This window comes from Saccharopolyspora phatthalungensis (assembly GCF_014203395.1).
GTDB classification, from domain to species: domain Bacteria; phylum Actinomycetota; class Actinomycetes; order Mycobacteriales; family Pseudonocardiaceae; genus Saccharopolyspora; species Saccharopolyspora phatthalungensis.
This window is the reverse complement of sequence record NZ_JACHIW010000002.1, coordinates 453,564-511,234: the sequence shown is the minus strand read 5'-3', so window position 1 is coordinate 511,234 and position 57,671 is coordinate 453,564. Positions and strand designations below refer to the sequence as shown.

Sequence of the window (57,671 nt, the reverse complement as noted above, 5' to 3'; positions counted from 1 at the left end):
GCCGAACTGGGCAGGCTCGAAGGGACACCGGCGGAGGTTTTGGAAAACCCGGAGCTGGTCGAGCTGCTGCTGCCGACCCTGCGAGCGGACTTCGCGCTCAGCGAGGGCTTCGTCGCGCCGACGGGACAAAAGTTGCACTGCCCGGTGGTGGTCATGGCGGGGGAGGATGACTCCGAGGTGGACCACGAAGAGCTCTCGGCCTGGCGCGCTGCGACGACCCGATCATTCCGTCACCGCCTGTTCCCGGGCGGCCACTTCTACCTGTCGGGCGGCGCCCCCGAGGTCCGCCGCGAGGTGCGGGCGAGCGTCCTGGAGTTCGCCGAACACGCGAACCTGACGCACGGCTGACCAGGGTCGGCTTCACGCCCGCAGATCGCTTGTCCTAGGGCAAGCAAATGAGATACAGAGCGCCAATACCCGGCCGGACAGCGCGGCTTGTTCCGCCGGGTTCGCCCTCGTGCGCTGCGTCATCATGTCCGCAATGCGAGGCCGAAGAGATCGAGCGTGCCGATGTTTGCATGCAACGTATAGCGGGTAATGCGCGCGTGACGGGCCGTAGTCGGCCGTTCGGCGTGGGTGGGGAAGCCGCCCGCGCAGGACTAGGAGTGGAGGTCTGCGATATGGCCAACAACGCACATTTCATCGTTGCCGCGAAGGGGAACGCGCCGAAGTTGATCGTCCGGGATGACAGGGGCGCTGCGGTTGTCGAACTCGACCTCCCGCCCTCGGTCGACGAGCCCGGACAGGCGGATGAGCACCTGCGATCCGCGGGCTGGACCCGCAGCGGCAGCGTCGTCTGGACCAAGGCGGACGACGGATGGGTGGCACCTGTCGTCCCGTCGTGAGAAGGATTTCCGCAGCCGCCGCTTCGGCGGTGAGCACATTCAATGCGAGAGGAGGATCCGGTGGAGCTGACCGACCTTCGAAAGGTTTACCAGCACGAGGGTCCGTTCGCCACGGTCTATCTCGAAGGGCGTTCGCCCGGTGACGATGCCGCGGGTCAGATCCGTCTGCGGTGGAAATCGTTGCGGGAACGACTGTTGGCGGAGGGCGCGTCCCAAGGCGCGGTCGAGGCCATCGCATCCGAGCTGGAGCGCGGTACGCCCGGGGAGGAGCAGGCCAACGGGCGCGTTCTGGTGGCCACCGAGTCCGGGGTGGTGCTCGACGAGCGGTGGGATGCCGCTCTCGGTGCCGGTGATGATGCCCATTGGGGCGTGCTTCCCGAATTGGGGGCCTACGTGCGTGAGCGCGCCAGGTCGGTGCGTGAGCTCGTGGTCATCGCCGACCAAGAAGGCGCGCAGGTGCGCCAGGAAGTTGTTGCCGAATACCACGAACCGCATGAACTCGACGCGGAGATCGTCGAAGGCAGTGCGGACGAGGGCGTGCACAAGCCCCGTGGTGGCGCGTTGTCCCACAACCGGATTCAACGGCGTGCCGATGAGGCGGTGGGCCGCAACGCCAAGGACATCGCCGCTCATGTGAGTGCGGTCGCCACGGAGTTCCGTCCCGGGGTTGTCGTGCTCGCCGGTGAAGTGCAGGCGCGTACGGCGGTGCGTGAAGAGCTACCGGCACAACTGGCCGAGCTCATCATCGAAACCGACCGGGGTGGCCGCGACGAGAACGCCTCCGAGGAGGCATTGGTCGAAGAACTGCTGCGTATCGCCCACGAGGCGGAGGCGCGCAGAGCTGAACGGACGGCCGGGCAATTGGCGGCCGGGCTGGCACATGACCGCGCGGTTGCAGGCCACAAGGAAGTGGCGCGAGCGGCCGAGATGGGTGCGGTGGAAACACTGCTGCTGGAAAGCGACATCCCGGCGTCGCGGGAGGCGTTCCTGCTCAACGTCTGTGCCGAGACGAGCGCTGCGGTGACGCTGGTGCCGGACGGCACCGGATTGACAGACGGGGTCGGTGCCCTGCTGCGGTTCCCGGTGACCGGCTGAGCGCCCTCGGCGGCGATTTCAATGGAAATCGGCATGCCGGTTTCCATTGAAATCGGATGGGTGCCATTCTCGGGGGTGCGTGATCGTCTCACCTCGGGAGTGTCGGTGCCATCGGTTCGTACTGGTTCGGTTGTTGTGCTGGCGGCGGCGCTGGGCGCCGGAGTGCTTGTGCCCGTGGTTTCCGCGCAACCGGTTCCCGATCGGGACCTCGGCGTTCTCTTCGTCGGGGCGCATCCCGACGACGAGGCTTCGCTGCTGTCGACGTTCGGGCAGTGGCAGCACGCACACCAGGTCCGCACCGGCGTCGTGACCATCACCCGTGGGGAAGGCGGTGGGAACGCCGCCGGCCCGGAGGAAGGGCCGAGGCTGGGCCTGCTGCGCGAGGGCGAGGAACGCCGCGCGGTAGGCGCATTCGGCATCACCGACGTGTACAACTTGGACAAGCCGGACCCCTACTACACGGTCAGCGCGCCGCTGACCGAACAGGCCTGGCACCACGACGACGTGCTCGCAAAGTTGGTCCGCGTAGTGCGGCAGACGCGGCCAGAGGTCGTGGTCACCATGGATCCCGCGCCCACGCCGGGCAACCACGGCAACCACCAGTACGCGGCGAGGCTCGCGCTGGAGGCGTACCGGCAGGCCGCAGACCCGGCGGCGTTCCCGGAGCAGATCAGTGCCGAGGGACTCGCCCCCTGGTCGGTGCGCCGGGTACTGTCCAGCGCGGCCGGTGCGGAAGAGGAGCTCCGGGGGCCGGATTGCGAAAAGCGCACCACGCCGGCGGATTCTCCAGGTCCCGAGTACTACGTGTTCGGCGCTCCCGGGCACACCAACTGGGAGCAGCGGGAACGGCTTGCCGAACGCGAGTACAAGAGCCAGGGTTGGGCCAACCGCCCCGACATCGCGGCAGATCCGGCGCAGATCGGCTGCGACCACCTGACCGAAATCGCCAACCGCGCGCCGCACGTGCCAGGGGCGCAGGGCGCGGACGCCCCGCTGCTCGGGGCGCTGTTGCCGATTCCCGGCGGCCTGCCGGTCGGAACAGGGCTGACCGCGAACGCGGAGCATCCGCAGGTCACTCCCGGCGAGAGTACCCGGGTTCGTGTTGAGGTGACCGCGCCTGCGGAGAAAGGGCTGCGGGCGGGTGGCCGGGTGACGTTGGATTCGCCGCCGGGATGGGAGGTTCAGGGCGACGGCTCGTTCGGGCCGCTGGAGCCGGGAGCGACCGCGCGGGTCGACCTCACCTTGACCGTGCCCCACCGGCTCGGGTTCGGGCGCGTACCGGTTCCCGTCCGGGTGCAATCCCCGTACGGAAACGGGGAAAGCGAGCTGCGGCTGGAGATCGTGCCGCCGGTGGTCGCCGAGCAGGCGCCCCTCCCGGGTGTCGCGGAGTTCCAACGGTGGAGCTCCGGAATGCAGTTTCCCTTGCTGCTGAACAAGGTCGCTCCGGTCCAGACGGTGCCCGCGCTCGGCAAGCGCGACCTGCAAGCGGTCGTGCACAACTACAGCGACGAACCCCGATCCGGCACGGTGCGATTCGTGCCGCCGCAAAGCTTCACCGTCGCCGATGCGGAGCAGCGGTTCCAGGAGATCGCGCCCGGCGAAACGCGCGTGCTCACCTTCGGTGTCCACAGCGCCGACCCGGGGATGCCCACCGGAACGCAGGGCGGCGACCGCCCGTATACCTTGATCACGCGCACCGATGACGGCTCGGCGGGCGAAAGCACCGCCGCTCTGGAACTGGTTCCCGTCACGACGATTCCGCAGACCGGCGTCGAGCCGGTAGTGGACGGTGACGCCCGGCCGCAGGAGTACCCGGGTGACCCGATCGAGGTGTCCGCCTGGTGGGAAGGGGAGGAGTGCACCGCGCCGGATTGTGCCGCCACCGCACGGCTTTCCTGGCACGGTGACACGCTCTACGCGCTGGTAGACGTCGTGGATGACACGCAGGGCACCCGGCTGGCACCGGAGGACTGCAAGCGTCACTGGCGCACCGACGCCGTCGAGATCACCATCGATCCGAAGGCCGATTCGGAGAACACGTCGAGCACGTTCAAGGTGGCGGCGTTGCCGGCCACCAGCGGACCCGGCCGGCCCTGCTATGCCAGGGACGCCGATAACCACCAAGGTCCAGGCGAGGACACCGCCCCAGGAGTGCTCCTCGGATCCAAGCTGCGCTCGGGAGGGTACTCGGTAGAGCTGGCGATCCCGCTGCGGGCGTTGCCGGGATCGATCGATCCCCAACGGCTCGGCCTGAACGTGCTGGTGTACGACTCGGACACGCAAGACCTGACCGGACAGTCCCGAATCGGCTGGTCCACTTGGGGCGGTGTGCAGGGTGACCCGTACCGGTGGGGCCGCGCCATCCTCCAGGACCGCCCGGCTGGAGAAGCCTCGCCGCCGCCAGCTCCGGTGCTCCCGCTCGACGCATTGTCCTCTGTGGACTCTCCTGAGTCGCTCGCGCAGGCAGCGCGGTTGGCGGCATCGCCGGGCGGTGCGCCGCCCGCCGGAGGCTCGGCAGCCCGGCTCACCGGTGCCCAGGCGCAGCACGGTCAGGTGCTCGCGCGTCTCGCGGTGAACGAGCCAGGCAAGGTTCATCTGTTCGTGGTAGACGCGAACGGGGTCGTCCTGGGCGATCGGCGGATCGACGTGGACGGTCAGGGCGACCGCGACGTGCCGATCGCCGTCGGCAGCGGTATACCGGCGCGGGTGCTCGCCGGATTCAGCACGGCCAATGGTGCCACGGCGGCATACGAATTCGACATCAGCGCAGGACGGCCTTGACATCGCCACCGCAACGCCGTTTCTGGGCGATGGGTGGCGACCAGCCCGATCCGTGCGCGTAAGCTCGGGGCCCGATCGCACCCAGGGTGCCGGGTGCACGCAGGACTGGTAATGGAGTGCAAGACGGGAGTCGTGGTGGGCTCGGAAGCGCCGTTGATCACCATCGGAATACCTGGTTCGTTCGCGTGGAAGGTGTTCCACGAACGCCGCCCGGCGATGATCGAGCAGGTGTGCGATGCGTTCCCCCTCGGAACAGGGGAGCGGGGCAGGCTCGCGGCATTGCTGCGCGAAACGACCACCGGAGTGGTCCAGCCGTTGGACGACGCGGCGCCCGACCACCATTTCTGGGAGTCTTGGACGAAAGCCTGGCTGGGCAGGCCGTGGTCCGAATGTCCGTTCCTGTGGGCGGAAAGCTACTTTTTCCGCCGGATGCTCGCCGCCATCGGGTACTTCGGGCCCGGGCCTTGGCGTGGTGTCGATCCCTTCGCGCCGATGAAGACCGCCGAGCTGCACAGCCCCGCGACCGCAGAGACGCTGGCCGCGTTCGACGGCCTGCCGCGGCTCGGCGAGGCCGACCGCGACGCCGCCGTGGTGCGGGCGGCGGTGTGGGGAAACCAGGCGGACCTCGCATTCCAGATGTCGGCAGGGCCCAAGAGCGCTACGGCCGGGTTGGTGAGCGGCGACAGCGACGCGTTCTGGTCGCTGTTCGGCGCGCGTCCCGGCGGTCCAGTCCATCTGGTCGCCGACAACTCGGCCGGCGAACTGGCCGCCGACCTGGTGCTGATCGACCACCTGCGCACCACCGGCCGTGCCGACCACGTCGTCCTGCACGTCAAGCCGAATCCGTACTACGTTTCCGACGCCACGCACGCCGACGTGCTCGGCGTTCTGCGGCACCTCATCGGACTGCCCGGGGAGGTGGGGATGATCGGCCGGCGCGTGTGGGATGGCCTGCGCGCCGGAAAGATCGAGGTCCGTGCGCACCCGTTCTTCTGTGCGCCGTTGGACTTTCGAGCCATGCCGGACGATTTGTGCGACGAGTTCGCGTCCGCCTCGGTCACCATCACGAAGGGCGACCTGAACTACCGGCGCTTGGCCGGTGACAGGTACTGGCCCGCCACCACGCCGTTCGCCGAGGTCGTGGCGTACTTTCCCAGCCCGGTGGCCGCGTTGCGGGTGCTGAAATCCGAAGTGGTGGTCGGCCTCCACGAGGCGGCCGTTGCGGAACTGGACAAGGCCGACGCGGCATGGCGGACCAACGGCACCCGCGCCCTCATCCAAGCGGCGGCGCCGCCTGCATCCTGACCAATGGCGATGCCGCGTCGGCGGATTCGTTCCCGTGGCCTGACAAGAACGCCCCGGCGCAACGGCTTTCCGGACGGGATCCGGGGATCAGGAACCGGTTGCCGATTCGCGCACGGTCCGCGCGATGTCGGCGAGCCCGAGCCGGTCGAAGGCGTCGGCCGCGATGTGGCTGCCGATGAACAGGCTCGAAGTCGCCGCCGGTGACGGGGCGTTGAGTACGTGGATTGCCCGCTGGGTTCGGCTGATGACGAAGTCGTCGACCAGCTCGCCGGTGCTCGTTACGGCTTGCGCACGCACGCCGCTGCCATCTCGGCGCAGATCCTCGCCGTTGATCTCGGGAATCAGCCGGCGGACGTCACGCACGAATAGCGGCCAGATCAGCGATCGGCTGATTTCCACGATGCCGTAGCGCCAGTAGCGTCGCGCCAGTCCGCGCACGGCGGGATCGCGCAGCAGCTCACCCAGCATGCGCACATCGACGTCGCGCCACCGGTATCCCTGGCGGGCCAGCGCGGGCACCGCGTTGGGGCCCACGTGCACCGATCCGTCGAGCATCGGGGTCACGTGCACCCCGAGGAACGGCAGCTCGGGGTCCGGCACCGGGTAAACCGGGTTGGTGATCAGCCCGCGTCGTGCCGGGCGCACCTCGGCGTATTCGCCGCGGAACGGCATGATCCGCACCGGTGGCCGGTGCCCGGCGGCTTCGGCGATCTTGTCGCTGTGCAGACCGGCGCAATTGACGATGATGCGCGCTCTGACCTCGCCGTCAGGCGTGTCGATCACGGTCCGATCGCGGGAGGTGGTGAACGACCGCGCCGGTGAGTTCGTCCGCAGGTCGGCACCGAGGTCGGTGAGCTCGGTCGCCAGCGCGAGGCACACCCGGCCGAAATCGGTCATCGCGGTGTCGGCTACTGCCAGCGCCCCCACCCCGGCGACGTGCGGTTCCCGCTCGGCGATCTCGGCGCGGCTCAACCGCGCAACGGTGACGCCGTTTTCCCGTCCCCGGGCCGCGAGCGCGTCCAGCCGCGGCAATTGCTGCTCGGCCGTGGCGACCACGATCTTCCCGGTGCGCTTGACCGGGACCCCGTGCTGTTCGCAGTAGCGGATCATCGCCTCGCCGCCGGCTCGGGCCAGCCGCGCCTTGAGGCTGCCTGGTGCGTAGTACAGCCCGCTGTGGATCACGTTGCTGTTGTGCCCGGACTGGTGCGCGCCCCAGCGCGACTCCTTTTCCAGCACGGCCACCGAGGCTCCCGGATGCGCGCGGAGCACGGCCCTCGCGGTTGCCAGCCCGAGCAATCCACCGCCGATGATTGCGATGTCGACCTCACCGGACATCCGGAAACCTTCCCTTCCGCCCAATCCGCAGCGAATGTATACAGCCGCTGCGGGGAGTGCAAGGACGCTGGGAGTCCACAATAGACTCATCGTGCGGGGGGATCGACGAACCCTGTCCCGCGTGCTACCGGAGGCGACATGCGCGTTCGCCTTGCGGCCGTGCCGTTCTGCCCGATACTCGGTGGTGAGGGGAGTACTTCCACTGGGCCTGCCCGGTCAGGACGGACATCCATAGGTGTCCTCGGGAGGCCGCCCTCCCGGTGGGCGAAGGAGACCTCGAACGCAGCAGTTCGAGGAGGCTCCTGTGCTTTGTCAGTTGTTCGCCCTCGCCGCGTCGTCGGAGTCGATCGGTTCGCCGTGGCTGTGGGCCACCAGCATCGCCGTGCTGTTGGCGTTGCTGATCGCGGATTTCCTGGTGACCCGCCGCCCGCACGAGGTCTCCTGGCGCGAGGCCGTGGGCTGGTCGGTGTTCTACCTAGCGTTGCCAATGGTGTTCGGGGTGTTCCTGTGGGCGGTGTTCGGCGGTGGTCAGGCGCTGGCGTTCATCACGGGGTTCGTGGTGGAGAAGTCCCTGTCCGTGGACAACCTGTTCGTTTTCATGCTCTTGCTGGCCGGCTTCGCAGTACCGGACGTGCTGCAACAACGCGTGTTGTTGTACGGCATCGTCGGAGCGCTGATGCTGCGCGGCGTCTTCATCGCGGCCGGGGCCGCGCTGCTGGAGGCGGGCACCTGGGCGTTTCTGGTCTTCGGTGCGATCTTGTTCGCCACCGCGGTCAAGGTCCTGCACGAGGCGGTCAAGGGGTCGGCTTTCGACCGCGACGTGTCTAAGCTGCGCTCGGTGCGGCTGTTGCGTCGGCTGATGCCGGTCACGGACGACTACCGCGGTTCTCGGTTGACGCTCCGTGAGGGCGGCCGGCGCTGCCTGACGCCGCTGGCCGTCGTGGTCGTGGCGGTCTTCGCGACCGACATCGTGTTCGCCGTCGATTCCGTGCCCGCCGTCTACGGGATCACCGAAGACCCGTACCTGGTGTTCGCCACCAATGCCTTCGCCCTGCTCGGCCTGCGCGCCCTGTACTTCCTGCTGCACGCGGCCCTGGCCAAGCTCGATCACCTCAACCACGGTCTGGCGATCATCCTCGCGTTCATCGGCGTGAAGCTGGTGCTGCATTGGGCCCACGGAATCTGGCCCGCTGTGCCCGAAATCCCCACGCTGCTCTCGCTCGCGGTCATCGTGCTGGTGCTGGCGGTCGTCACGCTGACGAGCCTGCGCGCCCGCCGCTTCGCCGAAGAACCGACATCCGGGAGTTGACCAAGAACCCGCTTCGGGCTCACGAGGGCGGGCTATGGCTCGATGAGGCCGGTCCGGATGGCATAGCGGGTGAGTTCGAGGCGGTCCCGGAGCCCGAGTTTTTGCAGCAGGTTGGCCCGATGCCGCTCGACCGTCTTGATGCTGATGACGAGCAGGTCGGCGATTTCCTTCGACGAGTGGCCTTCGGCGACGAGCTTGAGGATCTCCTCTTCACGACGGGTGATGGCCTTGGCGGCCGGCTCGCCGTCGGCGGCATTGTCCAGGTAGTTGCGGATGAGCGCGGTGATCGCGCCGGGATAGAGGAAGGGTTCGCCGCGCATGGCGGCGCGGCACGCTTCGACCAGGTCTCGATCCGCGACCGATTTCAGGACGTATCCGGATGCGCCGGCTCTGAGCGCCTCGAAGAAGTACTGCTCGTTGTCGTTCATGGTCAGGATGAGGATGCGCAGATCGGGTTGGAGCCTGGAGAGCTGGACGGCCGCTTGCAGGCCGGTCAGCCGAGGCATGGCGATGTCGAGGATGGCGAGATCTGGTTCGTCGCTGCGCGCCTTTTCGATCGCCTCCGCCCCATCGCCGGCCTCGGCGACGACGACCAGGTCCGGTTCGTTATCGAGGATCAGCCGGACCCCGCGACGGACCAAGGCGTGATCGTCGGCGAGCAGGATGCGGGTCTTCTTCGCGTCAGACATGCTCGGGTGCTTTCGTCGCGGTGGGCACGTGCAGGCGTACTTCGGTGCCGCCCCTGGCTCCGGGCCCCAGGGTGAGCCGGGCGCCGATGAGCAGCGCTCGCTCGCGCATGCCCCGGATGCCGGCGCCTTCGGGGGCGCTGCCCAGCCCGCCGCCGTTGTCGCGGATGGACAACTCCACGCCGGTCGGGCCGCTGCGCAGCGAGAGTTCGACGCGGGTGGCTCGGGCATGGCGGACGGTGTTGGTGAGGCTTTCTTGCGCCACCCGGTAGAGGACCAGTTCGGTGGCGTCGCCCAAATCGGGCAGATCGCTGTCGAGGTGGCAGCGTGCGATCAGCCCGGTGCGAGGTGGGACCTCGGTGGTGAGGGCCTTGAGCGCGCTGACCAGTCCCAGCTCCTCCAGGACGCCGGGGCGCAGTCGGCGAGCGATTCGGCGGATCTCGTCCAGGCTGTCCCGAGTGGTCTCTTGGACCTGGTGCAGCGCGGTCGCGACGGTTTCCGGCGCTTGATCCGCGACCCGTTTGAGTTCGAGCAGGACCGCGGTGAGGGTTTGGCCCACTTCGTCGTGGAGTTCCTGGGCGATGCGGTGGCGCTCGGCTTCCTGCGCGGACAGGGCAACCGCACTGCTGGTGGCGCGTTCGTCCTCGAGCCGGTCGAGCATGGTGTTGAAAGTCTTGATCAGATCCGCGGTCTCCCCATGCCCGGTAACCGCGAGCCGGGCACCGGGTCGCAGCGGATCGATCGTGGTCATCACCCGAGCGAGCCGCTCCAGCGGTGCCAGCCCGATCCGCAGCAGGATCGCGTTGACGACCAGCATGACGGCGAGCCCGATCGCCAGGATCAACGCCTCGGCGACGAAGAACGGCGCGGAGACGGTGGCCGGCCCCAACAGGAGCGCTGCGGCGCCCGCGACGAGCACCGCGGCGTTGAGTAGGAGCAGCCGCCAGAACAAAGACACGTGCCCGGCCTCCTTGCCTCGCGATGCCCCCACTATCGCGCAAATTCGCGTGTTCGTCGTTCGTCGTGCGCGCGCCGGTCCACATTCCCCGCGACACCGTCCGTCGCGCCGTTCGGTGTCAGCTTGTCGGTGCCTCGGCGTTGCTGTCCATTTGGGGCGTCGCTGACATCGAGCAAGGTGTCGGGGCGCAACCCCGTCTCGGGTGCATGATCGCCGCCTTGGGAAATGGGTGTCGGTGCGGATAGCGGCCATGCGGGTCACCAGAGAGCCTCGGAGGGTAAACCGCCGAGAAACGTTGATCCTGGCGCATCCAGGGCGCTTTTCGGGGAGGGAGCAGCGTAGTGCCCCCAGAAACCGGGCTCGTCGCGGTTCCTGTCCGGGAGACGGGGCCGTGACCACCGCGCTGACGATGGCCACGTTTCTGGTCGCATTCGTGCTGATCGCCACCGAACGCGTCCATCGAGTCGCCGCCGCCCTCGGCGGTGTCGCCGTCATGGTGCTGCTCGGCGTCGTCGATACCCACAGCGCATTCTTCAACGAGAAGACCGGCGTCGACTGGAACGTGATCTTCCTGCTGCTGGGGATGATGATCACGGTAAGCGTGCTCAAGCACACCGGCGTTTTCGACTACCTCGCGATCTGGGCGGCGAAGAAGAGCCGCGGCCGGTCCTTCCGGCTGATGATCATCTTGGTGTTGCTGACCGCCGTCGTCTCGGCCTTCCTCGACAGCGTCACGGTCATGCTCCTGGTCGCCCCGGTCACCCTCGCGGTCTGCCAACGCCTTCGGCTGCCGGTCGTGCCCTTCCTGATCGCCGAGGTCCTCGCCGCGAACATCGGGGGCACCGCCACGCTGATCGGCGATCCGCCGAACATCATGATCGGCAGCAGGGCGGGACTGTCCTTCACGGACTTCCTGCTCAACCTCGCACCCATCACCGTCGTCCTGCTCGTCGTGTTCATCGTGCTGTGCCGCGTGCTGTTCCGAAAAGCGTTCCTTGACGCCGAAAATCACCTGGCCGAGGTCATGGAGTTGGACGGCAAGGACACCATTCACGACCACCACCTGCTTCGGCGCTGCCTGATCGTCACCGGCGCGGTGGTGATCGCGTTCATCCTGCACGGCGCGATCGGGATCGGGCCGGCGTTCGTGGGACTGCTCGGTGCCGGCCTCATGGTGCTCGTCTCGGGTACCACCGCCAAGCAGTTCCTCCAGGAAGTCGACTGGTCCACGCTGGTGTTCTTCATGGGCCTGTTCGTCATGGTGGGCGGGCTGGTGAACGTCGGGGTGATCGACACGCTCGGGCGTGCCGCGATCGGCGTGGTCGGCGACGACTACCTGCTGGCCGCGGTGGGGCTCCTCGTGGGCTCCGCGGTGGTCGGCGGCATGATCGACACCATCCCCTTCGTGGCCACCACGATGCCCATCGTCGAGGAACTTGTGGCCACGGTCCCGGATCCGGAGATCAGCCGAGCATTGTGGTGGTCCCTGGCACTCGGGGCCGACCTCGGCGGCAATGCCACCGCGATCGGCGCGAGCGCCAACGTCGTGGCCGTCGGCTGGGCGGCCCGCAGCGGCCACCCGATCAGCTTCTGGGAATTCACCAAGTACGGCCTCGTCGTCACCGCCGTGACCATCGCCTTGTCCGCGCTCTACGTCTGGTTGAGGTACTTCGCCTGGTAGCGGGCCGCGCACCGGTGAGCTCCATCAGTCCTATTCGTCGAGGGAGCCGTTTATTCGTCTACATAGGACATTTGCTGGCGATCTCCGAGCGGCAATGGTCGTCGTCGCGGTGACCAGGAGGCCGTGCGAACCGGCGATCGTGGGAGCGCCCATCGCGAGCAGTCCGGGGCAGCGACTTCGCAGCGCGATGAGCCGGCGAGAAATGCACACTGGGCCCGTCGGGACCGGTGGAGCGTCAGGAGCCAGCGATGACGAATGGTCAGCAAGGCGCGGGTGCGGTAGGCGAATGGCCGGCGCTGCTCGTGCGGGAGTGGGCCGATACCCGCGACACGCTGCACATGTGGACTCAGGTCGTGGGCAAGATCCGACTGGCGATGGCGCCGATGGTCAACCACTGGTGGCAGGTCCCGCTCTACGTCTCCGCACGCGGCCTGACCACCTCGCTGATCCCGCACGACCGGCGTTCGTTCGACATCGAGTTCGACTTCTGCGAACACCAGTTGCACATCCGGTCCAGCAGCGGCGACGAGCGGCGGATCCCCCTGGCGCCGAAATCGGTCGCCGAGTTCTACCGCGAGACCATGGCGGCGCTGCGCGAACTCGACCTGGAGGTCTCCATCTGGACCAAGCCGCGGGAGGTCGAGCGCGCCATCCCGTTCGAGGCCGACACCGAGCACGCAGCCTACCGCCCCGAGCACGCGCACCTGTTCTGGCGGCAGCTGCTCGCCGCGAATCGGGTCCTGACCGAATTCCGGTCCCGGTTCGTGGGCAAGGTCAGCCCGGTCCACTTCTTCTGGGGCGCGATGGATCTGGCGGTCACCAGGTTCTCCGGCCGCACGGCGCCGGAACATCCCGGCGGAGCCCCCAACTGCGCGGACTGGGTCATGGTCGAGGGCTACTCCCACGAGCTGAGCAGCTGCGGCTTCTGGCCCGGCGGCACCAGCGAGGGCACCTTCTACTCGTACGCCTACCCCGAGCCCGCCGGGTACGCCGAGCAGCCGGTTCGCCCGGCCGCCGCCAACTACAGCGCCGAGGTCGGCGAGTACCTGCTGCCTTACGAATCCGTGCGCACGGCCACCGATCCGGAGGGCACCCTGCTGGAGTTCCTGCAGACCAGCTACGAAGCGGCCGCCGGGCCAGGCAAGTGGGACCGCCGCGGCCTGGAGACTTCGACGGAACGCGCCTGATGGCCTATGCCGGTTCGGGGGTGGGCAGTTTGGTGGTTTCGAGCATGTCTCGAAGCTCTCGCTGCCGGACGGGGTGGGAGAACAGCCACCCCTGGTAGCCGTCGACGCCCAGCCCTTTGAGCACGTGGAACTGGGTGGCGGTTTCCACGCCTTCCGCGACGCAGTGACGCCCCATTGCGCGGGCCATGTCGACGACCGCCCGGGCGACGGCGAAGTCGGCGGGGTCGCCGCCGATGCCGGCGATGAACTGGCGGTCGGCCTTGATGATCTGGGCGGGCAGCTCCTTGAGGCGGGCAAGCGACGAGTAGCCGGTGCCGAAGTCGTCCACGGCGAAGTTGACGCCCCGGTCGGCTAGCGCGTGCATCGCGGACCGGGCTTGGGCGGGCAGGTCGACGAGCGCGGTTTCGACTAGCCGCGTCTTTCGCACATGGGTGAGGGTGGGACGAACCCGGGTATGCCGGATGATCATGGCGGTTGGGTGGGATCGACGGCAAGCAGGTTGAGTAGTCGGGTCTGGACGGGCCCGGGTTGCGGGATGGTCGCGGGTTGGCCGGTGGTGGCGGGGATCAGCCGGAGTTCGGACAGGGCCTGGAAGATCAAGCGGCCGGTGGGTTTGGCTTTCTGACCGGGATACAGGCCGGCCATCCTGACCTCCGGAGCGATCGCGGTCCGCACGGCGCGTTCGATCAGGCAGAAGACGAGAAGAGCGAGACAGATCACGGTGAGCAGGGCGGCGATGCGCCGGTTGGTCTTGAGGAACATCGGTGCCACCGCCAGGGGGCCCTTGAACGCCGAGTAGCGGCGTTCCACCACTTCCTGGCCCTTGTAGCGGGTGAGGACCTCGGCGGCGGTGACGGTGGCGGGCAGGTTGGTCAACAGGGCGTACCAGCCGTCGGTGGAGGCCTCGGCATCCAGCGCGGTCTGATCGAACCACCACGTCAGGGTGGGTTTACCGGTGACGGGGTCGGTGCCGACCTGGGTGCGCAGGTAGGTCTTGACACGGCGGGTGCGGGCGATGGTGGTGACCCGGTCGGTGACGGCGTGCTCACTCGGGTAGTGCCGCGACCCCAGGCCACGCACGACCCGGTCGAGGTCGCCGCGGGCCCGGTCGAGTTTCTTCGCCCGTGCCGCCATGGCAGCCGTCGCTCGGGCGGTGGAGTGCACGAACACCCGTCGCAGCCGCAGTACCGGGTCGGTCTTGCGCTTGCCGGGCAGGCTCAGTGTGTCCTCCATGACCCGCCAGGCGCCGCGGCGATCGGCTGGTTTACCGGTGTCCCGTCCAGCTACGTAATCCACAACCGTGGCCGCCTGCGGGTCGAGTGCGGCCAACTCGGCGGCGCGGACGTAGAGCTTGGATGCCGGGGCGATGAATCTCACGCCCGCGGTGACCATGGCGTGCAGGTTGCCGTAGGAGATCAGCTTCGAGTCCCCCACCAACAGAAAATCCCGTGGCCCGGCAAGGTTTTTCAGCGCGGTCATCGCCCCCACTACCTGGGCGACCTCTCCCGCGCCGCCGTCGTAGCCACGATGCAGCACCGGTATCCCGCCGTCGCCGGTGACCGCCAGTCCGGCCTGGACCTGCTTGAGATCCGGGCGACGGTCTTTCGGGTGCCCGAATCGTGGTGCGGCGTAGCCGGGATCGGTCTGTTCGTATGCGCCATACAGCGAGATCGACGTCATATCCCAATGCAACCGGGACACATCCAGCCCGAACGCCGAGATCGCTCGCGCCCCCACCGATCCCACGATCCGGTCCAGCTCCGGGGCGATCGCGTCCAACGCGCGGGCGATCCGGTCGTCATTGAGCCTGGCGGGGTCGATACCCAGCACTTCCTCCACCGCCCATGCCCGCGCCCAATCGGTGACCCGCAACAACGGCGTCGGCGAGGTCAACCGATTCGCCACCAACGCCTCGATCACCTGCCCATGCGACAGGATCGCCACATCACGCACCGGGCAGGCCCGGTCGATAATCCCGGCCAGGTCCAACCTGCCGCAGTAGTCGGCCACCACCGGCAACGCACCCAGCATCTTTTCCACACTCGGCCCACCGAAGACCATCGGTTGCGGAAGCGGTCGTGCACGCATCCCGCAACGATAAGATGATCAAAGCGGAACGCTCTTCCAACCCCAACCACCCCCATGTGCGAAACACGGGACTAGCTCCAGGACGACCCGGTCCGGGGCGATGCCGGTCGCGTCGAGCGCCTCGGAAACGGCCGCGACGAACCGGGGGTCGCCGGGCACCAGCCCGGCCAGGTTCACGCCGATCCGGACCTGGCAGCCGAAGGACCCCGGCCACTGGGCCGCCTCGCGCAGGGCGGTGCGCAGCACCCAGCGATCCAGCTTGCGCAGCAGGTCTCCTTGTTCGGCGATGGGGAGGAATGCGGCCGGGGAGAGCAGTCCGAGGTCCGGGTGCGGCCAACGCACCAGGGCCTCGAACCCCGTGATCAAGCCGTCGGACGCGACCACCGGCTGGTAATGCAGCTCCAGTTCGTCGTGTGACAGGGCGTCCCGCAGCTGGCCTTCCATGTGCAGCTGCCCGTCGGCGGAGGCGATCAGGGTGGGGCTGGCCAGCGAGACCTTGCCCGGGCCGCGCCGTTTGGCCTCGAACACGGCGGCGTCGGCGAACCTCAGCAGGTCGTCCGCCGTGGTGTTGGGCCGATCGGCCACCGCGGCGCCGATCGAGGCCGAAACACGCACGAGCTGACCCCGCACCGGGGTGGTGGTGTGCAGCAGCGAGGACACCCGCGTGGCCAGCGCGTCAAGACCGCCGACCGCGTCGATGTTCGAGCAGACGATCACGAATTCGTCACCGGAGAGGCGCACGACCGTGCACTCGGGCGGCACGCCGTTTTCCAGGATCCGGGCGAGGGCCACCAGCAGCTCGTCGCCCGCATCGTGACCGAGCGAGTCGTTGATGCGCTTGAACTTGTCGATGTCGCAGAACAGCACGGCGGTGCGGTCGCGGACCGGGCCGGCGAGGTAAGAGGCGAGGAGATCCTTGACGGCGGCCCGGTTGGGCAGGCCGGTTAGGTCGTCGTGGGTGGCCCGGTGGTGCAAGGCCTCGGCCTGCCGATGCCGTTCGGTGATGTCCTGAAAGACCACCAGCCAGAACTGCGTCCCGTCGTCCTGCACGGACAGGCCGGTGTGCAGCTCGCAGGACACCGGCTGACCGTCCGACCGCATCAGCAACCGTTGCAGCACCTTCGGTTTCGCGCCGTTGCGCCCCAGCGCGCCCATGCCGGGGCGCAGCGAACGGCCCTGGTCCTGCGGATGGCTGAGATCATCGGTGGTGCACCCGCGCAGCTGCTCCAGGCGGTACCCGAGCAATCGGCAGAGCGCGTCGTTGGCGTCGACCAGCCGTTCGGACTGGTCGAACAGGCCGATGCCGACCGGTGCGACGGCCAGCAGGTCGGTGAAGCGCTGGCTGGACCGGCGCAGCCAGGTCAGGGCGACGTCCGGTTCGGTGGCCGCCGAGGTGGCGTCCGGGCGGCCACCGGTCCGCGATCGGATCTCGCGGTCGGTGCTGTTTTCGTTGTGCCCGCACGGGATTTCGACGCCCTTGGTATTCGGCCGGGACAACACCCAGCTCGGGCCGCGCAGGGTCTTGGCGAACCGCTTGAGCGGAGCCAGGCGGGTAGGCGGGTTGAGCGCGGCGGCGTCTTCGACGTGGTCGTCGGTAACGCCGCGGACCAGGTCGTTCGCCCGGATCACGCCCAGGCACCGGCCCACCTCGTCGACCACCACGGCGTCCTCGTAGGCGCGGGCCGGATCGGACGTGGTGACCAGCCGCATGGTTTCGGCCGCGGTGGTGGAGGTGGTGACGATCCGGGGTTTGTCGGCCAGCCGGGACGCCGGTTTGCCGGCGTGCAACGCATGTCCGTATGGGCCGCTCATGGCCAGCAGGAACCGGTTGCGGTCGAGGGCTTCCAGGGGCCGCTGCTCATCGTCGACCAGCACGATTCCACTGATCTCGGGTCGTTCGGTGAAGGTTTTCCGCGCTTCGTCGGCCAGGGCGTCGGCCGGGAGCATGGTGGCGGGAGCCAGGAATTCGACGACCGGCGGTCCGGTGGCGGCGCGCGCATCTTCCCGGTCGGGCCGCCCGGGCGCCTCCGGCGCCGGCACCGAGACCTGGGTGGTCATCGGCGGCGTCTCCGACACTGGGGCAAGTAGCGCGCCCTGCACGAGCCGGGCACCTAGGCGGCGCACGGCCGCGAACTGCCGGCGTTGGTCCGCACCGTCCACCACCAACGCCGCGCCGGCGACGTCGGCCAGCTGCCGCATGGATTCGAGGACGGCAAGCCCCCCTTGCTTGTCCGGGAACCCGTGCAACACGCTCGGCGTGAGCTTGACCAGGTCCGGCCGCAGATCGGTCACCAGCGACGGCGAGACGGAATCCATCCCCACCCCGACGAGCGCGACGCGGAAACCGCAGCCGCGCAATTCCTCCATCCGGGCGAGCAGTCGCTCCGGGTCCAGCCGGCTCAGCGGCGGGCGGATTTCGAGGGTGGTTTCGCTCTCCTGGCGGCCGGCCGACCACAGCGCCCGGCGTACGTCCATGAGTGCGCCGGGATCGTGGACGACCGTGTGAGCCCGCACGGAGAGGTGCAGTGGAAGCCGGATTCGGCAGTCGGCCGCCGCGCGGATCGCGCCCACGACCAACTGCAGGTCCTCCTTGACCGGGTCGGGCTGCACGCCAGAGTCACTCGGTCGGGGACCGTCGCCGAACCAGCGGGGCAACAGTTGAACTGCCAAGATCCCGCCCAATCCAATGTTCACCAGCGGCTGATACGCAGTGTGCACGCTCTGCTGTGGATAATCCACCCAAGGGATGCTGCACGCGACCGCGAGATCACTTAAAGTGACTTAACCTGCTGTTCGCCCTCTGGTCGCCTTGTGTTCACTATCGGGAATCCCGGCGACCTCAGGTCAGCCTGATCTGGCGGTTGACGTCCTTGTAAAGCAGGTAGCGGAACTTGCCCGGGCCGCCCGCATAGCAGGCTTGCGGGCAGAAAGCCCGCAGCCACATGAAATCACCGGCCTCGACCTCGACCCAGTCGTCGTTGAGCCGGTACACCGCCTTGCCCTCCAGGACGTAGATGCCGTGCTCCATCACGTGCGTCTCGGCGAATGGGATCACCGCGCCGGGCTCGAAGGTCACGATATTGACGTGCATGTCATGCGCGAGATCGTTCGGGTCGACGAACCGCGTGGTGGCCCAGGCGCCGTTGGTGTCGGGCATCGGCGTCGGCTCGATCTCCTGCTCCTGCACGGCGAATGCCTTGGGGGTGTAGCCCTCCAGTGGCTCGTAGGCCTTGCGGACCCACTGGAAGGTCGCCGCGGCGTCGGACTCGTTGGCCACCGCCCAGCTGCCGCCGGCCGGGAGGTAGGCGTACCCGCCCGGGGTGAGGACGTGGTCCTCGCTCTCGATGACGAGGTTCAGCGTGCCGGCGAGCAGGAACAGCACGGACTCGACGCCGCGTTCGGGCTCGGGCTCGGTGCTGCCGCCGCCAGGCGACACCTCGACGATGTACTGCGCGAACGTGGTGGCGAACCCGGCAATGGGCTTGGCGAGGATCCAGGTCCGGGTGTTGCTCCATCCGGGCAGGTTGCTGGTGACGATGTCGCGAAGCACGCCACGAGGAATGACGGTGTACGCCTCCGTCACGACGGCCCGGTCGGTCAGCAACGTGGTCTGCGACGGCAAGCCGCCCTTGGGGGCGTAGTACGTTGGCTCGCTCAAGTTGCGGCTCCTGTCTTGATCGACATTCACACGCTGCCGTGCAGTGCTTGCCGGGTGCGCCGCGGCGGAGCGCTCTGTGACCTACACAGCGGCCTACACAGCGTAAGGCCCGAGGTCGGCCGCCACGGCCGCCCGCGCGTACGTCATAGCCGGATGCTGCTGAATCGCGGTTCGCTACGCCGGCTTTTCAACCCGTCTTGGCGAGGGGGAAAGTCGTGCCGGTGAGTTCTTCGGAGAGGGTCCAGAGTTTCTTCGCCGCTGTCGGGTCGCTTGCCGCCGTGGTCCGGCTGACCAGCGTCGGCCCGCCGCGTAACTCGAATGGTCCATCCGGGCCCAGGTAGCTCGCGCCGGGCAGGTCCTGGGTCGCGGCGTAGAGCGTGGGCAGAGCTCCGGCCTTTGCGTCCTGCGCGAACAGCCCATTGCCGACCTCCATGAGCCGGCGCACCGCCGGGTTCGGACTGCGGGTTTGCAGGTTCGTGGCGGCCCAGCCGGGGTGCGCGGCCAGCGCCCGGACCGAAGACCCGGTCTCGCTGAGCCGCCGCTGCAACTCCAGCACGAAGAGCAGGTTGGCCAGCTTGGACTGGCCGTACGCGCGTTGGGCGCGGTAATCGCCGGTTAAGTTCGGGTTGTCGAAGTTGATGCCTCGCACGAACCGGTGCGTGCTGGAGGCGACGGTGACCACGCGGTCGGTGACGTGCGGCAGCAACAGGTTCGTGAGTGCGAAGTGGCCCAGGTGGTTGGTGCCGAAGTGCGTCTCGAAGCCGTCCTTGGTGCGTCCCTCCGGCGCGAACATCACCCCGGCGTTGTTGACCAGCAGGTCCAGCTTGCCGTCCCAGGATGCGGCGAACTCCCGCACCGAGGTGAGGTCGGAGAGGTCCAGGCGCCGGACCTCGGGCCTGCCGGGGACCGTGGCCGCGGCAGCCTTGCCCTTGTCGACGTCGCGGACGGCGAGCACCACGTGCGCACCGGCCGTGCCGAGTGCTTGGGCGGTGTGGAGGCCCAGGCCGCTGTTGGCGCCGGTGATGATCGCGGTGCGGCCGGTCAGGTCGGGTATCTGGTCGATCTTCCAAGCGGTCATGCCGGTCAAATGTAGTCACTGACAACAAAGTTGGCAACGGTCACAATGCTGCCGGTGTCAACATTCGGGGTAGGGTGCTGGTCATGGCTGGAGGCCGTTATCACCACGGGGACCTTCGCGCCGCGCTGCTGGACTCGGCGACCACCGCGCTGCGCACGCGCGGCGTCGACGCGTTGTCCTTGCGGGAACTCGCGAGGGACATCGGCGTCAGCCATGCGGCACCGCGACGGCATTTCAAGGACAAGCGGGCATTGCTGAACGCGCTCGCACTCCGCGGATTCGAGCGGCTGTCCGCCGAACTCGAAGCGGCGGCGGCGACCGAGGGCCCGTTCCGCCGCAGGCTGGCGGCGATGGCCCGGGCCTACGTCCATTTCGCCGTGCACGACGCCGAACTGCTGGAGCTGATGTTCGTGCGCAAGCACGCTCCCGACGCCTCCGAGGAACTCGTCGCCGGCGGCCATCAGCTGGGGGCCTCGATGTTCGCGGTCATCGCCGACGGACAGCGCGGCGGCGATGTGCACGCCGGGGACCCCGAGGGGATCGGGCTCGCCATGTTCGCCGGACTGCACGGTTTCGCCAGCCTGGCCGTAGGCGGCATGCTCCCGGACGGGAGCGTCGACGCCGCCCTCGACCTCCTCCTGGACGAACTCCACCACGGCCTGGCTCCTCGCGCGATCAATGTCAGCCGCTGAGGACCTGCTGACGGACTCGTTTGCGGATGCCCCGCCGCAACGACGACGCGCGAGCCCCGAACCCGGACGTGCGTGAGATCTCCTGTCGCGATCGTCAGGAGAACGGGGTGCGCGGTTGTTCCTGCGGTTGGCCGTCGATGGTCATTTCGACGTGTTCGTCGTAGAAGCAGGCGAGCCCGGCGATCTTCTGGCTTTCCGGGAGCGGGGTGCGGTAGGTCCACACCAAACCGGCGTGCTCGGTGCCCTCGATGAGCACGTTCCAGTACGTCGCGGTGCCCTTGTAGGGGCATTGAGTCCGCCGGTCCGACGGCCGCAGCAGGTCCATCCGCACGTCGGCCAGCGGCAGGTAGTAACGCGGCGGCAGGCCGGTTTCGAAGAGGATGTGCGGGCGATGCGAGTCCGCCACCACGACGCCGCCGATACGCACGGTCACGTGCCGTGAGCTCGCCAGGATGTCGACCCGCTTGTACGGGTCGCGCGGGTGGACGTAGACGGGTTCGTCTTCCTCAAACCACTCGTCCATCGCGCCCCATTCGAACCGCACGTAGTCGTGCACGGCGGTGGTGGCGGAATCCGGGAACCGGACCGCGGCGCGTTCGGCGGTGGCTCCGTCGACGAGCACGTCATAGACATCGCCCTCGCCGAGGCGGTCGGCGTGCCGACTCTCGCCCGTCGGGCGCAGCTTGGCGCGCACGTCGCCGACCGGCAGGTAGTAGGTGGGGTAGTAGGGGTGTTCCCACACGAGCAATGGCCGCCGGGTGTCCGCGACCAGTTGCCCGCCGAGGTAGGCCCGCACCCGCTTGTGCGACTGCTCCACCGCCGCGCGCTCAGCTGAGCTTGTCATGGAGTCCTCCGATGCCTCGCACCTACGGTGGCACCTTCCATCTTGGCGCGTTGGCTCCGGGTGGGCCAGCAGTCGCCCTCGGCGAACAGTCCTAAGTGGCCGGTGCGCCGATCGGCGTTGCGGCGGGTGTTGGCCTCCCTCCGGCGTCCCCACGGTCCGCACCCGGGCGAACACGCTGCGGTCGGCGTGCCGACGAATGTCACCGCTCGGAGCAGACCAGAGGTCTTGATCTCGCGCTTGAGCTTGGGCAAGCTGTGTCGCGCAGAACGGGCGGGTCGGGGGCTCGGTGGAGGACGCCGGGCATGCGTCCATAAGTAGGCGGCGCATGCCCTGGAGGCGCGAGGATGCTCACCCCCGACGATGTGCACAACGTTTCTTTCACCAGGACGTGGCGACGAAGCCGCGGCTACGACGAGGCCGAGGTCGACGAGTTGCTGACCCGTGTCGAGGCAACACTGCGCGGGAAACCGCTGGTGACCGCGCGCGACGTGCTGAGGGCCCGGTTCAGCCCGGGTAAGCCCGGGCGGGCTTACAAGAAAACGCAGGTCGCCGAGTTCCTGGACCAGGTGGCGCTGACCCTGATGAAGAGGGAGGTGCGGGAGGCCGATCAACGCGTCCGGTCGGGAAGCGGCGAGACAGCGCCCGAGAAGACAGCGCGCGAGAAGGCGGTGGCCCGGCGTCCCGACCCGGTCGCGTCGGTACCGCGGCCCGAGCCGGTGGAGCGGACCGGCGAGCCGGTCCCGGCGGGACGCGAGGTGCTGGCGAGCGCCACCGCGCAGCAGCCGGCGCTGGACAAGGCCGAGGTCGATGCGTTCATGGACCGCGTTGAGGCCACGCTGCGCGGTGCGGACGAGCTCACCGCGCAGGATGTGTTGAACGCCCGGTTCAATCCGCCCGGACCGGGCCAGCCGGGCTACCAGGAGGCCAGCGTTTTCGCCTTCCTCGTCATGGTCTCCACGATCATCAAGCAGATGGCCCCGCAGGGGCGGTTGGTCCCGGCGCAGCGCCTGCCGATCGGCCGCGCCTTCCCCCGGGCGTTGCACCCGGGAGCTCCGCGGCTCACCTCGGAGGCGGTCGGCAGCGTAGTGCTGCGCGGTTCGGCCGAGGGTGAGCGCGGCTACCACGAGGACGAGGTCGATGACTTCCTGGACCGCGTCGTGGCGACCCTGCGCGGAGCCGACAATGTGACCTCGGAGGAGGTGCACACCGTCACCTTCAGCGAGCAGCCCGACGCCGGCACCGGCTATGACCAGGCGGAAGTCGATTCGCTGCTCGACCTCATCGCGGAGCGCCTCGAAACCGATTCGGTCCGGCCACGCCCGTGAGCACTTCGCGGCACGACCCGCAACGGGTGCGAAAGCGGTCTCGTCCTGCGGAAGTTGATGCGGTGGCTGGGGCATGACAGGTGCGCGCCGCGATGGGTCGGCAAGCGTCCTTGTGGCGGCAACCATCGTCAGCAGTCCTCAGTGGACGATCAGCGGCGGTATGAGGCCACCCGTGGTTCCTCATCTGGCGCCGGCGACGCAGGCTGGCTGACCTGCCGCGAGCCGCCGCTGGTCGGGCCGGGGCGTCTGGGATGGCAGGATGGGGAGGTTATGCTCGACTTCCCCGATCTTCCCGTCCGTGCCGTGCTGGGCGACGTCACCGATGCCTTGACGAAGCACTGCACGGCGGTGTTGGTTGCCCCGCCGGGTACCGGCAAGACGACATTGGTCCCGCTGGCATTGGCCGAGCAAGGGCTGCGCGTCGTGGTAGCGGAGCCGCGCAGGTTGGCGACCCGAGCCGCGGCCGAACGCATGGCGAGCCTGCTCGGCGAGAACGTCGGGCAGCGCGTGGGATATTCGGTGCGGGGCGAGCGCCGCCGGGGTGCGGACACCATCGTCGAGGTGGTGACCTCCGGCCTGCTGGTGCGGCGGCTGCAATCGGATCCGGAGCTCTCCGGGGTCGACGTGGTGATACTCGACGAATGCCACGAACGGCATCTCGACGCGGATCTCCTGTTGGCGCTGCTGCTGGACGCGCGCGAGGGGCTGCGGCCGGACCTGCGGGTGCTGGCGACCTCGGCCACGGTGGCGGCCGGTCGTGCCGCGGAACTGCTCGGCGACGCGCCGGTCCTGGAGGCGCACGCCCGGACCCATCAGGTTCGGACCACATACCTATCGCCGAGGCGGGGCGAGCGGATCGAGTCATGCGTGGCGCGGGCGGTGCGGACTGCGCTTGCCGAGCAGGACGGCGATGTGCTGGCGTTCCTGCCCGGTGCGGCGGAGATCCGACGCGTCGCGGGTTTGCTCGATGAATCCGATGTGGACGTTCTGCCGCTGCACGGGAGGCTTCCCCATGCCCAGCAGGACTCGGCGCTGCGCGTGGGGGAGCGGCGTCGGGTGGTGCTGGCGACGGCGGTCGCGGAATCGAGCCTGACCGTGCCAGGAGTGCGCGCCGTCGTCGACTCGGGCCTGTCCCGGGTGTCGCGTGTGGACAACCGGCGCGGCCTGTCCGGGCTGGCGACGGTCCGGGTGTCGGCGGCGGTGGCCGAACAGCGGGCGGGCCGTGCCGGACGGCAGGGCCCGGGCGTGGTGTACCGGTGCTGGCCGGAGCACGAGCACAGCACCCTGCCCGCCTACCCGGAACCGGAGATCCGGACCGCCGATCTGACGAGGTTGGCGCTGGAACTCGCCTGCTGGGGAACGCCGGACGGCTCGGCGCTGACGTGGTGGGACGAGCCGCCCGCCGGTGCGTTGGCCGCGGGACGGGAGGTGTTGCGCGGCCTCGGCGCGCTGGAGGTCTCCGGCGCGGTGACCGACCGGGGACGCCGGATGGCCGAGCTCGGCCTGCACCCGAAGCTGGCCCGCGCGCTGCTCGACGGCCGCGAGCTGGCGGGCGCGGAAATCGCGGCCGAAGTCGTCGCCCTGCTCGACAACGACGCATTGACCAGCGAAGTCGACGTGGAGACCGCGCTCGCCCGATTGCGTCGGGGAGTTCCGGGCAGCGAGCGGTGGCGCCGTGAGGTCCGCAGGCTGCGTGCGTCGGTGCAACCGCACTCTGGAACGTCGGCACCCTCAGGAACGTTGGCACCGGGCGATGCGGCGCTGGTCGTCGCGTTGGCACAGCCGGAGCGCCTAGCGCGGCGCCGGGGAGCGGATTCTGCGGTGTACCTGCTGGCCTCCGGGACGGCGGTGGAGTTGCCCGGGAACTCCGGGTTGCGCGGATCGGAGTGGCTCGCGGTGGCGGTCGCCGACCGAGCCCCGGGAAGCGCCTGCGGTACGGTCCGTCTGGCCGCGCCGGCCGACGAGGCACTTGCTCGGCGCGCGGCGCCCGCCCTGGTGACCAATGTCGATGAGATCGGCTGGATCGACGGCGACGTGCGGGCCGTCCGGGTCGAGCGGCTCGGTGCGATCTCCTTGAGCCAACGGCCGATTCCCGATCCCGATCCCGCCGAGGTCCGGGCGGCGCTCTTGGCCGGCCTGCGTGCGGAGGGGCTGGAACTGCTGGCCTGGAACGAGGATGCGCGGCGGCTGCGGCAACGGCTCGGCTTCCTGCACGCCGCCCTCGGCGATCCCTGGCCCGCCACCGATGACGAAACCTTGCTGTCCATTGTGGATCAATGGTTGGAGCCGGAGCTCTCGAACGCCCGGCGGCGCGCCGATCTGCGGATTCCGGCGGGCGTGGCGCTGCGGCGGCTGATCCCGTGGTCGGCGGCGGGCCGCTTGGACGAACTCGCGCCGGATCGGATCGAGGTCCCCTCCGGCTCCCGCATCAAGGTGGACTACCAGGACGACCGCCCCGCTCTGCCGGTCAAGCTGCAGGAGGTCTTCGGCTGGCACGACCCGCCGCGCATCGCCGACGGCCGGGTGCCGGTCGTGTTGCACCTGCTGTCACCGGCCGGCCGTCCGGCGGCCGTCACGGCCGACCTCAATTCGTTCTGGCGCAACGGGTACCAGCAGGTCCGCGCGGAACTCCGCGGCCGCTACCCCAAGCACCCGTGGCCGGAGGACCCCGCCACGGCAACCCCGACCCGCCGCACCCGCCGGGGCGGCCGTGAGTGACTGTCGCCGCCGGCGTGCATTCGCCGTACACGAACCCGTCGCTCAATTGGTGGGATTCACGGCAGGTAACGAGTAACCGGCGGTAATGCGTTCTAGCGTTCGCCCATGACCAGTAGCGTGAAGAAGATCGAGCCGCGCGTCTCGCGTGCCCAGCACCTCTTGGCGGAGCAGGTGGGCAACGAATTCCGCGCCTCGCAGCAGTACCTCGCGATCGCCGTGTGGTTCGACCAGCGGGACCTGCCCCGTCTCGCGGCACACTTCTACCGTCGGTCGTTGCGGAAGCGCACCGACGCGCTGCGCATCGTGCAGTACATGATGGACAGCAACCTCGCGGTGGAGATCCCGGCCGTGCCGACGGTGCGAAGCGATTTTTCCGAGCCTCGGGAGCTCATCGCGCTCGCCCTGGAGCAGGAGCGGGCGGTGACCGCCGAGGTCGCCACGCAGACTCGGACGGTCCGGGAGGACGGAGACTACCTGGGCGAGCAGTTCATGCGCTGGTTCCTGGCCGAACAGGTCGATGCGGTCTCGCAGATGTCGACCATGCTCAACGTGCTGGACCGAGCCCACGGCAATCTCTTCGACGTGGAGGACTACCTCGCGCGGGAGAGCGTCGGCCGAAGGACGAACGATTCGCTGGCACCGCAGACCGCCGGCGGGGCGGTAGGCCACTGAATGCCCGCCGGCGAAGGCCGCTCGCTGGGAGTGACGGCGCTTGTCACACGTTCGTGTGCCCCGACCGAAACTGGGCACCCTTCGTATTGTGACGTGCTCGAAAGGTCATATTCCCTGGTGATCTCGTTTTCGGTCGTAGCGTGGAGGCTGGTCCGTCGGGTCTCCACGGCGCGGCCGAACACCCGAATCCTGAAGCCCAGGGGAGGCTGTGAATGTCCTTCGCCGAACTCGGCCGCACCGAGGTTCCGGCTCCGCGCACCGAACTGAGAATCGAAGACCGCACGCCCGGAGCCGAGGCGCTGCGCCTGAACATCACGCGCCCGGTTGCCGGTGTCGTCGTCATCGAGGCCGCCGGGGTTCTGGACATGGACAGCGCCACGCGTTTCGCCGAGGTGGTGCGTGCGAACCTGTCGACGGACACCCGCACCGCCGTCCTGGACCTGTCCGCTCTGTCGTTCCTGTCTACTCACGGGGTCGTGGCGCTACTGGAAGCCGCGCACCGCGCCCTGATGCGCGAAACCGATCTTCTGCTGGTCACCCAGAACCGGATCGTCGACCGCCTGCTCGGGATGCTCGACGTCGCCAGCCGGTTCACCTACGCGGCCACGGTGGACGCTGCAATCCAAGCAGCGGGCTCGCAATCTTCTGATGGGGTTCGGCGATCGGGCTGCCGAGTTCGCGTTCCTCGCCCGTGATCGAGCCGGTCGATTCACGGCATCATTCGACACGGCCCTGGCAGGCGCTGGCATCGACATCGTGAAGATTCCTTGCGGCTGTCCCTGAGCAAACCGCTTCGCCGAGCGATTCGTGCTGATGAATCCGTGGACAGTCGAGGTTACTCGCACCGGTTCGGTTCCGCAGCGGTACTCGATCACCCGCCTCGGCGGTGCCATGGCACAGCCGCGACGGACCAGTGCGGACCTTGGGAGACCTATGAACTTCCGGGTGGAACCATCCTCTGTGGACGGTAGCTCGCATCTGCTGGCTGAGCTCGCCGGACTGCTGGAGGAAGGGCGGCTCGACAGCGACAACGCCACCGCGGCGAAGGCTCCGCGAGCTCATCCCGATGTCGGCGTGAAGGTCGAGGAGTTCTCCCGCTTCGCCCATGACCAATATCAGGATCTTGTCGCACTGCTGGGAGCGCTGGCCACCAAGTTGAAGGCCACCTGCCAGCACGTCGTCTCGCTCGACGGACATCAGCACCACCAGCGGATTCTTCGACTGGGTCGCGGAGCTGGGTATGGCCGGAGTGAGCTGGCCTCACCGGACCCGGTCGAAACTTTCCACTGTGGAATATCGTTCGCTGATGGCTCGCGGAATCTATCTCGTGGTGCGCACTTGGCCGTCCTGCTCGGATGATGTGGATCCACCGGCGTCGCTGGCCGTGTGACCGGCTCGGTAGGGCGTCGGCTGAACGCTGCCAGTCATGATCGGGCTGACGCCCTGTCCTGTTCACGGCCGGTCCGCTCCGGCAACGGGCCATCTGCTGCCGGGTGGCCGCGTGCGGTTCATTATGGAAATTGTCATGCTGCGGTTTAGGGGGTCGGGATGGCGGACGCAGGCCGCAAGGCGGTCGTAGCGGGGTTCGACCTGTCGGAGTCGTCGCGGCGGGCGGTCCGGTGGGCTGCGCACGAGGCGTCCAGTCGGCGTCGACCGCTGCTGCTCGTGCACGTGCTCCCGTGGCCGTTCGAGGAGCGCACGTCGATCAAGGTGCCGGGTGCGGACGACCTGCGGGAGCCGCTTCAGCAAGCCCTGCGGCGCGAGCTTGAGGTGCTCGCGGCGGATTGCCGGGAGATCGATCCCGGGCTCGAAGTGCGCAACGAGATGCCATTCGGCGACCCTGCCGTGTTGCTCGGCGAGTGCGCGGCGGAGGCCGAGCTGCTCGTGCTCGGCGGTCCGCAGATCGAGCAGCAGCTCGGCGTGCTCGGCTCGACCTCGGCGGAACTGCTCTCGCGCCGGTCCGGAGCACCGGTGGCAGTAATCCGGGGCAGTCGTGATCGACCGGACTCGGCGCCGGTCGTGGTGGGCGTCGACGGTTCACCCGCCAGCGGGCTGGCGATCGGCTTCGCCTACGACTTCGCGTCCCGGCACGGCTGCGAGCTGGTGGCCGTGCACGCCTGGAGCGATCTGTCGTTGGATCCCTTCGGACGGGTCCAGCAGTGGGAGCTGCCCTGGAGCGAGGTGCGCGGGGACGCCGAGCAGGTGCTCGCCGAGTCCCTGGCCGGGTGGGGCGAGCGGTATCCGGATGTCGACGTTCGTCGGGTGGTCACGCCGGAGAAACCCGCACAGGCCCTGTTCCGGGAAGCTCAGGAGGCGAGCCTGCTGGTGGTGGGCAGTCACGGCCGTGGCCGCATCCGGCGCGCACTGCTCGGTTCGGTCAGCCACGCCGCGGTCAACCGCGCGCCCTGTCCGGTCGCCGTCCTGCGCGCCGGATGACACAGCGAATCCGAAGAAGCCGGGTGGTGACCATGGAAATGCCTCTCGTGAACAGGTGCACCGCCGAGAACTGCGCGTTCAACCGGGAAATGACCTGCCACGCCCTCGCGATCACCATCGGGGATCCGGAGCACGCGCAGTGTGACACCTTCTGCAGCGCCCCGGTCGCGGGCGGCGATCCCGCCGCGGTCGGGCACGTCGGGGCGTGCAAGATGGTCGATTGCCGCTACAACCTTCACCTCGAATGCCAAGCACCCGGCATCTCCGTCGGGTACGGACCGGACATTGTGGACTGTCTGACCTACCAACCCGCTTAGCCCTTCGGACGTATTTCGTTGCGCCGTACGGGTCCCATCATCCGGACTGCCTCGACGCTCCGCTCCGCATCCGAGAGTCTGGTTGATCACGCCGCTTTGTCGAGGAGCCATGATGAGTTCTCCAGCCGAGCTCGATCCCACCTTCTACCGCAGTCCGGGCGAAGCCATCGCCGCGCCCGCCGAGCGCCTGGCCTACGTCGTCGCGTTCGACCGCGACGGCGCGCAACCGGACGCGCTCACCGTCGTCGACACCGACCCGGAATCGGCTAGCTTCGGCCGGGTGGTCGGTTGGGCCGATCTGCCCACCCGCGGCGACGAGTTGCACCACTTCGGTTGGAACGCGTGCAGCAGCGCGTTCGCCCACGCCGGACATCACACCGATGGCCTGCAACGCCGCTACCTTTTGCTGCCCGGGTTGCGCTCGTCGAACATCCACATCTACGACACCCATCCCGACCCCCGGCAGCCGAAACTGGTGCGAACCGTGACGGCCGAAGAACTCGCGGCGAAAGCCGGCTACTCCCGGCCGCATACCCTGCACTGCGGGCCGGACGGGATTTACCTGTCTTGCCTCGGAGCCGCCGGTAGCGACGATGGCCCGGGGGGAATCGCCGTGCTCGACCACGACACGTTCGACGTGGTGCGCGCCTGGGAAACCGATCGGGGGCCGCAGCACCTGGCCTACGACGCCTGGTGGCACCTCAACCAGAACACCCTGATCACCAGCGAGTGGGGCACTCCCGCCATGATCGAGAACGGGGTCGTTCCGGAACAGCTGCTGAACAACGAGTACGGCCACGCCCTGCACTTCTGGGACCTGGCCGAGGGACGCCACGTCCAGCGCGTCGACCTCGGCGCCCAGCATCAGATGGTGCTCGAACTGCGTCCTTCGCACGACCCCGACGCCACCTGGGGCTTCGCCGGCGTGGTCGTCAGCACTGAGGACCTGTCGGCGTCGGTCTGGCGCTGGCACCGCGAGGGCGGCGACTGGCAGGCGGAGAAGGTGATCACCATTCCCGCCGAACCCGCACCGGCTGAGCAGCTGCCGCCCGCGCTGCAGCCGTTCGGCGCGGTGCCGCCGCTGGTCACCGACATCAACCTGTCCGTCGATGACCGGTTCCTGTACGTCTCGTGCTGGGGGACGGGCGAGCTGAAGCAGTACGACGTCAGCGATCCCGCGCATCCCCGCGAGACCGGCTCGGTCCGCCTCGGCGGGATCACCGGGCGCGTCGCCCACCCGGCCGAACCGGACGAACCGCTGTCCGGTGGGGCGCAGATGGTGGAGGTCAGCCGTGATGGCCGGCGCATCTACCTGACGAACTCGCTGTACGGGGCCTGGGACGACCAGTTCTACCCCGACGGCGTGGGCGCCTGGTTCGCCAAGGTCGACACCGATCCGGATGCCGGCGGCGGACTGGCGGTCGACGAGCGGTTCTTCCCGCATGGCGCCGAGTTCCGGGGTCGGCGGGTCCACCAGGTGCGTCTCCAAGGCGGCGACGCCTCCTCGGATTCGTACTGCTATCCGTGACCCCGATAAGGCAAGGATGTTGACCCGGATATGACCGCCGCGTTCGCCGTCACTTGGGACTATCGCTGCCCGTTCGCGCGCAACGTGCACGAACATCTGCTCACCGGCCTGGCCGCGGGGGCCGACTGGCAGGTCCGGTACCTGCCGTTCTCCCTCGGTCAGGCGCACGTCGAAGAGGGCCAGTCCAGCGTCTGGGAGAAACCCGAGCAGGACAGCGGGATCGTCGCCTTGCAGGCCGGGGTAGTGGTCCGGGACGAGTTCCCGGAGCGGTTTCCGTCGGTGCACCGCGCCCTTTTCGAGGCGCGTCACGATGCCGGACTGCGCCTTGAGGACCGCGCGGTGGTCGAACGCGTCCTCGCCGACCACGGGGTTCCCGCGGACGCCGTGTTCGCGCGCATCGACGCCGGTAACGCCCTGGAGAAGGTGCGCTCCGAGCACGAGGATTTCGTGGCGTCGCACAACGTTTGGGGCGTGCCGACCTTCATCGCCGCCGAGCAGGCCGTGTTCGTGCGGCTGATGAACCGTCCCCGGCAGGGCGCGAACCCGGCGGCGTCCATCAAGGTCATCGAACGCGTGGTGGATCTGCTGACCGGGTGGACCGACCTCAACGAGTTCAAACGCACGTCCATCCCGCGCTGACGCCGGTGCCGCGAGCGCCGGAAGCAAAGATCTCAGGAAAATTTGGTTTCTTCACAATTAATGTGTGATAAGTTCTTCTCCGCAGTCGAGGGCGGAGAGGGGTGACGATGGCCAGCCGCGGGTCCGAAGCCGAGGTGGAACAGCGCCGTCAGTCGGTGCTGCGCCAGGTTGCGGACGAGGGCGAAGTGCGCATCGATGACCTCGCGCGCCGTCTGGGCGTCAGCGTGATGACCATACACCGCGATCTGGACAACCTCCAGGACCGCAAGCTGCTGCACAAGCGGCGCGGATTCGCGGCTGCGTTCTCGACGGTGACCATGGAGAGCTCGCTGCGCTTCCGGGAGAACGCCAATCAGCACGTCAAGGAAGCCATCTGCGAGGTGCTCGCCGCGCAGGTCAGTCCGGGAAACACCGTGCTCCTCGACTGCGGCAGCACGCTGTTCCCGCTCGTGCGTCGCCTCGCCGACGTCGAGGGGATCCGGGTCATCACCAACTCGCTGCGCGTGACCTACCTGCTCGGGGGAGCCGGCGTCGACGTGACGCTGCTCGGCGATACGTTCTACGAGGATTTCGAATCCTGCGCCGGACCGGAGATACGGCGCCAGTTGCAACGCATCCGGGTCGATATCGCGTTCGTGACGGCCACCTGCGTCAGCGAGGGCAAGCTGTACCACCCGGTGCGCGAGTACGCAGAGAACAAGGAGGCTTACCTGCGCATCGCCGATCGCGCCGCACTCGCCGTCGACCACACCAAGTTCGGCCGGACCGCCACCTACGCGTACGGCGATCTGAGCGGGTACGACCTGCTGGTCACCGACGCCGCGGTGCCCGAAGACGAGTTGCGGACCGCTCGGGGCCTCGGTTTGGAGATTCGCATCGTCGACACCGAAGCCTGACCAAGCAGAAGGAAGTAAAGGGGGCCGCCCATGCGCGCCGTCGACATCGGCACGATGATCACGCATAGGCGTTCCGGGACGGCCCCGGACGCGAAAATCCCGCCGACCGCCTGAACAGCCAGGGACCACGAACAATGCGAACAGTCGCCGGGGTGGACTCCTCCACCCAGTCCTGCAAGATCGTCATCTGCGAGGCCGCCACCGGCCGGGTGCTGCACCGCGGCCGCGCCCTGCACCCGGAGGGCACCGAGGTTCATCCCGAGGCTTGGTGGCAGGCCCTGCGTGAGGCGGGCGCGGGCCTGCTGGAGGACGTCGACGCGATCGCGGTCGCCGGGCAGCAGCACGGTTTGGTCGCGGTGGACGACTCGGGTCGACCGGTGCGCGATGCCCTGCTGTGGAACGACGTCCGATCCGCGGCGGCCGCCACCCAACTGATCCAGGAACTCGGCGGCCCGCAGAAGTGGGCCGAGTCCGTCGGCACGGTGCCGGTCGCGTCCGTGACCATCAGCAAATTGCGCTGGATGGCCGAGCACGAACCGGAACTCGCCGACCGCACGGCGCAGGTGATGCTGCCGCACGACTGGCTGACCTGGCGACTGCGCGGCGGCCCCGGCGGCACCGCGATGCCCACCACCGACCGCGGCGATGCATCCGGCACCGGCTACTGGTCCCCGGGCGACGATGTTTATCGGCAGGACCTGCTCGCGCTCGCCTTCGGCGGCCGGACTCCAGACTTACCGGCGGTCCTAGGACCTGCCGAGGCGGCCGGGCACACTCCGGACGGCGTGCTCGTCGCCGCGGGTACCGGCGACAACATGGGCGCCGCGCTGGGGCTCGGCATCGCACCAGGCGACGTGGTTGTTTCGCTGGGCACCAGCGGAACGGCGTTCGCGGTCGCCGAACACCCTGCCGCCGACGCCTCCGGCGCGGTGGCCGGTTTCGCGGACGCCACGGGGCGCTTCTTGCCGCTGGTGTGCACGCTCAACGCCGCCCGCGTGCTCAGTGCCACGGCCGGGATGCTGGGCACCGACCTCGACGGACTCGATCGCCTCGCGCGGCAGGCGGCTCCGGGTTCCGGGGGCCTGGTCTTCCTGCCCTACCTCGACGGTGAGCGCACCCCGAACCTGCCCGATGCCAGCGGCAGCCTGGTCGGCCTTCGGCGGCAGAACATGGACCCCGCGAACGTCGCGCGGGCGGCCGTCGAAGGAATGCTCTGCAACCTCGCGAACGCATTGGAAGAACTGCGTGCACAGGGCATCGGCGCGGGACGCGTGCTGGTCATCGGCGGTGCCGCGAAGATGCCCGTGGTCGGCGAGATCGCGGCCCAGGTGTTCGGGGCGCCGGTGACGCTGCCGGAGCCCGACGAATACGTGGCCATCGGCGCCGCCCGCCAAGCGGCGTGGGCCCTTTCGGGAACTCCGGAGCCCCCGTCCTGGCCGGTGGTGGCCGCCCGGGAGGTCCCGGGCCCGACGGAACTCGACACCGGTCACCGGATCCGCCGCGCCTACGCCACCGCAGTGTCTACAATGAACGGTTGACCGCGAGAGTATTCCCGCGGCCATTCCGGTTGCGGCCCATCGCTGTCGAGCGGTTCCGGTGGAAATCAGGATGCCTTTTCCACCGGAACCGCCAGGCCGAACTTAGGCACGAAGCGTGCTCGAATGAACACCGAGAGTGCGACAACGATGTAAATCACGTTGCTCGGCACGGAATTTGCGATCGGGCTCACAGCATCGGCGGGCTTGCGGCGAGATGCTGGGCGGATCATGTGCTTCCCTGACCGGCAAATCCCATCATCGGCACGATCGTCCTTCGCCGATGTCGACTACCCCGCGACCCCTTATCCCGGTGCACGCCCAAACTTTTCGTTCGTCCAGCTCGACGGCTTCGGTCATCAGGTCCGCCCGGACGCCGTGGCGCCTTCCGGCTGGCGAGTGAGCACCGGCGAGGCTACCGAGCCTTGCCTGGACGGGTGGCTGGCCGAACATGGTGCCGCTCCGCTCAGCGACCGGCGACCCGTGCTCGCCTATGGGTCGAACGCCTGCCCCGCGAAAATCACCTGGCTGCGGGAAACCCTGGGATTGGCCGGACCGGCGGTTGTGCTGCGCGCCCGTTGCACCGGACTAGCGGCCGTCTGGTCGGCGGGACTGCGCGCCCGAGATGGACAACGTCCGGCGGTTCTTGCCGCGGCCCCGGGAGTCATCGAGCAGCACGCGGTGTGGTTCGCTACCCCCGAACAGCGCCGAGTGCTGGACGAGTGCGAAGGACGCGGCAGCCGCTACCGCCTGGTCTGCCTGCATGGATCCGAACGGATCCGGCTGGAGGACGGCAGTCAACCGCAGCACGTCCTGGCCTACGCCGGGGCCTCGCTGCAGCGCGCTGCCCTGCTGGTCGGAGGCCGCCCGGTGCGCTGTGTGGACGTCGACCAACGCACCGCTCTAGCCCTGTCTGGGACGTCGGCTACCTCCGACGGCCTGACCTATGCGGAGGTCTGCGGCGAACCACACCACGACCTGGCCGGATGCGGCGCGATCTGACGCGCTGCGGAGCGCGCGAGCACCTTGCCGGCTATTCCCGCCGATTCGGTTCGGCTCCGTTCGGGGACTGGCCACCGAATCTCAGGTGCCTTTCGCGGGCATCGGGCTGATCCCGACGCCCGCGAAACACCTTGCGGGGTCAGAATTCTCCTTCGTCGCCTTCGAAGACCTCCTCGATCATCTCGCCGGCGACCATGCCGCCGAGGAATCCGGCTCCGGCGCCGAGTGCGGCGCCCGCCACCATGCCGCCCATCCCGGAACCGCGCCGGTGGTGGTCGTCGTGGTGACCGTAGTCGTGTGGGTGGTAGCCGTGGTCGTGGTGCCCGTACCCGTGGTGGCCGTAGCCGCCCAACGCGCCGCGCCGCTCGGCGACCTGCTCCAGCCAGCCGAGGATCTGGCCGGCCCAGTCCGTGTTGAGCGCTTCCTCGTGGGTGACGTGGAAGCGGCCGAAGGCATCCTGGCCCGGCGTGAAGAAGCCGCCGCGCTTGTCGGCTTCCAGCACCACGTCCAGCCCCTGCTGGCTGGTGACGAAGGTCAGCTCGACCTCGTTGATGCGCCCGGCGAACTGCGGCGGCGGGAAGAACTCGATTTCCTGGAAGAACGGCAGTTCCTGGTGAGTGCCGTGCAGGTGGCCGTGTTCCAGGTCGGCACCCTTGAAGTGGAAACCGAGCTGGGAGAACGCCTCCAGCACCCGTCCCTGCGCGGGCAGGGGCTCGATCGAGACCGGGTCCAGGTCGCCCTTGTCGGCGACCTTCGCGATGGCCAGCTCGGTGCGCACCCCGAGCGTCATCCCGTGCAGGTGCTGACCGTAGACGCTGGTCAACGGCGCTTCCCACGGCACGGGCAGCTCGAACGGGAGGGTCTTGTTCTCGCCTTCGCGGAGCGGGAAGTGCCCGGCCACCACGGCGCGGTGGAACTCAACCCCGGCGTGCCCATCACGGCCACCGTGCTCGGTTTCGATGCGGGTGACGAAGCCGAGCGCGACGTGCTCGACGGTGACGTCCTGGTTGCCGCCGGTGATACGGACCTCCCCGGCGATGTTCTCACCCGGGCGGACATGCGCGTGGTGCAGCACGGTGTCCACCGACGGGCCGCCGACGCCGAGCGCGCCGAGAAGCTTCTTGAAGACCATCTGCCTGGCCCTTTCCTTCCTTTTTGCGTCTTGTAGCGATTCCGGTGCGATGTCGTGGATTTGGTTGCTGCTGGTGCGGCTCCTCGGTCGACGTCTCCGGGAATGCGGCCGACCGCCGGGCGCTGGACTCAGGGCGAGCTCGGAAAGCGTTCGTCGGCAGGGAGGTCTTTGCGTCGGATTCCAGGATCATCGTCCACGTCCATAGCAACGGAACAGTAGACCAGCTGGTTCCGGACAAACACCCCAATTGCCGTGATCAACACAACATCACTCGTTCGCCTGGGACCGTACCGCTACGCTGCTCGCATGACGCCGCGGGAGCTCAAGGCCGCATGCCTCGCATTCGCTGGTGCGCGTGAAGAGTTCCCCTTCGACGAGGCCAACAGCGTCTTCAAGGTCGCCGGCAAGATCTTCGCGATCAGCAGGCTGGGCGGCAGCCCGCTGCGGGTGAGCCTCAAGTGCGAACCGGAATTGGCGATCCAGTTGCGCGCGACGTACCCGGCAGTCACGCCCGGCTACCACCTCAACAAGCGGCACTGGAACACGGTCGTCCTCGACGGTTCGATGCCGGATCCGCTGGTGCTGGACCTGGTCGAGGATTCCTACGATCTCGTCGTCGCGGGATTGCCGAAGCGCGAGCAGGAGAAACTGCGCTGGAGTGCGCTCAGCCGCGAGCAGTAAGACCTCGACCGAACGGTTATCGCCGGTGGCCCGGGTATCGCCCGAGATATGCGACGAGGCGCTCGCCCGGCTCGGCTTGCCGCGAGCACGCAACGGGAGGCGCGAACAACGACGGGCGGGTGGCGTCGGTGACGAGCAGTGGCGCAATGCGGAGCAAGGCCGCAGCGAGTCCGTCCGGGATCATCGTGTCGTGTCCGCAGGTCTGGGCTATGTCCCAGCCGTGCACGGCGATTTCGAGTGCACCGGTCGCGGTGGCGATCTTGCCGTCCAAGGGCCAGCCTTCGATGCGGACGCGGCTCGGGTGTTGCAGGCAAGTCTCCAGCAGCAACCCGGCGCGATGCTGAAGGACCGCGAGCGGGCTCGCCGTGATGTTCTCGCAGCCGAATGCCTCGCCGGTTCGGGCCGGCGCAAGGGTTTCCGCGACGATGGCCAGCGATTCGTTGACGTGGGCGAGGAGTGTCCGGAGATTCCAGGCGGTGCACGGAGTGGCGTGATCGAGCGCCGCTACGGTGATGGCGGAAGCGGTGCCGAGCACGTAGCAGGTCGCGCGCTCCAACAGCACAACCGCATCGGCGAAGGGATTCGAGCGGTACGGCTCGGTCATGGGCGTGCCGTTGCCACGAGTCCGGTGTCGGCCACAGCGGGCCGATCACGCCGGTACGGCTCGGCCGACCGGCCGAAGTCGGCCATGACTGCGGTTTCCGCATCATTGAACATGTGCACCGGGACGGCCCTCCTCGTTTCCGGACCTGAGCTGCTGCATGGTTAGACCGCCGAAATGGCGGGAACTCACCGTTGCGCGATGGTGATGACTTCGAGCCCCCAACCCGTCGAGCCGGGTGGTGGTCAGCCCGAACTCGCTCGCCGGCTCGGTGTGGGGAACAGCCGGGTCCTACCGCACGGTGCTGCGGAGCTCCGGATCGGCCAATGCTTCCGACGGGGCGATGTTGAGCAGCCGCAACCGGCACAATCCGCGTACATACCGGCTGGCACGGCCATCGCCGGGCATCACCAGGGTCGGCCGGGTCAGCGCGCGGCCGTTGTAGCGGGTGGCCAGCAGCGCGGCGCACGCTCCGAACTCCGGGTCGATCTCGGCCAGCGACAGCACGACCTGGAACCCGTCCTCGGACAGGGCGAGCACGATGATGTTGAGCTGCCCCATCTTGTGCCGCTCGTCGAGCCGAGGAGGCATTTCGGCGAGCACCTCGTGCAGCGGAACTCCCTGCACGACGTGCGTTTCCCGACGGCGCCGGGTGACGTAGTGGACCTGCCGCTGGGCGTGCGCGCGAGCGTCCAGCTTGGCTGTGTCGAGCACCCGGTCGCGGACGACATCACCCGTGACCAGTACCTGACCGGGCCCCAGCGCGGCACGCTGGGCCGGGATGGCAGGCTCGCCGACACCGCTCGCAGACGGCTCCATGGCCTCACCGTAAGACGGCCCCGGCCCGCGCACATCGACCGTTTGGGGCAGGTATTGACGCGCAGACGCGGAAAATCACCCATAATGATCCCGCGAATGCGGTTTTTTGTGCTCAGATGTGCCGCAAATGCGTGGCCAAACGCGGCCGAGTTCGTCCGATCGCGGCGAGTCGCCCGCACCAACTTGCGAGCTTTCACAGCGGTGCCTGAGCTACCGAGCAGGGGCGGTTCCCGGGCGGAATCGTTACTGCCGGGTGCCACGGGTTCGACACCGCGCTGCCTTTTGGCGGTACCAGCAGACCGCTTGGCGACAAGAGTTAGGGCCGGACGCGATCGACCTCTACACCCAGACCAAAGCAGTCAACTTGGCGCTGTGATCGGAGGAAGTTGGACGTGAAGACCAAGGCAGCAGTTGTGCGAGAGGTGGGCAAGCCCTTCGAGATCGTCGAACTGGACCTGGACGGTCCGGGCCCCGGCGAGGTCCTGATCAAGTACACCGCGGCCGGGCTGTGTCACTCGGACCTGCACCTCACCGACGGCGACCTGCCGCCCCGGTACCCGATCGTCGGCGGCCACGAGGGCTCCGGGATCATCGAGGAGATCGGGCCCGGCGTCACCAAGGTCAAGCCCGGTGACCACGTGGTGTGCAGCTTCATCCCCAACTGCGGGACCTGTCGCTACTGCTCGACCGGTCGGCAGAACCTGTGCGACATGGGCGCGACGATCCTGGTCGGCTCCATGCCCGACGGCACGTTCCGGTTCCACGGCGACGGCGAGGACTTCGGCGCCATGTGCATGTTGGGTACCTTCGCCGAGCGGGCAACGATCTCGCAGCACTCGGTGGTCAAGATCGACGACTGGCTGCCGCTGGAGACGGCGGCCCTGGTCGGCTGCGGGGTGCCCAGCGGGTGGGGCACGGCGGTTAACGCCGGCGACGTCAGGGCCGGGGACACTGTGATCATCTACGGCGTCGGCGGCCTGGGCATCAACGCCGTGCAGGGCGCGTTGCAGGCCGGGGCCAAGTACGTGGTCGTCGTCGATCCGCTCGAGTTCAAGCGGGAAACGGCGCTGAAGTTCGGCGCCACGCACGCCTTCGCCGACCCCGACGAGGCACACGCGAAGGTCACCGAACTGACCTGGGGGCAGGGCGCGGACGCGGCGCTAATCCTGGTCGGCACGGTCGACGAGACCGTGGTGTCGAAGGCGACGGCGGCAATCGGCAAGGGCGGCACCGTCGTGATCACCGGCCTGGCCGACCCGTCCGAGCTCACGGTGCACGTTTCCGGCGCGGACCTGACGCTGAACGAGAAGACCATCAAGGGTTCGTTGTTCGGCTCGTCCAACCCGCAGTACGACATCGTGCGGCTGCTCCGGCTCCACGACGCCGGGAAGCTGAAGCTCGATGAGCTGGTGACGACGCGCTACACCCTGGAGCAGGTCAACGAGGGCTACCAGGACCTGCGCGATGGCAAGAACATCCGTGGCGTGATCCTGCACGACTGATCGACGGCTGACCAGCTTCAGCGGGTGCTTGCTGACACCATCCGCAGTACCCGCTGACGGTTGCTCGGTGAACGTCTCGGCGCGGCTCGGGGGTGCCCGCAGCGCTGATCTTCGAAAAGGCCGGTGGGGAATCGCGGCCATTTGTTGTTACGAGTCGTGGCCAACGGCGGCCAGGTGGCGAGCTGTCACGCCGGAGTCCTCCCGGAGGCCGCGCAGGAACGCCTCGACGGCGTCCTCGGCGGTGTGCCGCGGAGCCCAGCCCAGTTCGGTGCGGGCGCGTGAGGTGTCCATGGTCGGTAGTCGTAGGAAGGTGTCGAACAAGCCGGGCGAAGCCGGTACGAGGTGCAACTGCCAGGCGGCGCTGAGCGCGGCCCGCACCGGAGCGGCCGGGACCGTGAGCGTGCGCTTGCCGAAGAGTTCGGCGAGGACATCGGTGTCGATGACCGGGTCGGCGGCGATGTTGAACGCGCCGGATCGCGAGGCCCGCGTGGCGAGCCGGTAGGCCTCGCCGACATCGTCGCTGTGCACCGCTTGGAAACGCATCCCCGGCAGGGTCGGCAACGCGGGCAGCAGGTCGGGCCGGACGAGGCGGTTCACCAGCAGGGGGCCGAGGAAGAGCCGTCGCTGCTGGGTGGCCGCCTCCGCCTTGAAGGAGAACGCCGGACGCATCCGCACTACCCGCAGGTCGGGATGCTGGTACTCGAAGATGTCCAGGCAGCGTTCGAGGTACGCCTTCTCGCGACTGTAGGCGGCTGCGGGCCACCCGTGGGTGGGCCAATGCTCGTCGATGGGCCCCTGCATGGGGCCGGGGCTGTAGGCGGCGACCGAGGACGCGTGGACCAGCGTGCGGACCCCGGCGACCGCCGCGGCCTCGAACACCCGGAGGCTGCCCACCACGTTGTTGCGCCAGGTAGTGACCGGGTCGTGCGTGGGTTGGAACAACCACGCGAGGTGAATCACTGCGTCCGCCGACGCGAAGTGGTCGACCAGTTCGTCCCGGAGGATGTCGATCCGTTCCCACCGCGTCTTCGGCCCGGTGACGGCGGCTTCCCGTCGAGACAGGGCGACGACCGTTGCGACCTCGGGGTCCGCGGTCAGCGCCTCGACCACGCTGGTGCCGATGTTCCCGGTCGCCCCCACCACGACCACGCGTCGTGACTTCCCGCCCGCGTTCATCGCTCGTCCCCTTCCACACCGCCGGAGCACACTACGCCCCGGTTTCCCGCACGGACGAGCCACAAACCACGGTGGTTCGGTCCGGGCAGTGTTTCCAAGGTCGTTAAGCTCGACGCATTGTGCTTCGGCGAGTTCTCCGACGATCTCGGGTTTGAACGGGGGGAGGTCGCGCGGGCTGCGGCTGGTCACCAAATGAATGGGCGATCTCGCGGCCGACAGTGAACGCATCCCGGGTTGATGTCGTGATTCATCGCCTGGATCCCGTCATCCAGCGGAGGAGCCGAAAGTGTCCTAACAGGACTATTCCGGGGGTCTGTTGCTGGAAGGTTTCGGGGCGAGCGGGCTCGCCGCGACGATGGGGATCGTTGCGGCCGACGACAAAATTCTTAGTTGCGATGCTCGCGATCGGCCAGATCCACTTGTTTGATATACCCGCTGGGGGTATAAATGATCGTGAGATGCTCGCGGGACGTTTGCCGGCTATCCGAGCAGGGGAGTACCACAGTCAGTGATCATGTGACACCGTCACGCGACGGCTACGCTCATGGGCACGGTCAATAGTCCGCCGACGGGCGAGAGCTGACCCGCACCGCGATCACGGCGACGACGCACTGCTTGACCGGATGTGCCATTGGCGAGGTCATCGGCATGGCGATCTGAACCGATCGCGACCATCCGCAGGATGCCTTGCCGCTGACGCTGAGGCGTCGGTTAACGTGCAGTTGTGACTGTTACGGAAGCGCGCGGGTTGATCAGCATCAAGGACGTCGAATCCGCAGCGGAAAGCATCGCCGGGCATGTCGTGCGGACGCCGACGGTGCCCAGCCCTGGCCTCACCGAACTGCTGGGAGCGCCGGTCACCGCCAAGCTGGAGCTGTTGCAGCGCACCGGCTCCTTCAAAGTGCGTGGTGCGACTACGAAGCTGCTGGCCCTGAGCGAATCCGAGCGCGCCGCCGGGGTCGTCGCCGTCAGCGGCGGAAACCACGGGATCGCACTCGCGGTCATGGCCGGTGCCCTGCACATCAAGGCGACCGTGGTCATGCCGCGTTCGGCGCCGACTCGTGCCGTCGACGTCGCCGAGCGCGCCGGCGCCACGGTCCGCCTCACCGACGACATGGCCGGTGCGTTCGCGCTCATGACCGAGCTGCAGGCCAGTGGGCTCACCTTGGTCCACCCGTTCGACGACCCGGCCGTCATCGCAGGTCAGGGCACGGTCGGCCAGGAATTCGCCGACGATGCCAGCGAGCTCACCGACGTGTTGGTCAGCATCGGCGGGGGCGGTCTGATCGCGGGCGTGGCCGCGGCGCTGCGCGCGCGTCGACCTGACGTGCGGATCTGGGGAGTGGAGACCCGGGGTGCGGAGGCCATGTCCCAGGCGTTGGCAGCCGGCGGGCCGGTGCCGGTCGAGCTGTCTTCGGTGGTCTCCACGCTCAGTGCGCCGTCGGTTTCCCAACTGACCTACGACCATGTGTCCACATTGGTCACAGGTGTCCTGGTGGTGTCCGACGCCGAGGCGGTGCAGGGAACCCTCGACCTCGCCAACCACGCGAAGGTCTGGGCTGAGCCCGCCACCGGGTGCCTCGTTCCGGCCGCGCGGCAGGTGCTAGAGCGGGTCGGGGCCGGAGCCGCGCTCGGCATCGTGCTCTGCGGCGGGAACGCAACGACCGCCGACGTGGCAACCTGGGCAAACCGTTTCGCCTTGAGCTGAGCGAACCCGAACCGGCATCTTGATGACCGACCGGAACGCTGCCGCCTACAACGTTCGTTGAACGCCCTCGCGAGGCGAACGCGGCACAAATGTCCATTGTGGATGAGTAGGAAAGGGGAGTTGGCGCTCGCGTGCTCCTCGGCGCAGGGAGGTGTGAGGCCCTGTGCGTGTGAAGCGGCCACGACCAAACGACGCACTGGCATCCCTCGTGGTCGCAGGCGGCGTCCCTGCCTGGCACCTAATGCGGGCTCTTCCCGGAAGATGAAAAGTGGAGAGCTTGCTGTCTCGGCCGGCCCATGGTGCCTCAAGACCTCCCGGATTTGGGTACCCGTGGCGTGCCAAAGATGTTTCGGCACCACTTTTGCAAAGGGGGCCGTCATGAATGAGCGTTCGTGGGAACGTGCGGGTGCCATCAGCGGGCTGGTGGCCGCGGTGTTGTTGCTGCTCAGCCTGCTCCTCAACCCCTTGTCGCCGCCCAGCGACGAGCCGGTCTTGACCTTCTTCTACGTCGCGGCGAATCGGGCGACGATCTTGTTGGCCGCGTTGGCCTTGACCCTCGCCGCCGTGGTGTTCCTGTGGTTCGTGGGGCATCTTCGCCACCTGTTGCAGCGTGCGGAAGGTGGTGCGGAAGCGTTCTCCCCGGTCGTCTTCGGTGCGGGCGTCAGCCTCGCGACGATGACGATGCTGAGCGTGCTGCCGGTCACCACGCTGGTCTCGCTGAGCAATAACGTGGCCAGCGCGAGCCAGTCGATTGTGTTCGTGCTCGCCGAGCTGCACCGGCTGTCGCTAGGTGGGCTCGGGCTGCTGGTCGCGTTGTTCGCGGCCACCGCCGGTGCCGCGATGACGCGCGGCGAACTGCTGGCGCCGTGGCTGGGGTGGTTCGGTCTCGGCGTGGGCCTGATCGGGTTGATCGCCGGCGTCACTTCCTTCTACATGCCGAGCGGGTTCGTAGCGGTCGCGGCCTTGGTGACGGGCATCGTGTTCGCGCTGTGGGTCGGCGCGGCGTCGGTGCTGATGGTGTACCGGCCGGAGGTGGACCGGGCCCCGGCCGCCGGAACGGCGTTCGCCCATTGACGACCGAAAGCACGGCGGGGTCCGGTAGCGGTGCTGTCGGACGAGGAGCCAACAGCGCATGGCGACCTCGCTGACATGCAGGCATATGCACTGGCTGCTCCCCTCCCGTCTCGGAGGAGTCGGAGGGCTGCCCACGACAAGTCACGCTAAGACCGGCATAAATGCCCTGTCTGGCTGGTGATTTCATGTCGCCGTGAGCGGTCTCAAACAAGACCTAGGTTCAAAGAAGGGTAGGACAGAACATGACTTCCACCAGGCACGACGGAGACACCTGGGACCTGGCATCCAGCGTCGGCGCGACCGCCAGCATGGCCGCGGCGGCCCGGGCGATAGCGACCCGCGCGGATCGTTCGCTCATCGACGACCCGTTCGCCGAACCGCTCGTCCGGGCGGTCGGCGTCGACCTACTCACCCGGCTGGCGACCGGCGAAGTGACCCCCAACGACTTGGTCGAGCAGGTATGGATCGACATAGCCAAGGTACGTACCAACTTCTACGACGAGTTCTTCCTCGATGCGACGAACGCGGGCACCACGCAGGTCGTGATCCTGGCCTCGGGGCTGGATTCCCGCGCGTACCGACTGCCCTGGCCAACCGGGACCGTGGTGTATGAGGTCGACCAGCCGCAGGTCATCGAATTCAAGACCCGCACACTGGCCGAGTTGGGCGCTGCGCCCACCGCCGACCGGAGAGTGGCCGCGGTCGATCTGCGCGACGATTGGCCCACCGCACTGCGCACCGCCGGATTCGACCCGGCCCGGCCGACCGCGTGGAGCGCCGAAGGCCTGCTGGGCTACCTGCCGCCCAAGGCGCAGGATCGCCTGCTGGACACCATCACCGAACTCAGCGCGCCGGGAAGCCGGGTGGCCACCGAAAGCAAGCCCAACCCGCAACCAGGCGACGAGGACAAGACGAAGGAACGCCTGCACCGCATCTCCGAACGCTGGCGTGCGCACAGTTTCGATCCCGACATGGCGAGGCTGCGATATTTCGGTGAGCGCAACGAAGCGGCTCCCTACCTGACCGACCGCGGCTGGGCGCTGAACGGAATCAGCATCCGAGACCTGTTCGCCGCCAACGACCTTCCGCCCCTCAAGGACGACGACATGCGCATGGGCGACATGCTCTACGTCAGCGGCGCCCTCACAAGACCACGAAGTAGCAGCTACCCCGCATGACGACCGACTCGGCACGCGGGATCGTCGAAATAGTCGGTCCGTCCCAATCCGTATTGTCTCGTAATCGGTGGCCGCAGGCCGCGCGGTCGGTCTCGGCACGCGATCGAGCGAACGCCTCGGCCGACGGGCGGGGCGATCCCGACGACGTCCGGGCCGAAGTCCTGCATGATCAGCGGTCGCGCTCCAGCCAGGACTCGTAGCCGACCACCGTCCCGGTCGTCGCGGTCCACCACCGGCCCGAGAGTCGTCCGAGACGGCCGCGCCTCCTAAAACAAGATCAAGTTTCGGAGCACCGCGGAATTGTCCCGACGGGAGCGGGCCGACAACCCAGCTGGGCGGCCTGATCAACACCCGTCGCCGCGGTCACCGCACGCCGGTGGCCGCGCCCGACCGGACGCCGGTGCGCCTGGAGTCGGCGCGATTTCGCGCTGAATCGGCCGTCACCCAGGTCAGGGGTGCCGCCAGATGCCGGAGGTGCCGCGGCGGTGGCTGTCGACGAGGTGCGTATCGACCATGCCGATGGCCTCCATCAGCGCGAACATCGTCGTCGGTCCGACGAACGCGAATCCCTTGGCGCGTAGCGCCTTTGACAGCGCAACGGATTCCGGCGAGGTGGTGGGGATCTCGGCGATCGTCCGCGGGTGCGTGTAACTCATCAGGCGGCGTCGTGGAAGACCAGGCCCAACGTGTGGCGGCATCCGGAGCGGACCGCGGAGACCCCGTGCCGCACGGGGCAGGCAGACCAACCGCGAGCCGAGCGCACCGGCCGGTCGCGGGTGGTGAACACCAGTCCGTGGCCCTGCGGGATCAGCGTTGCGGTCCCCCGCGATTGGGCCCGCGGGCGCTGCTCCACCAACAGGAACTCGCCTCCGGTGTGGTCGGTCCCCGGTGCGTTGAGGTTGATCACGACCTGCAGCGGGAACACCTTGTCGCCGTAGAGATCGCGGTGCAGCGCGTTCCAGCCGCCCTGCTCGTAGCGCAGCAGGATAGGGGTCGGGCGGGTCTGCCCGGCCCGATGGCAGATGTCCAGCCACTCGTCAAGGGTGTCCGGCCATTCCGCTTCCCGGCCGAGCTTGTCGTACCAGTCCTGGGCGATCGGCAGCAGCCGCGGGTACAGGGCCTGTCGCAGCTTCTCCACCGGCTCGGGGAAGGGCGCGGCGAAGTAGTGGTAGTCGCCGTTGTCTCCGAAGCGGTGGCGGCGCAGATTGATCGTCGCGCGGAAGTGCTCGGGCTCGTTCCACAGGGCCGCGATCCGTTCGCACTCGTCGGCGGTCAGCAACTGCGGCAGCAGTGCGCACCCGTAGTCGTTGACCTCGGCGGCAACCGTCTGCCAGTCCGCGCCGGAGACCCGCTTCGCGTACCGGTCCGCCTTCGGCGTGCTCATGATGCCTCCAGGTTCAACAGGGTCGTCTTGGCCTCCAGCCCGCCGACGTATCCGCCCGCCGTTCCGTCCGAACGCACGACGCGGTGGCATGGCACCACCACCGGCAGCGGGTTGGTCGCGCACGCGGAACCCACTGCGCGCACCGCTCGGGGGCTGCCCGCAGCCGCCGCGACATCGGCATAGCTGGCCGTGTTGCCGTAGGCGATGTCGGGCAGGTGGGACAGCACGTTCAGCCGGAACCCGCGGGAGAGGCGCCAGTCCAGCGGCAGGTCGAAGGCGCGCCGCCGCTTGGTGAAGTACTGCTCGATCTGGCGGGCGACCTCGTCCAGTCGGTCGGTTGCCCGCAGGATGCGGGGGCTGATCAACTTGGCCAGCGACTCCAGGACCCGGTCATGCCCCTGCCTGGTGTACGCGACCCGCACCAGGCCGAGCTCGGTCGCGGCCAGCAGCAGCTCGCCCACCGGGGTGTCGATCGTGCGGTAGGAGACGTCCAGCAGCCCCTCCCGCCGGGCCGCGTGCACCAGCTCGAAGTGCAGTCGCTTGCTGACGTCGAAGTCGATCGCCGGGAGCGCATCGAACAGGTGCCTGTCGTCGGATTCGTGGATCGCCATCATCACGCTTCCCCTCCTACGCTCGTGGCGCGTCGATACGTCGCGCGCAGGGTTTTGATGCCGTCGGCCGCGGCGCGGCGGGCCGCATCCGTACTGCCGCCGATGATCTCGGCGATTTCGGCGTAGGGCAGCCCCGCCAGGTAGTGGTAGGCCACGGCCATGCGTTGTTTGGTCGGCAGCGCGCTCAACGCTGCCCACAGGTCGCCGTCCCAGTCCTCCGGACGGCCGGCGGTGCTGGGCCGCTCGGGCAGGCGCGCCACGACCACGGGTCGACGCGCCGTTGCCCGGGTGACGTCGACCGCCTTGCGGTGCGCGATCGTGACCAGCCACGCCTCCACGTTGGCGTCCTCGGCGAGCTCCGGGTAGGCGCGCAGCGCGGCCAGGAAGGTCTCCGACCAGGCGTCTTCGGCGTCGGCTGGTCCGAGCACGGCTCGGCACACTCGCAGCACCATCGGGCCGTACTCGTCGACGATCTGCTCGAACGGTCTCACTTTCACTCCCCGTAGACGGCCGGGCCCCGCGGAACGTGAGATGCGGATCCAGCACCGTTGACGTGATCGTCACCCGACCTGGTTCGTTCCGCTGGCCGCACACGCCCGACCCCGCCGCCAGCGGTTCCGCTGCGTTCAAGGTCCGTGCAGCGGGGAACGGAGTGCCAGCCCGGTCACGTCCGCACGACACTGAGTGACGAGCCTCTCATCCGTGGTGCGGGCACGGGTGGGAAAGGGGTGTTCAGCGCGGAAGTCACCGGATGCGCGGACACCGTCCAGGTGCGTCGGCCTCTTGCCAACGGCCTTGCAGTCGGTAGCCTCCGTTGTGCTGGTGGTTCGTCCGCCCCAAGCGCGACTGAAGTCGCATCCGCGGGTGGGCGAGGCAAGAGGGAACCCGGTGCGAGTCCGGGACTGCCCCGCAGCGGTGAGTGGGAACGACCGCCGTCCCCGGTCTGAGCAGACCGGGCGCAGCACTGGGCACGCGTGCCTGGGAAGCGACGGCCAGTAGGAACCCCGGCAACGGCCGGGACCTGCCCGCGAGTCCGAAGACCTGCCACCGGTGCGCGCACCGAGTGGTGCGCGCGGTCCGAGGTCTCGCGGGAGGGCCTGGCGGACGACCGGCCCGTGTCGCGCGGCGCCTGCCGGTTCGCCTGCTCTTTCCCTGACCTCGGGGCATTTGTCGTCGAGCTCGCGAGGAGAGGGCCTTGACCAGCAAGATCGGATCGACCGTACTCGGCTACCCCCGGATCGGCCCCAACCGGGAATTGAAGCGCGCATTGGAGAGCTACTGGTCGTCCCGCACCGGCGAAGCGGAACTGCGCGCGGTCGCGCGCGAACTGCGGCTCGATTCTTGGCGCGCGCTACGGGATGCGGGCCTGGACTCGGTACCGGGCAACACTTTTTCGTTCTACGACCAGGTGCTGGACACCGCGGTCACCTTCGGTGCGGTCCCGCCGCGCTACGCCGAGCTCGGGTTGGGCCCGTTGGACACCTACTTCGCCATGGCGCGCGGCGTCGAGTCGATGCCGCCGCTGGAGATGACCAAGTGGTTCGACACCAACTACCACTACCTGGTGCCCGAGATCGGTCCGGACACGCGCTTCTCGCTGGCCGACCGGACCCCGGTGGAGCAGTACCGGGAGGCCGCCGAAGCGGGCGTGACCACCCGCCCGGTGCTGGTGGGCCCGCTGACCTTCCTGCTGCTGTCCAAGCCCGCCGCCGGAGCTCCGGAGGCGTTCCGGCCGTTGGACAAGCTGGCTGGGCTCCTCGACGCTTACGCCGAGCTGCTGGGCGAGCTGTACCGAGCCGGCGTGGAGTGGGTGCAACTGGACGAACCCGCGTTCGCCGCCGACCGCTCGCAGCCGGAGCTGGATGCGCTGCGCGAGGCCTACCAGCGGCTCGGTGCTCTGGGCGAGCGTCCGAACCTGTTGGTCGCGGGCTATTTCGGCGATCTCGGTGCGGCGTTGCAGGTGCTGGCCTCCAGCCCGGTCGAGGCCATCGGTGTCGATCTGGTCGCCGGGACGTCGACAGTGGACTCCTTGTCGTCGGTCCGCGGGTTGCAGGACAAGACCTTGGTAGCCGGGCTGGTCGACGGGCGCAATGTTTGGCGCACCGATCTCGACAAGGCGCTTGCGACCGCTGCGACGCTGCTCGGCTCGGCAAGCGAGGTTGCCGTTAGCACGTCGTGCTCCCTATTGCACGTGCCGTATGACGTCGAGGCAGAAGAGAATCTCGATCCGCAGGTCAAATCCTGGTTGGCCTTCGCCGAGCAGAAGGTCCGCGAAGTGGTCGTCCTCGGCCGGGCGTTGCAGGCAGGCCGCGACGCGGTGGCCGAGGAACTGGCCGCGGCCCGTGCGGCCGTCGCCGACCGCGCCCAAGCCGACCGGGTGCGCAACAATCGCGTGCGGGCTCGGCTGCAGGCAATGCGGCCGGAGTACACCACGCGCAGTGACTACGAGAACAGGCGCGCCGCCCAGCAGAAGTCCTTGCGCCTGCCGCCGTTGCCGACCACGACGATCGGATCGTTTCCGCAGACCACCGACGTCCGCAAGGCGCGGGCCGCGTTGCGCGCCGGCCGCATCGACCAGGCGACTTATCGGCAGCGGATGCGCGAGGAGATCGAGCGGGTGATCCACCTCCAGGAAGAACTCGGGCTCGATGTCCTGGTCCACGGCGAACCCGAACGCAACGACATGGTGCAGTACTTCGCCGAATACCTGGACGGCTTCGCCAGCACCGACAACGGCTGGGTGCAGTCCTACGGGTCGCGGTGCGTGCGGCCGCCGATCCTGTTCGGCGATGTCTCCCGCCCGAAGCCGATCACGATCGAATGGGCGAGTTATGCGCAGCGACTGACCGAGAAGCCGGTCAAGGGCATGCTCACCGGTCCGGTGACGATCCTGGCGTGGTCGTTCGTCCGGGACGACCAGCCGCTGGCCGACACCGCGAAGCAGGTCGCGCTGGCCATCCGGGACGAGGTGAACGATCTGGAGGCGGCCGGTATCCGGGTCATCCAGGTCGACGAACCGGCGCTGCGCGAGTTGCTGCCGTTGCGCGCGGCGCAGCACGAGGCGTACCTGGACTGGGCGGTGACCTCGTTCCGGCTGGCCACCTGCGGCGTCGCCGAATCCACCCAGGTCCACACCCACCTGTGCTATTCCGAGTTCGGCGACGTGATCAACGCGATCGTGGCGCTGGACGCCGATGTCACCAGCATCGAGGCCGCCCGCTCGCGCATGGAGGTGCTGGACGACCTGAACTCGGTCGGTTTCGGTCGCGGCGTGGGACCCGGCGTGTACGACATCCACTCGCCGCGGGTGCCGGAGGTGGCCGAGGTCGCGGACCTGCTGCGGGCCGCGCTGGCGGCCGTTCCGGCGGATCGGCTGTGGGTCAACCCGGACTGCGGGCTGAAGACGCGCGGCTATGTCGAGGTCGAGGCGGCCCTGAAGAACATGGTGGGGGCGACGGCTGAGGTGCGACCTTCGCTGCGCTGACCACGGTTTGTGGGTGGTGGTGGTCGTTCCAGCGGCCATCACCACCCACGACACCAGTTTTCCGGTGATTGCCGTTTCGGCGGACGTGGTGCAGATAGACGGCGGCGAGATCGCGCTGTATTTCGAAGTCGGCGCCGCGAGTCGTCCGGTCCCGAGAGTCCACATCGGACTCTCGGGCCTGGCGTCGTGGCGAGTCAGTGCGAAACCGGTGAACTCGCCAAGACGGACGAACATCTGAGAGTCACCGTGAAGCGCGTGGACCGCCTCCGACAAGCGGCGATAGGCAGACCGTCGTCCTGGTGCGAGATCACTTGTAGCTCAGTTGTTCGTGCCAGCCCCCGGGGCGGCCTGCCGGGGTCAGGTCGTGCATGTTCCACAGTGGTTTGACGGTGCCGTTGTGGCGGGGCCTTGTCCCGGGTCGCTCGGTGCGTAGAGCATTTCCGAGCCTCAGAACTGGCGAATTTTTCATGGATGAACTGCGGTTGTAGCGAACCGTCAAGTCGACAGGATTCCATTATAGTGCAAATCAGTTCAGCGACGATGAATCCTCCCAATTTCAGCCCGTTTTCGTGCTACGGTGTGACACCTAGCGCGGGGATGCCCGCTGTGGGCGGCCCATTGCAGGTCTGAGCTGCCGATACGGACAGGCCAGCCCGCGCGCCGCGAACAGCAGGCGTGGCCGGACAAGATCAGGTCGGACTGCCGGCCAGCGCCGAACGGTTGGCCGCCCCGGGAAAAGTGGGAAAAGGCAACCAACTGCTCCGATCGAAGGTTTCTTGTTGCCGCATACTGGTTGTTGGGCTAGCCTCTAAAAGTAGTTGGGGTAAAACGTAAATAGGCGTCCGGGGCGGGGTCGGGAGATCACTGGGCCAGGAGATCACTGGGGGAGTGTCTTCACCGCTGGGGGAAAGTAGACGGGTTCACATTCGCTCGTCGATGGTTCGTACCCCCTTAGTGTCGTAGTTTTCTGCTAGGCGGTTATCGATGGCATCTCCAGCACGTCGTTTCGCAAGCATGCCATTGCCCGAAAGGGTGAAGACATCGTCTCAGGCAATACATGGCACTGTCGACACGAACCTTGGGCGGGGCCCACGACAGGGATCACTTTCATGATGGAGCCTTCGGATTTCTTTGGCTACGACTTTGTCGCCGATCCCTACCCTGGGTACGCATGGCTGCGGAAAAACAGCCCGGTGCACCAGATCCAACAGCCGGACGGTCTATGCATATGGCTACTGACGCGGTACGAGGATGTCCGGGCGGCGCTTGGTGATCCGCGCCTGTCCAAGGATCCCCGGAACGCGGCCGATCAGCTTCGAGGTGCACGGGTGACCGGTCTCGTGACACCCGATGGGCGAGTGGTTGTCAATAATCTTCTGAACAGTGATGCGGCTGACCATCGCCGCTTGAAGAACGTCATCGGCAAGGCTTTCCAGCCTCGGACGGTGGAGTTCTTTCGGCCGTGGATTCAACAGTTCACCGACGATCTGCTTGGCGATCTGCCTGGTCAGGACGCGGTGGATCTCATTGCGCGGCTCGCTCAGCCGCTGCCGGTACTGGTCATGTGCCGGATCATGGGTATGGCTCCGGCCGAGGCGCTGGCGGTGACGGCCTGGCGGGATGACGTGGCTTATCCCAGCTATATCGACGTGCTGCCGACGGCGCCGGATGCCGCTGGGGAGTTCTTCGCGTACTTCGTGGAGCTCTTGGAGCGCAAACGGGCCTGCCTGAAGAGCGGAGAATCCAAGAGGCCAGAGGAGCACGGGCTGGTCGACGAACTCGTCGCCGCACACCACCGGGGAACCATCAACGACGACGAGCTGATCGGGATGGTGACCGCGCTGTTCATCGCGGGGACGGAGTCTACGACAAACTTTATCGGCAACGCTGTGCTCGCCCTTCTGACCCATGATGAGCAGCGACATTTCCTACGCCACAACCCAGAGATGACCGCGCACGCGGTGGACGAGCTGATCCGTTATGACGGCCCAGCGGAAAAGGCTACCTTCCGGGTCGCTACCGAAGACGTCTGCTACTCGGGTACGACGATCCCGCGCGGCTCTATCGTCGGACTGGTGCTGAACTCCGCCAATCGGGACGAGGATGTCTTCCCAGCGGCTGACAGCCTCGATCTGAGCCGAGGGTCTCCCGCGCATGTGGGGTTCGGGCACGGCCCGCATTTTTGTCTGGGGGCTCCGCTGGCCCGACTGGAGACGCAGATCGTCTTCCGCAGCGTGGTGGATCGCTTCCCTGATATGCGGCTGGCGATACCCGTCGAGCAGTTGCGTTGGCGGATCTTTGGGCCGCACCACGGCCTGCATGCCCTTCCCGTTGTATTGGGGGCTTGATGTTGAAACATTTTCGACCGAGGAGATTTCCGCTCGTGGCGGCTGTCGTCCTGGTCGTCGTGGCCGCTCTGTCCGCATCTGTGGTGATGCTGTCCAACCGCGCGACCCCGGGCGATTCGGGGACAGGCTCGACCAGGATCGAATTGGGGCATGTGGGTGAACACGTCGCGGCGCTGCAGTCGTTTGCCGATCACAACGATGGCCATCGGGCCGCGGGATCTCGTGGATACGACCAATCAATCAGCTACTTCGAGACGCTGCTGGCCAAAGTTGGCTACCGAGTCACGCGTCAGCGGTTCGGCTTTCTCTACACCCAGGCGCTGGAATACGACCTCACGGTGGGAGGCGGGACCCACCATCGCATCAACGTGGTCGGCTATTCGCCCTCGACACCCGCAGGTGGCACCACCGCTGAACTGGCTCCCGTGACTGGAACCGAGGCCAAACGGCAGGGGTGCACGGCGGAGTCATACGCCGACGCGGTGGCACGAGGACGAATCGCACTCGTCCTCAACGGGGGCTGCACGCTGGATCAGAAGCAGGCGGTCGCCGCCGGTGCCGGCGCTACCGCAGTGATCGTCATCAACGATCGCCCCGGCGAGCTGTACGGATGGTTGTGGGAACCCGAGACCGCAGAGATCCCGATCGGCGGCGTGAGTCCGGAAACCGGCCAGGCGCTGCTGGGGGTGGCGGAGCGGCACCTCAAGGTCACCATGGTGCTGCGCTCATTGACCGAGCAGCGCTCCACCGAGAACTTGCTTGCCGAGAGCACGTCGGGAGACCCGGGCCGGACAGTCGTTTCCGGGGCGCATCTGGATTCCGTGCCCACCGGACCCGGCATCAACGACAACGGCATCGCCGCCGCCGTGTTGTTGGAGGCCGCGCTTCGACAGGCCACTGCACCCATCCCACCACGTAACCGGCTGGTGTTCGCGTTCTGGTCAGCCGAAGAGTTCGGCATGGTCGGAGCCAAACACTACGTTCAGGCCCTCTCACCGCAGGAGCGGGCGAATATCGGGCTCTACCTCAACCTGGAGATGATCGGCGGCCCGAACCGTGGCCTGTTCGTCCTGGACAGCAATACCCCATGCCGCAGCGCGGAAGGAGACCACGCACTGGCCCTCGCGCCTGGCCGGGGCGCCCCACCAGGTTCCGTGGCGATTCGCGATCGGTTTCTCGGTGCATTCCGGGCAACAGGAACCGAACCGGGCACATGGTGTCTGGACGGCCGATCCGACTACGCGCCCTTCGCCGAAGCCGGCATCCCGATGGGCGGGCTGTTCGGTGGCTCCTTCGAAGGCAAGACTGCCGAGGAGGCGGCCCGCTGGGGTGGTCTGGCGGGAGAGTCCTACGACCGCTGCTACCACCTGCCGTGCGACAACGCTGACAGCTACGACCCCGCGAAAGTCAGCGCTCACGCCGACGCGTTCCTGCGCGTCTTCGAGCACTATTCCAACGCCGAGCGGCCCACCGTTTCGGGGGGTGGGCGATGACCTCGCCTCTCGACCAGGGGCCTACCGGATCACTGCCAGCCGGCCCCCGCCTAGTCGTGGGCGCGCTGATCCGAGACGCACGCGACCGAGTGTTCATCCAGCGGCGTTCGGAGAACCGTACCCTCTTCCCCGGGTGCTGGGATGTAGTGGGCGGTTCCGTACACCCCGGCGAGAACGTCCTAGGCGCGCTGGATCGCGAGATCGAAGAGGAGACCGGATGGCGCCTGGGGCGGGTCCTGGCCCTGCTAGGGCGATCGACCTGGAACGGCAACGGCGAGGTCCATTGTGAACTCGACTTCCTGGTAGAGGTCGCGGGCGACTTGGACGCCCCACGGCTGGAACAGGACAAGCACACCGAGTTCTCGTGGATCGGACCCAGCGAAATCGGCTTGCTGGAAGAAAACGTGGCACGAACCGGCAGTGCCTTCATCGGAGAGATTGTCGCCAGGGCGCACGAATGGCTCGATCGCGTACCGGCGTCCCGACGGCGGGATATCACCGTCACTGATCCCGACGGGACCAGGGTTCTACCGGATCACTAGCGAAGAGAGACGGAGTAGCGAGCATACAGCCCTAGGGGGAAAAGGTGCGTCATCGCTCAGTTGTCGTTGGATTCGCGGGGAAACAGGGCCAAGAGTACTTGCCCATCCTGCATCGATATACAGACGTCGTCGGTGTGGTCGACATAGCGCCAGATGCTTCCCGGTTGGCCGGGCGGCTAGGACTGCCGTTTTTTGACAACCTCGAGGACGCGCTGGCGTGCCTCGACTTCGATGTGGCGTTGGTGACGGTTCCACATCAGACGCACTTCTCGGGTTGCAGGGCGTTACTGCAGCACGGTGTCCACATCCTCAAGGAGAAGCCGTTCGCCGTTACCGAGCAGGATGCGCGGGACCTCGTCAAGATGGCCGACGCCGCCGACCGGAGTGTCTACACGCTGGTTCAGCGGAACTTCAACCCGGCATTCGACTTCGCCAGCCGAAATCTCCACCGCACGGGAGAGCCGTACTGGTTTGCCTACGACTACCACATCAACCTTGCGAAGATGACCTCCGGCTGGCGCGCCGACAGCGACAAGGCCCTGGGCGGGGTCATGCTCGACATGGGGTATCACCTCGTTGACATCCTCGCCGGCCTGTTCGCCAGTCCGGTCTCGGTCCGCGCGGCCTTCTTGCACTGCTACGAGGAGATGCGGCGTCAAGGACTCGAAGATCTGGTCAGTGTCTACTTCTCCTATCCGTACCAGGGATTTGCGGGCACCCTTTGCGTCTCCCGGCACAACCACGAAAAGGTCGAGCGACTCACCGTTCTGGGCACCGACGGTTCCCTGGAGATCAGCCCAACGGAGGCGAGCCTGTATTCGCCGGGGGGCACCCGGGTTGCCGGGGTCACGGTGACGATCTCCAAGGAGGCCATGGTCGACAGGATGATCGCGCGGTACCTGCGCCATCTCGACGACCGCGAATACCGGGCCAAGCACTTCGCGCGCCAGCTCAGCACGGTTCAGGTCATCCAACGCGCCTACGAGAGCAATGAGGGCGGGCCCGATGCGCATCCCCGGCCGTCAGTGCTGGCCAACGCGTGCTGACCGCCCCGAGAGGGACCCGTGAGCGGAGGACTAGTGAAATGACCATCGGATTGACACGGACGCTGGAGGACTACCTCGCGTATGCGCTAGCGCACGACCGACTTGACGCTCGCGACCTGCCTGTCTTCGATCCAACAAATCGGCACCTGTGGCCCAGGCGGATTGCAAAAAAGCTCGGGTTGCCCGTGGTCGATGTTCAGCACCGCGAAAGAGACATCCCCCCTCCGCACGAGGCCCTGCGCGAGCGTAGCCAGCTCCGGCAGGAGCATCTGGTGGTCTGTGTGGCAAGGGACGGCTTCCACTACCCCGCGGCGGTTTTCGCGCTGGCTAAAAGGGCTTTTCTTGAACCCGCACGCACCACCGAACAAATCCTCGACTTGGTGCGCCGCCACCGCGGCGCACGCTACCTGACGATCGCCGGACCGTCTTCCGCGCTCGGCTTCGCCATCCTGGCCCGGCTTCACCGCGCGTTCCCACGGTTACGAGTCGGTGTATTAGCCGCTGAGTCCGTCGCCAAGCTCAGCGAACTCGTCTTCAAGACCCTGATCTACCCGTGCTTGCCCGCCGAAGCCGACACCCTGATCGCACCTCTGCTCAAAGGCGATTCGCCGCTGGTGGACGGTCGACTCACGAGCTACCCGCAAGGCGCCGTGGAGCCCGAGGCGTTGAGTAGCCGAAGCGATCTACAACGGGTCCTGAGCGTGATCACTCACGGCAGCGAAGATTACCTCCGGCTTACCCCCAGCGACCTGCTGTGTGGTCTGACCGACAACGCCGCAGAGCTCGCGGTAGCTCGGAAGGCCGCAGGCCCCCTGCCGGCCTGCATGCAGGGATACGAGTGTGTGTACCCCGAGTCCAGGAGGTTCGATCCGGCGCAGATCCCCGCTCAGGTGGTCTTCGCCAATGCTTGTCTGACCGTCAAGTTGGGCACCCAACTGCTGGGCACCCACAACCGGTTCACGGTCGCCCAGCGCTTCCTCGATGGCTGGGCCGGAAGCTACGTCGCCAGTCCGCTGCTCAAAGACGGAAGCCCCGCTGAGAATCTACTGTTCCACCGGTTGCTAGACGAGGGACTGAGCGTGGGGCAGGCTGTCGAGCTAGTCAACGAGAATCTGGCCCGATGGGGTATCGACGCTCCCGCGGTCTTCGTGATGGGGGATCCTGAAGCGGTTTATGCGTCCGGGCCGAGCACGCTAACGGACTCGGCGCGGCACGAGGAGATCAACGGACAGATGCTTGTGCACTTCGAGTCCGCCCTGCCCGCCTACGTCCGAATGCCGTTGAAAGACCCGGCCCTCATCCACGCATACCAAAGGGGTCGGCTGGAGGTCCGGCCGTCGCCGGGATTCGGTGGTCACCCGCCCTACTACAGCGCGGTGGGCGAGATCGACGGGGAACCGAACCTTTTCGTGTTGGGCTTCACCGAACGGCCCCTCCTCGGCCACCAGACGGCATGCACACTCGTGGTGGCCGAACGAGGCCTGGTCAGTGACGCCGAGCGAATTTCTGCCGCGATGGAACGCTACGACAATTTGTCCTGTTTGGACATCAAGTTGGAGCGCGCCCGGTCGGTTCTGGGGGAAATGGCCAACCAGCTTCCCGTCCTGGCTCGGCGAGCCAAAACCGCCGGGTCCGAACTGACCGGGTCCGATGACTTGCGCAAGTCAATCGACCGCATCCTCGCCCGGTGCGGCCACCTGGACCGGCTGTTGTTGGAAACGCTGCTGCGACTGACCGAGACCCGCGAGTACCACTTCGTCGAGGCCTATCGGCCCACCTACACCCTTGAGGAGGCCGCCGCTTGCCCGGCGGCCTGCGGCTACTGCGGGGAGGTCGTCTACCGCTATGTCAACCGCTCCCTGCTTCGCCCGCACCTGCGTAGGTACCTGATCAGTTGTCCGGTGTGCGGGGCGACCAGCGACACCGAGGACGAGTCAGTGCGGATCAGTGTCGCGGGCGACAACAGGCTGCTCCCGCAGAGCGACACCACCATGGTGATCACCATCGACAATGCCGGTGACGAAGACCTGAAGCTGCTCCTCGGTGCCCGGATCACCCGGGGCAAGCCGCACGGTTTCGAATTCCGTCTGGAGCCCGAGACGGTCCGGGTTCCCGCACGCGGCCACGTCGACGTGGACCTGGCGATCCGGACCGGCGAACCCCAGATCCGGCACACCATGCTGCTGCGCTTCTACGCGGTCGGGCTCGGCCGGATCTTCTTCGCCGGACGAGACCTGTGGATCCGCTGAGGCGTTCAGGCGTTTCCTCTGCCCGCAACAGAT

General features: G+C 67.8%; 50 protein-coding genes, 2 pseudogenes and 1 riboswitch (1 of these 53 only partly in view). Of the genes and pseudogenes, 33 read left to right on the top strand and 19 right to left on the bottom strand.

Annotated elements, in window-relative coordinates; genetic code table 11:
* The 5 genes from BJ970_RS29350 to BJ970_RS29330 form a co-directional block, all read left to right on the top strand.
* A protein-coding gene (locus BJ970_RS29350) for a thioesterase II family protein (RefSeq protein WP_221468309.1) crosses the window boundary here: on the top strand, positions 1 to 348 show its end. Its footprint begins 366 nt before the window's first position; only the last 348 of its 714 coding nucleotides appear in the window; the start codon falls outside the window, past its left edge; its stop codon occupies positions 346 to 348.
* A gap of 197 nt (positions 349 to 545) precedes the next feature.
* A complete protein-coding gene (locus BJ970_RS29345) occupies positions 546 to 845 on the top strand; it encodes a hypothetical protein (RefSeq protein ID WP_246471883.1) in 300 nt (99 codons plus the stop codon).
* A 60-nt stretch (positions 846 to 905) separates the two neighbouring features.
* Positions 906 to 1,940, top strand: a complete 1,035-nt coding sequence (locus BJ970_RS29340; protein ID WP_312864528.1) for a baeRF2 domain-containing protein — start codon at positions 906 to 908, stop codon at positions 1,938 to 1,940.
* Positions 1,941 to 2,045: 105 nt separating this feature from the next.
* The gene (locus BJ970_RS29335; RefSeq protein ID WP_312864527.1) at positions 2,046 to 4,721 is read left to right on the top strand and encodes a sugar-binding protein; all 2,676 of its coding nucleotides are present in this window, start codon (positions 2,046 to 2,048) and stop codon (positions 4,719 to 4,721) included.
* A 111-nt stretch (positions 4,722 to 4,832) separates the two neighbouring features.
* On the top strand, positions 4,833 to 6,026 hold the full coding sequence (locus tag BJ970_RS29330) for a damage-control phosphatase ARMT1 family protein (protein WP_184730246.1): 1,194 nt from the start codon (positions 4,833 to 4,835) through the stop codon (positions 6,024 to 6,026).
* Positions 6,027 to 6,113: 87 nt separating this feature from the next.
* On the opposite strand, the gene lhgD is transcribed toward BJ970_RS29330, so the two are convergent.
* Positions 6,114 to 7,361, bottom strand: coding sequence for an L-2-hydroxyglutarate dehydrogenase (lhgD, locus tag BJ970_RS29325; RefSeq protein WP_184730244.1), 1,248 nt, complete (start codon positions 7,359 to 7,361; stop codon positions 6,114 to 6,116).
* Between the two features lie 304 nt (positions 7,362 to 7,665).
* Here lhgD and BJ970_RS29320 point away from each other — a divergent pair, with 304 nt between their 5' ends.
* Complete coding sequence (locus BJ970_RS29320; protein ID WP_184730242.1) at positions 7,666 to 8,670, top strand: TerC/Alx family metal homeostasis membrane protein; 1,005 nt, start codon at positions 7,666 to 7,668, stop codon at positions 8,668 to 8,670.
* 32 nt (positions 8,671 to 8,702) lie between these two features.
* Here BJ970_RS29320 and BJ970_RS29315 read toward each other — a convergent pair whose 3' ends face one another.
* Together BJ970_RS29315 and BJ970_RS29310 are read right to left on the bottom strand one after the other, a co-directional pair.
* Entirely contained in the window at positions 8,703 to 9,359 is a 657-nt protein-coding gene (locus BJ970_RS29315; RefSeq protein ID WP_184730240.1) for a response regulator, read from the bottom strand.
* Entirely contained in the window at positions 9,352 to 10,314 is a 963-nt protein-coding gene (locus tag BJ970_RS29310) for a HAMP domain-containing sensor histidine kinase (protein WP_184730238.1), read from the bottom strand. The genes BJ970_RS29315 and BJ970_RS29310 overlap by 8 nt, the downstream gene beginning before the upstream one ends.
* A gap of 391 nt (positions 10,315 to 10,705) precedes the next feature.
* Here BJ970_RS29310 and BJ970_RS29305 point away from each other — a divergent pair, with 391 nt between their 5' ends.
* Both BJ970_RS29305 and BJ970_RS29300 read left to right on the top strand, forming a co-directional pair.
* Positions 10,706 to 11,995 carry an ArsB/NhaD family transporter gene (locus tag BJ970_RS29305; RefSeq protein WP_184730236.1) on the top strand — a complete coding sequence of 430 codons (1,290 nt, stop codon included), beginning with the start codon at positions 10,706 to 10,708 and terminating at the stop codon, positions 11,993 to 11,995.
* A 248-nt stretch (positions 11,996 to 12,243) separates the two neighbouring features.
* Positions 12,244 to 13,182: a DUF5996 family protein gene (locus tag BJ970_RS29300; protein WP_184730234.1), complete on the top strand. Its 939-nt coding sequence runs from the start codon at positions 12,244 to 12,246 to the stop codon at positions 13,180 to 13,182.
* A 4-nt stretch (positions 13,183 to 13,186) separates the two neighbouring features.
* Here the strand turns inward: BJ970_RS29300 and BJ970_RS29295 are convergent.
* The 5 genes and pseudogenes from BJ970_RS29295 to BJ970_RS29275 all read right to left on the bottom strand — a co-directional run.
* Positions 13,187 to 13,594: pseudogene (locus BJ970_RS29295) on the bottom strand (EAL domain-containing protein); the annotation flags it as partial.
* A 53-nt stretch (positions 13,595 to 13,647) separates the two neighbouring features.
* Positions 13,648 to 15,270 (bottom strand): IS1634 family transposase, encoded by a 1,623-nt coding sequence (locus BJ970_RS29290; RefSeq protein ID WP_246470688.1) that lies wholly within the window; start codon positions 15,268 to 15,270, stop codon positions 13,648 to 13,650.
* An 18-nt stretch (positions 15,271 to 15,288) separates the two neighbouring features.
* Positions 15,289 to 18,009, bottom strand: a complete 2,721-nt coding sequence (locus tag BJ970_RS29285) for an EAL domain-containing protein (protein WP_184730231.1) — start codon at positions 18,007 to 18,009, stop codon at positions 15,289 to 15,291.
* A 100-nt stretch (positions 18,010 to 18,109) separates the two neighbouring features.
* Entirely contained in the window at positions 18,110 to 18,928 is an 819-nt protein-coding gene (locus tag BJ970_RS29280) for a bifunctional allantoicase/(S)-ureidoglycine aminohydrolase (RefSeq protein ID WP_184730229.1), read from the bottom strand.
* 187 nt (positions 18,929 to 19,115) lie between these two features.
* Positions 19,116 to 20,006: an oxidoreductase gene (locus BJ970_RS29275; protein ID WP_184730227.1), complete on the bottom strand. Its 891-nt coding sequence runs from the start codon at positions 20,004 to 20,006 to the stop codon at positions 19,116 to 19,118.
* A gap of 83 nt (positions 20,007 to 20,089) precedes the next feature.
* Between BJ970_RS29275 and BJ970_RS29270 the strand changes: the two genes are divergently transcribed.
* Positions 20,090 to 20,698: a TetR/AcrR family transcriptional regulator gene (locus BJ970_RS29270; protein ID WP_184730225.1), complete on the top strand. Its 609-nt coding sequence runs from the start codon at positions 20,090 to 20,092 to the stop codon at positions 20,696 to 20,698.
* Between the two features lie 94 nt (positions 20,699 to 20,792).
* Here the strand turns inward: BJ970_RS29270 and BJ970_RS29265 are convergent, their stop codons facing one another.
* Entirely contained in the window at positions 20,793 to 21,542 is a 750-nt protein-coding gene (locus tag BJ970_RS29265) for a DUF427 domain-containing protein (RefSeq protein ID WP_184730223.1), read from the bottom strand.
* A gap of 344 nt (positions 21,543 to 21,886) precedes the next feature.
* Here BJ970_RS29265 and BJ970_RS29260 point away from each other — a divergent pair, with 344 nt between their 5' ends.
* From BJ970_RS29260 to xylB, 11 genes are all read left to right on the top strand, one after another.
* Positions 21,887 to 22,867 (top strand): DivIVA domain-containing protein, encoded by a 981-nt coding sequence (locus tag BJ970_RS29260; RefSeq protein ID WP_184730221.1) that lies wholly within the window; start codon positions 21,887 to 21,889, stop codon positions 22,865 to 22,867.
* A gap of 270 nt (positions 22,868 to 23,137) precedes the next feature.
* The gene (gene hrpB / locus BJ970_RS29255; protein WP_184732405.1) at positions 23,138 to 25,585 is read left to right on the top strand and encodes an ATP-dependent helicase HrpB; all 2,448 of its coding nucleotides are present in this window, start codon (positions 23,138 to 23,140) and stop codon (positions 25,583 to 25,585) included.
* Positions 25,586 to 25,690: 105 nt separating this feature from the next.
* On the top strand, positions 25,691 to 26,257 hold the full coding sequence (locus BJ970_RS29250) for a ferritin (protein ID WP_184730218.1): 567 nt from the start codon (positions 25,691 to 25,693) through the stop codon (positions 26,255 to 26,257).
* A 212-nt stretch (positions 26,258 to 26,469) separates the two neighbouring features.
* Positions 26,470 to 26,952 carry an STAS domain-containing protein gene (locus BJ970_RS29245; protein ID WP_184730216.1) on the top strand — a complete coding sequence of 161 codons (483 nt, stop codon included), beginning with the start codon at positions 26,470 to 26,472 and terminating at the stop codon, positions 26,950 to 26,952.
* A 250-nt stretch (positions 26,953 to 27,202) separates the two neighbouring features.
* Positions 27,203 to 27,616 carry a hypothetical protein gene (locus BJ970_RS29240; RefSeq protein WP_184730214.1) on the top strand — a complete coding sequence of 138 codons (414 nt, stop codon included), beginning with the start codon at positions 27,203 to 27,205 and terminating at the stop codon, positions 27,614 to 27,616.
* Positions 27,617 to 27,805: 189 nt separating this feature from the next.
* Positions 27,806 to 28,693, top strand: a complete 888-nt coding sequence (locus tag BJ970_RS29235; RefSeq protein WP_184730212.1) for a universal stress protein — start codon at positions 27,806 to 27,808, stop codon at positions 28,691 to 28,693.
* A 32-nt stretch (positions 28,694 to 28,725) separates the two neighbouring features.
* The gene (locus tag BJ970_RS29230) at positions 28,726 to 29,010 is read left to right on the top strand and encodes a DUF1540 domain-containing protein (protein ID WP_184730210.1); all 285 of its coding nucleotides are present in this window, start codon (positions 28,726 to 28,728) and stop codon (positions 29,008 to 29,010) included.
* 112 nt (positions 29,011 to 29,122) lie between these two features.
* A complete protein-coding gene (locus BJ970_RS29225) occupies positions 29,123 to 30,538 on the top strand; it encodes a selenium-binding protein SBP56-related protein (RefSeq protein WP_184730208.1) in 1,416 nt (471 codons plus the stop codon).
* Between the two features lie 30 nt (positions 30,539 to 30,568).
* Positions 30,569 to 31,177, top strand: coding sequence for a DsbA family protein (locus tag BJ970_RS29220; protein ID WP_184730206.1), 609 nt, complete (start codon positions 30,569 to 30,571; stop codon positions 31,175 to 31,177).
* Positions 31,178 to 31,284: 107 nt separating this feature from the next.
* On the top strand, positions 31,285 to 32,073 hold the full coding sequence (locus tag BJ970_RS29215) for a DeoR/GlpR family DNA-binding transcription regulator (protein WP_184730203.1): 789 nt from the start codon (positions 31,285 to 31,287) through the stop codon (positions 32,071 to 32,073).
* Positions 32,074 to 32,207: 134 nt separating this feature from the next.
* The gene (gene xylB / locus BJ970_RS29210) at positions 32,208 to 33,611 is read left to right on the top strand and encodes a xylulokinase (protein WP_184730201.1); all 1,404 of its coding nucleotides are present in this window, start codon (positions 32,208 to 32,210) and stop codon (positions 33,609 to 33,611) included.
* Between the two features lie 65 nt (positions 33,612 to 33,676).
* Here xylB and BJ970_RS29205 read toward each other — a convergent pair whose 3' ends face one another.
* Positions 33,677 to 33,841 carry a hypothetical protein gene (locus tag BJ970_RS29205; protein WP_184730199.1) on the bottom strand — a complete coding sequence of 55 codons (165 nt, stop codon included), beginning with the start codon at positions 33,839 to 33,841 and terminating at the stop codon, positions 33,677 to 33,679.
* 166 nt (positions 33,842 to 34,007) lie between these two features.
* On the opposite strand from BJ970_RS29205, the gene BJ970_RS29200 reads away from it, so the two are divergent.
* Positions 34,008 to 34,610, top strand: a complete 603-nt coding sequence (locus tag BJ970_RS29200; RefSeq protein ID WP_312864526.1) for a gamma-glutamylcyclotransferase family protein — start codon at positions 34,008 to 34,010, stop codon at positions 34,608 to 34,610.
* A gap of 139 nt (positions 34,611 to 34,749) precedes the next feature.
* Here BJ970_RS29200 and BJ970_RS29195 read toward each other — a convergent pair whose 3' ends face one another.
* A complete protein-coding gene (locus BJ970_RS29195; RefSeq protein ID WP_184730195.1) occupies positions 34,750 to 35,742 on the bottom strand; it encodes a sporulation protein in 993 nt (330 codons plus the stop codon).
* A 306-nt stretch (positions 35,743 to 36,048) separates the two neighbouring features.
* On the opposite strand from BJ970_RS29195, the gene BJ970_RS29190 reads away from it, so the two are divergent.
* Complete coding sequence (locus BJ970_RS29190; RefSeq protein WP_184730193.1) at positions 36,049 to 36,423, top strand: MmcQ/YjbR family DNA-binding protein; 375 nt, start codon at positions 36,049 to 36,051, stop codon at positions 36,421 to 36,423.
* Positions 36,424 to 36,439: 16 nt separating this feature from the next.
* Here the strand turns inward: BJ970_RS29190 and BJ970_RS29185 are convergent, their stop codons facing one another.
* The 3 genes from BJ970_RS29185 to BJ970_RS29180 all read right to left on the bottom strand — a co-directional run bounded on the left by BJ970_RS29185 (position 36,440) and on the right by BJ970_RS29180 (position 37,843).
* On the bottom strand, positions 36,440 to 37,027 hold the full coding sequence (locus tag BJ970_RS29185) for a TIGR03086 family metal-binding protein (RefSeq protein WP_184730191.1): 588 nt from the start codon (positions 37,025 to 37,027) through the stop codon (positions 36,440 to 36,442).
* Positions 37,024 to 37,146, bottom strand: a complete 123-nt coding sequence (locus tag BJ970_RS39120; protein ID WP_281399643.1) for a hypothetical protein — start codon at positions 37,144 to 37,146, stop codon at positions 37,024 to 37,026. Before BJ970_RS39120 ends, BJ970_RS29185 begins: the two co-directional genes overlap by 4 nt.
* A gap of 169 nt (positions 37,147 to 37,315) precedes the next feature.
* Positions 37,316 to 37,843 (bottom strand): molybdopterin-binding protein, encoded by a 528-nt coding sequence (locus BJ970_RS29180; protein WP_184730189.1) that lies wholly within the window; start codon positions 37,841 to 37,843, stop codon positions 37,316 to 37,318.
* Between the two features lie 392 nt (positions 37,844 to 38,235).
* Here BJ970_RS29180 and BJ970_RS29175 point away from each other — a divergent pair, with 392 nt between their 5' ends.
* The gene (locus BJ970_RS29175) at positions 38,236 to 39,345 is read left to right on the top strand and encodes an NDMA-dependent alcohol dehydrogenase (RefSeq protein ID WP_184730187.1); all 1,110 of its coding nucleotides are present in this window, start codon (positions 38,236 to 38,238) and stop codon (positions 39,343 to 39,345) included.
* A gap of 147 nt (positions 39,346 to 39,492) precedes the next feature.
* On the opposite strand, the gene BJ970_RS29170 is transcribed toward BJ970_RS29175, so the two are convergent.
* Positions 39,493 to 40,521 (bottom strand): NAD-dependent epimerase/dehydratase family protein, encoded by a 1,029-nt coding sequence (locus tag BJ970_RS29170; protein ID WP_184730185.1) that lies wholly within the window; start codon positions 40,519 to 40,521, stop codon positions 39,493 to 39,495.
* Between the two features lie 724 nt (positions 40,522 to 41,245).
* Between BJ970_RS29170 and BJ970_RS29165 the strand changes: the two genes are divergently transcribed.
* The 3 genes from BJ970_RS29165 (at position 41,246) to BJ970_RS29155 (ending at position 44,481) form a co-directional block, all read left to right on the top strand.
* Complete coding sequence (locus tag BJ970_RS29165; protein WP_312864525.1) at positions 41,246 to 42,229, top strand: threonine/serine dehydratase family protein; 984 nt, start codon at positions 41,246 to 41,248, stop codon at positions 42,227 to 42,229.
* Positions 42,230 to 42,607: 378 nt separating this feature from the next.
* Complete coding sequence (locus BJ970_RS29160) at positions 42,608 to 43,303, top strand: hypothetical protein (protein ID WP_184730181.1); 696 nt, start codon at positions 42,608 to 42,610, stop codon at positions 43,301 to 43,303.
* Positions 43,304 to 43,545: 242 nt separating this feature from the next.
* Positions 43,546 to 44,481, top strand: coding sequence for an SAM-dependent methyltransferase (locus tag BJ970_RS29155; protein ID WP_184730179.1), 936 nt, complete (start codon positions 43,546 to 43,548; stop codon positions 44,479 to 44,481).
* Positions 44,482 to 44,930: 449 nt separating this feature from the next.
* Here BJ970_RS29155 and BJ970_RS29150 read toward each other — a convergent pair.
* The 4 genes and pseudogenes from BJ970_RS29150 to BJ970_RS29135 form a co-directional block, all read right to left on the bottom strand.
* Positions 44,931 to 45,122, bottom strand: a pseudogene (locus tag BJ970_RS29150) (DNA-3-methyladenine glycosylase I); the annotation flags it as partial.
* Between the two features lie 14 nt (positions 45,123 to 45,136).
* Entirely contained in the window at positions 45,137 to 45,865 is a 729-nt protein-coding gene (locus BJ970_RS29145) for a 2OG-Fe(II) oxygenase (RefSeq protein WP_184730177.1), read from the bottom strand.
* Positions 45,862 to 46,479, bottom strand: coding sequence for a methylated-DNA--[protein]-cysteine S-methyltransferase (locus tag BJ970_RS29140; RefSeq protein ID WP_184732401.1), 618 nt, complete (start codon positions 46,477 to 46,479; stop codon positions 45,862 to 45,864). Before BJ970_RS29140 ends, BJ970_RS29145 begins: the two co-directional genes overlap by 4 nt.
* Positions 46,479 to 46,973 (bottom strand): RNA polymerase sigma factor, encoded by a 495-nt coding sequence (locus tag BJ970_RS29135; RefSeq protein WP_184730175.1) that lies wholly within the window; start codon positions 46,971 to 46,973, stop codon positions 46,479 to 46,481. The genes BJ970_RS29140 and BJ970_RS29135 overlap by 1 nt, the downstream gene beginning before the upstream one ends.
* Positions 46,974 to 47,282: 309 nt before the next feature.
* Positions 47,283 to 47,539: riboswitch (cobalamin riboswitch) on the top strand.
* A 132-nt stretch (positions 47,540 to 47,671) separates the two neighbouring features.
* Between BJ970_RS29135 and metE the strand changes: the two genes are divergently transcribed.
* The 7 genes from metE (at position 47,672) to BJ970_RS29100 (ending at position 57,638) form a co-directional block, all read left to right on the top strand.
* Positions 47,672 to 49,960 (top strand): 5-methyltetrahydropteroyltriglutamate--homocysteine S-methyltransferase, encoded by a 2,289-nt coding sequence (gene metE / locus BJ970_RS29130; RefSeq protein ID WP_184730173.1) that lies wholly within the window; start codon positions 47,672 to 47,674, stop codon positions 49,958 to 49,960.
* A gap of 13 nt (positions 49,961 to 49,973) precedes the next feature.
* A complete protein-coding gene (locus tag BJ970_RS29125) occupies positions 49,974 to 50,198 on the top strand; it encodes a hypothetical protein (RefSeq protein WP_184730171.1) in 225 nt (74 codons plus the stop codon).
* Between the two features lie 871 nt (positions 50,199 to 51,069).
* Positions 51,070 to 52,308 carry a cytochrome P450 family protein gene (locus BJ970_RS29120; protein WP_184730169.1) on the top strand — a complete coding sequence of 413 codons (1,239 nt, stop codon included), beginning with the start codon at positions 51,070 to 51,072 and terminating at the stop codon, positions 52,306 to 52,308.
* A 35-nt stretch (positions 52,309 to 52,343) separates the two neighbouring features.
* The gene (locus BJ970_RS29115) at positions 52,344 to 53,801 is read left to right on the top strand and encodes a M28 family peptidase (protein WP_184730167.1); all 1,458 of its coding nucleotides are present in this window, start codon (positions 52,344 to 52,346) and stop codon (positions 53,799 to 53,801) included.
* Complete coding sequence (locus tag BJ970_RS29110) at positions 53,798 to 54,343, top strand: NUDIX domain-containing protein (RefSeq protein WP_184730165.1); 546 nt, start codon at positions 53,798 to 53,800, stop codon at positions 54,341 to 54,343. The genes BJ970_RS29115 and BJ970_RS29110 overlap by 4 nt, the downstream gene beginning before the upstream one ends.
* Positions 54,344 to 54,387: 44 nt before the next feature.
* Complete coding sequence (locus tag BJ970_RS29105; RefSeq protein WP_184730163.1) at positions 54,388 to 55,389, top strand: Gfo/Idh/MocA family protein; 1,002 nt, start codon at positions 54,388 to 54,390, stop codon at positions 55,387 to 55,389.
* A gap of 272 nt (positions 55,390 to 55,661) precedes the next feature.
* Positions 55,662 to 57,638, top strand: a complete 1,977-nt coding sequence (locus BJ970_RS29100; RefSeq protein WP_184730161.1) for a hypothetical protein — start codon at positions 55,662 to 55,664, stop codon at positions 57,636 to 57,638.
* The last annotated feature ends 33 nt before the right edge of the window (positions 57,639 to 57,671 follow it).

Coding starts and splice junctions, on each gene's coding strand:
- BJ970_RS29330 (WP_184730246.1), top strand. CDS start 4,833: ATGGAGTGCAAGACGGGAGTCGTGGTGGGCTCGGAAGCGCCGTTGATC.
- lhgD (WP_184730244.1), bottom strand. CDS start 7,361: ATGTCCGGTGAGGTCGACATCGCAATCATCGGCGGTGGATTGCTCGGG.
- BJ970_RS29315 (WP_184730240.1), bottom strand. CDS start 9,359: ATGTCTGACGCGAAGAAGACCCGCATCCTGCTCGCCGACGATCACGCC.
- BJ970_RS29300 (WP_184730234.1), top strand. CDS start 12,244: ATGACGAATGGTCAGCAAGGCGCGGGTGCGGTAGGCGAATGGCCGGCG.
- BJ970_RS29290 (WP_246470688.1), bottom strand. CDS start 15,270: ATGCGTGCACGACCGCTTCCGCAACCGATGGTCTTCGGTGGGCCGAGT.
- BJ970_RS29275 (WP_184730227.1), bottom strand. CDS start 20,006: ATGACCGCTTGGAAGATCGACCAGATACCCGACCTGACCGGCCGCACC.
- BJ970_RS29270 (WP_184730225.1), top strand. CDS start 20,090: ATGGCTGGAGGCCGTTATCACCACGGGGACCTTCGCGCCGCGCTGCTG.
- BJ970_RS29265 (WP_184730223.1), bottom strand. CDS start 21,542: ATGACAAGCTCAGCTGAGCGCGCGGCGGTGGAGCAGTCGCACAAGCGG.
- BJ970_RS29260 (WP_184730221.1), top strand. CDS start 21,887: ATGCTCACCCCCGACGATGTGCACAACGTTTCTTTCACCAGGACGTGG.
- hrpB (WP_184732405.1), top strand. CDS start 23,138: ATGCTCGACTTCCCCGATCTTCCCGTCCGTGCCGTGCTGGGCGACGTC.
- BJ970_RS29250 (WP_184730218.1), top strand. CDS start 25,691: ATGACCAGTAGCGTGAAGAAGATCGAGCCGCGCGTCTCGCGTGCCCAG.
- BJ970_RS29245 (WP_184730216.1), top strand. CDS start 26,470: ATGTCCTTCGCCGAACTCGGCCGCACCGAGGTTCCGGCTCCGCGCACC.
- BJ970_RS29235 (WP_184730212.1), top strand. CDS start 27,806: ATGGCGGACGCAGGCCGCAAGGCGGTCGTAGCGGGGTTCGACCTGTCG.
- BJ970_RS29230 (WP_184730210.1), top strand. CDS start 28,726: ATGGAAATGCCTCTCGTGAACAGGTGCACCGCCGAGAACTGCGCGTTC.
- BJ970_RS29225 (WP_184730208.1), top strand. CDS start 29,123: ATGAGTTCTCCAGCCGAGCTCGATCCCACCTTCTACCGCAGTCCGGGC.
- BJ970_RS29220 (WP_184730206.1), top strand. CDS start 30,569: ATGACCGCCGCGTTCGCCGTCACTTGGGACTATCGCTGCCCGTTCGCG.
- BJ970_RS29215 (WP_184730203.1), top strand. CDS start 31,285: ATGGCCAGCCGCGGGTCCGAAGCCGAGGTGGAACAGCGCCGTCAGTCG.
- xylB (WP_184730201.1), top strand. CDS start 32,208: ATGCGAACAGTCGCCGGGGTGGACTCCTCCACCCAGTCCTGCAAGATC.
- BJ970_RS29205 (WP_184730199.1), bottom strand. CDS start 33,841: ATGATCCGCCCAGCATCTCGCCGCAAGCCCGCCGATGCTGTGAGCCCG.
- BJ970_RS29195 (WP_184730195.1), bottom strand. CDS start 35,742: ATGGTCTTCAAGAAGCTTCTCGGCGCGCTCGGCGTCGGCGGCCCGTCG.
- BJ970_RS29190 (WP_184730193.1), top strand. CDS start 36,049: ATGACGCCGCGGGAGCTCAAGGCCGCATGCCTCGCATTCGCTGGTGCG.
- BJ970_RS29185 (WP_184730191.1), bottom strand. CDS start 37,027: ATGACCGAGCCGTACCGCTCGAATCCCTTCGCCGATGCGGTTGTGCTG.
- BJ970_RS29180 (WP_184730189.1), bottom strand. CDS start 37,843: ATGGAGCCGTCTGCGAGCGGTGTCGGCGAGCCTGCCATCCCGGCCCAG.
- BJ970_RS29170 (WP_184730185.1), bottom strand. CDS start 40,521: ATGAACGCGGGCGGGAAGTCACGACGCGTGGTCGTGGTGGGGGCGACC.
- BJ970_RS29160 (WP_184730181.1), top strand. CDS start 42,608: ATGAATGAGCGTTCGTGGGAACGTGCGGGTGCCATCAGCGGGCTGGTG.
- BJ970_RS29155 (WP_184730179.1), top strand. CDS start 43,546: ATGACTTCCACCAGGCACGACGGAGACACCTGGGACCTGGCATCCAGC.
- BJ970_RS29145 (WP_184730177.1), bottom strand. CDS start 45,865: ATGAGCACGCCGAAGGCGGACCGGTACGCGAAGCGGGTCTCCGGCGCG.
- BJ970_RS29140 (WP_184732401.1), bottom strand. CDS start 46,479: ATGATGGCGATCCACGAATCCGACGACAGGCACCTGTTCGATGCGCTC.
- BJ970_RS29120 (WP_184730169.1), top strand. CDS start 51,070: ATGATGGAGCCTTCGGATTTCTTTGGCTACGACTTTGTCGCCGATCCC.
- BJ970_RS29110 (WP_184730165.1), top strand. CDS start 53,798: ATGACCTCGCCTCTCGACCAGGGGCCTACCGGATCACTGCCAGCCGGC.